At 68.6% G+C, this 56,134-nt stretch carries 51 protein-coding genes; 2 read left to right on the top strand and 49 right to left on the bottom strand.

Going from position 1 to position 56,134, the window contains the following annotated elements; all coding sequences use genetic code 11:
* Window positions 1–55: 55 nt before the first annotated feature.
* Complete coding sequence (locus AAFF32_RS19120) at window positions 56–2,740, bottom strand: methyl-accepting chemotaxis protein (RefSeq protein WP_342316037.1); 2,685 nt, start codon at window positions 2,738–2,740, stop codon at window positions 56–58.
* A gap of 159 nt (window positions 2,741–2,899) precedes the next feature.
* Between AAFF32_RS19120 and AAFF32_RS19115 the strand changes: the two genes are divergently transcribed.
* Both AAFF32_RS19115 and AAFF32_RS19110 read left to right on the top strand, forming a co-directional pair.
* Window positions 2,900–3,211: an energy transducer TonB gene (locus AAFF32_RS19115; RefSeq protein WP_216963986.1), complete on the top strand. Its 312-nt coding sequence runs from the start codon at window positions 2,900–2,902 to the stop codon at window positions 3,209–3,211.
* A gap of 579 nt (window positions 3,212–3,790) precedes the next feature.
* Entirely contained in the window at window positions 3,791–4,903 is a 1,113-nt protein-coding gene (locus AAFF32_RS19110; RefSeq protein WP_216963984.1) for an NAD(P)-dependent alcohol dehydrogenase, read from the top strand.
* Window positions 4,904–4,916: 13 nt separating this feature from the next.
* Here the strand turns inward: AAFF32_RS19110 and AAFF32_RS19105 are convergent, their stop codons facing one another.
* From AAFF32_RS19105 to flgJ, 48 genes are all read right to left on the bottom strand, one after another.
* On the bottom strand, window positions 4,917–5,357 hold the full coding sequence (locus AAFF32_RS19105; protein ID WP_216963981.1) for a hypothetical protein: 441 nt from the start codon (window positions 5,355–5,357) through the stop codon (window positions 4,917–4,919).
* A gap of 142 nt (window positions 5,358–5,499) precedes the next feature.
* Entirely contained in the window at window positions 5,500–7,752 is a 2,253-nt protein-coding gene (locus AAFF32_RS19100) for a methyl-accepting chemotaxis protein (protein ID WP_342316036.1), read from the bottom strand.
* Between the two features lie 253 nt (window positions 7,753–8,005).
* Window positions 8,006–9,901 carry a methyl-accepting chemotaxis protein gene (locus AAFF32_RS19095; RefSeq protein WP_342316035.1) on the bottom strand — a complete coding sequence of 632 codons (1,896 nt, stop codon included), beginning with the start codon at window positions 9,899–9,901 and terminating at the stop codon, window positions 8,006–8,008.
* A gap of 226 nt (window positions 9,902–10,127) precedes the next feature.
* Window positions 10,128–10,613, bottom strand: coding sequence for a chemotaxis protein CheW (locus AAFF32_RS19090; protein WP_216963972.1), 486 nt, complete (start codon window positions 10,611–10,613; stop codon window positions 10,128–10,130).
* Window positions 10,614–10,784: 171 nt separating this feature from the next.
* Window positions 10,785–12,758, bottom strand: a complete 1,974-nt coding sequence (locus AAFF32_RS19085) for a chemotaxis protein CheW (protein WP_342316034.1) — start codon at window positions 12,756–12,758, stop codon at window positions 10,785–10,787.
* A gap of 48 nt (window positions 12,759–12,806) precedes the next feature.
* Complete coding sequence (locus tag AAFF32_RS19080; RefSeq protein WP_137834142.1) at window positions 12,807–13,172, bottom strand: response regulator; 366 nt, start codon at window positions 13,170–13,172, stop codon at window positions 12,807–12,809.
* A gap of 52 nt (window positions 13,173–13,224) precedes the next feature.
* Window positions 13,225–13,509, bottom strand: coding sequence for an STAS domain-containing protein (locus AAFF32_RS19075; protein WP_216963966.1), 285 nt, complete (start codon window positions 13,507–13,509; stop codon window positions 13,225–13,227).
* Window positions 13,510–13,916: 407 nt separating this feature from the next.
* Window positions 13,917–14,924, bottom strand: coding sequence for a chemotaxis protein CheW (locus AAFF32_RS19070; RefSeq protein WP_342316033.1), 1,008 nt, complete (start codon window positions 14,922–14,924; stop codon window positions 13,917–13,919).
* A gap of 132 nt (window positions 14,925–15,056) precedes the next feature.
* The gene (locus tag AAFF32_RS19065; RefSeq protein ID WP_216963960.1) at window positions 15,057–15,836 is read right to left on the bottom strand and encodes a ParA family protein; all 780 of its coding nucleotides are present in this window, start codon (window positions 15,834–15,836) and stop codon (window positions 15,057–15,059) included.
* Window positions 15,836–16,942 (bottom strand): flagellar motor protein MotD, encoded by a 1,107-nt coding sequence (motD, locus tag AAFF32_RS19060; RefSeq protein WP_216963957.1) that lies wholly within the window; start codon window positions 16,940–16,942, stop codon window positions 15,836–15,838. Before motD ends, AAFF32_RS19065 begins: the two co-directional genes overlap by 1 nt.
* 16 nt (window positions 16,943–16,958) lie before the next feature.
* Entirely contained in the window at window positions 16,959–17,699 is a 741-nt protein-coding gene (locus AAFF32_RS19055; protein WP_216963954.1) for a flagellar motor protein, read from the bottom strand.
* Window positions 17,700–17,860: 161 nt separating this feature from the next.
* On the bottom strand, window positions 17,861–19,687 hold the full coding sequence (locus AAFF32_RS19050; RefSeq protein ID WP_342316032.1) for a chemotaxis protein CheA: 1,827 nt from the start codon (window positions 19,685–19,687) through the stop codon (window positions 17,861–17,863).
* Window positions 19,688–19,838: 151 nt separating this feature from the next.
* A complete protein-coding gene (locus AAFF32_RS19045; protein WP_216963948.1) occupies window positions 19,839–20,474 on the bottom strand; it encodes a protein phosphatase CheZ in 636 nt (211 codons plus the stop codon).
* On the bottom strand, window positions 20,471–20,863 hold the full coding sequence (gene cheY / locus AAFF32_RS19040) for a chemotaxis response regulator CheY (protein ID WP_216963945.1): 393 nt from the start codon (window positions 20,861–20,863) through the stop codon (window positions 20,471–20,473). The genes AAFF32_RS19045 and cheY overlap by 4 nt, the downstream gene beginning before the upstream one ends.
* A gap of 225 nt (window positions 20,864–21,088) precedes the next feature.
* Window positions 21,089–21,862, bottom strand: coding sequence for an RNA polymerase sigma factor FliA (locus AAFF32_RS19035; protein ID WP_216963943.1), 774 nt, complete (start codon window positions 21,860–21,862; stop codon window positions 21,089–21,091).
* Window positions 21,859–22,773 carry a MinD/ParA family protein gene (locus tag AAFF32_RS19030; protein WP_342316031.1) on the bottom strand — a complete coding sequence of 305 codons (915 nt, stop codon included), beginning with the start codon at window positions 22,771–22,773 and terminating at the stop codon, window positions 21,859–21,861. Before AAFF32_RS19030 ends, AAFF32_RS19035 begins: the two co-directional genes overlap by 4 nt.
* Window positions 22,757–25,084 carry a flagellar biosynthesis protein FlhF gene (gene flhF, locus AAFF32_RS19025; RefSeq protein ID WP_342316030.1) on the bottom strand — a complete coding sequence of 776 codons (2,328 nt, stop codon included), beginning with the start codon at window positions 25,082–25,084 and terminating at the stop codon, window positions 22,757–22,759. Before flhF ends, AAFF32_RS19030 begins: the two co-directional genes overlap by 17 nt.
* 204 nt (window positions 25,085–25,288) lie before the next feature.
* Window positions 25,289–27,355 (bottom strand): flagellar biosynthesis protein FlhA, encoded by a 2,067-nt coding sequence (gene flhA, locus AAFF32_RS19020; protein ID WP_254200557.1) that lies wholly within the window; start codon window positions 27,353–27,355, stop codon window positions 25,289–25,291.
* Window positions 27,352–28,503 carry a flagellar biosynthesis protein FlhB gene (gene flhB / locus AAFF32_RS19015; protein ID WP_342316029.1) on the bottom strand — a complete coding sequence of 384 codons (1,152 nt, stop codon included), beginning with the start codon at window positions 28,501–28,503 and terminating at the stop codon, window positions 27,352–27,354. Before flhB ends, flhA begins: the two co-directional genes overlap by 4 nt.
* Before the next feature lie 178 nt (window positions 28,504–28,681).
* On the bottom strand, window positions 28,682–29,470 hold the full coding sequence (gene fliR, locus AAFF32_RS19010) for a flagellar biosynthetic protein FliR (protein WP_216963931.1): 789 nt from the start codon (window positions 29,468–29,470) through the stop codon (window positions 28,682–28,684).
* Between the two features lie 323 nt (window positions 29,471–29,793).
* Complete coding sequence (locus tag AAFF32_RS19005; RefSeq protein ID WP_216963928.1) at window positions 29,794–30,063, bottom strand: flagellar biosynthetic protein FliQ; 270 nt, start codon at window positions 30,061–30,063, stop codon at window positions 29,794–29,796.
* A gap of 4 nt (window positions 30,064–30,067) precedes the next feature.
* Complete coding sequence (gene fliP / locus AAFF32_RS19000; RefSeq protein WP_342316028.1) at window positions 30,068–30,913, bottom strand: flagellar type III secretion system pore protein FliP; 846 nt, start codon at window positions 30,911–30,913, stop codon at window positions 30,068–30,070.
* A gap of 191 nt (window positions 30,914–31,104) precedes the next feature.
* Window positions 31,105–31,590, bottom strand: a complete 486-nt coding sequence (gene fliO, locus AAFF32_RS18995; protein WP_216963923.1) for a flagellar biosynthetic protein FliO — start codon at window positions 31,588–31,590, stop codon at window positions 31,105–31,107.
* Window positions 31,591–31,862: 272 nt separating this feature from the next.
* Entirely contained in the window at window positions 31,863–32,192 is a 330-nt protein-coding gene (gene fliN / locus AAFF32_RS18990; RefSeq protein ID WP_216963921.1) for a flagellar motor switch protein FliN, read from the bottom strand.
* Between the two features lie 5 nt (window positions 32,193–32,197).
* A complete protein-coding gene (gene fliM / locus AAFF32_RS18985) occupies window positions 32,198–33,229 on the bottom strand; it encodes a flagellar motor switch protein FliM (protein WP_216963919.1) in 1,032 nt (343 codons plus the stop codon).
* Window positions 33,230–33,256: 27 nt separating this feature from the next.
* Window positions 33,257–33,754 carry a flagellar basal body-associated FliL family protein gene (locus AAFF32_RS18980; protein WP_342316026.1) on the bottom strand — a complete coding sequence of 166 codons (498 nt, stop codon included), beginning with the start codon at window positions 33,752–33,754 and terminating at the stop codon, window positions 33,257–33,259.
* Window positions 33,755–34,172: 418 nt separating this feature from the next.
* Window positions 34,173–35,465 carry a flagellar hook-length control protein FliK gene (locus AAFF32_RS18975; RefSeq protein ID WP_342316024.1) on the bottom strand — a complete coding sequence of 431 codons (1,293 nt, stop codon included), beginning with the start codon at window positions 35,463–35,465 and terminating at the stop codon, window positions 34,173–34,175.
* A complete protein-coding gene (gene fliJ, locus AAFF32_RS18970; protein ID WP_216963913.1) occupies window positions 35,465–35,929 on the bottom strand; it encodes a flagellar export protein FliJ in 465 nt (154 codons plus the stop codon). The genes AAFF32_RS18975 and fliJ overlap by 1 nt, the downstream gene beginning before the upstream one ends.
* Window positions 35,926–37,326, bottom strand: coding sequence for a flagellar protein export ATPase FliI (gene fliI, locus AAFF32_RS18965; protein ID WP_216963911.1), 1,401 nt, complete (start codon window positions 37,324–37,326; stop codon window positions 35,926–35,928). Before fliI ends, fliJ begins: the two co-directional genes overlap by 4 nt.
* A 169-nt stretch (window positions 37,327–37,495) precedes the next feature.
* Entirely contained in the window at window positions 37,496–38,098 is a 603-nt protein-coding gene (locus AAFF32_RS18960; RefSeq protein ID WP_216964324.1) for a FliH/SctL family protein, read from the bottom strand.
* 26 nt (window positions 38,099–38,124) lie between these two features.
* Entirely contained in the window at window positions 38,125–39,111 is a 987-nt protein-coding gene (fliG, locus tag AAFF32_RS18955; protein WP_216964322.1) for a flagellar motor switch protein FliG, read from the bottom strand.
* A gap of 10 nt (window positions 39,112–39,121) precedes the next feature.
* Window positions 39,122–40,810, bottom strand: coding sequence for a flagellar basal-body MS-ring/collar protein FliF (fliF, locus tag AAFF32_RS18950; protein WP_342316021.1), 1,689 nt, complete (start codon window positions 40,808–40,810; stop codon window positions 39,122–39,124).
* Between the two features lie 193 nt (window positions 40,811–41,003).
* Window positions 41,004–41,363 (bottom strand): flagellar hook-basal body complex protein FliE, encoded by a 360-nt coding sequence (gene fliE / locus AAFF32_RS18945; protein WP_216963907.1) that lies wholly within the window; start codon window positions 41,361–41,363, stop codon window positions 41,004–41,006.
* 352 nt (window positions 41,364–41,715) lie between these two features.
* Complete coding sequence (locus AAFF32_RS18940; RefSeq protein ID WP_342316020.1) at window positions 41,716–41,919, bottom strand: hypothetical protein; 204 nt, start codon at window positions 41,917–41,919, stop codon at window positions 41,716–41,718.
* Window positions 41,920–41,969: 50 nt separating this feature from the next.
* Complete coding sequence (locus AAFF32_RS18935; RefSeq protein WP_342316018.1) at window positions 41,970–42,095, bottom strand: hypothetical protein; 126 nt, start codon at window positions 42,093–42,095, stop codon at window positions 41,970–41,972.
* Window positions 42,096–42,475: 380 nt separating this feature from the next.
* Window positions 42,476–43,948, bottom strand: a complete 1,473-nt coding sequence (locus AAFF32_RS18930; protein ID WP_216963903.1) for a sigma-54 dependent transcriptional regulator — start codon at window positions 43,946–43,948, stop codon at window positions 42,476–42,478.
* Window positions 43,945–44,328 (bottom strand): response regulator transcription factor, encoded by a 384-nt coding sequence (locus AAFF32_RS18925; protein ID WP_216963901.1) that lies wholly within the window; start codon window positions 44,326–44,328, stop codon window positions 43,945–43,947. The genes AAFF32_RS18930 and AAFF32_RS18925 overlap by 4 nt, the downstream gene beginning before the upstream one ends.
* A gap of 2 nt (window positions 44,329–44,330) precedes the next feature.
* Window positions 44,331–45,719 (bottom strand): RNA polymerase factor sigma-54, encoded by a 1,389-nt coding sequence (gene rpoN, locus AAFF32_RS18920; protein WP_342316015.1) that lies wholly within the window; start codon window positions 45,717–45,719, stop codon window positions 44,331–44,333.
* A 332-nt stretch (window positions 45,720–46,051) separates the two neighbouring features.
* Window positions 46,052–46,255, bottom strand: coding sequence for a hypothetical protein (locus AAFF32_RS18915; RefSeq protein ID WP_216963895.1), 204 nt, complete (start codon window positions 46,253–46,255; stop codon window positions 46,052–46,054).
* 560 nt (window positions 46,256–46,815) lie between these two features.
* Window positions 46,816–47,445 (bottom strand): response regulator transcription factor, encoded by a 630-nt coding sequence (locus tag AAFF32_RS18910; RefSeq protein ID WP_216964320.1) that lies wholly within the window; start codon window positions 47,443–47,445, stop codon window positions 46,816–46,818.
* Between the two features lie 234 nt (window positions 47,446–47,679).
* On the bottom strand, window positions 47,680–48,240 hold the full coding sequence (locus AAFF32_RS18905) for a PilZ domain-containing protein (protein WP_216963892.1): 561 nt from the start codon (window positions 48,238–48,240) through the stop codon (window positions 47,680–47,682).
* Window positions 48,237–48,527: a hypothetical protein gene (locus AAFF32_RS18900; RefSeq protein ID WP_216963889.1), complete on the bottom strand. Its 291-nt coding sequence runs from the start codon at window positions 48,525–48,527 to the stop codon at window positions 48,237–48,239. The genes AAFF32_RS18905 and AAFF32_RS18900 overlap by 4 nt, the downstream gene beginning before the upstream one ends.
* Entirely contained in the window at window positions 48,524–48,919 is a 396-nt protein-coding gene (gene fliS / locus AAFF32_RS18895; protein WP_216963886.1) for a flagellar export chaperone FliS, read from the bottom strand. Before fliS ends, AAFF32_RS18900 begins: the two co-directional genes overlap by 4 nt.
* Window positions 48,920–48,948: 29 nt before the next feature.
* Window positions 48,949–50,277, bottom strand: coding sequence for a flagellar filament capping protein FliD (gene fliD / locus AAFF32_RS18890; RefSeq protein WP_342316014.1), 1,329 nt, complete (start codon window positions 50,275–50,277; stop codon window positions 48,949–48,951).
* Between the two features lie 169 nt (window positions 50,278–50,446).
* Window positions 50,447–51,637, bottom strand: coding sequence for a flagellin (locus AAFF32_RS18885; protein ID WP_342316013.1), 1,191 nt, complete (start codon window positions 51,635–51,637; stop codon window positions 50,447–50,449).
* A gap of 387 nt (window positions 51,638–52,024) precedes the next feature.
* Window positions 52,025–53,227, bottom strand: coding sequence for a flagellar hook-associated protein FlgL (flgL, locus tag AAFF32_RS18880; protein ID WP_216963878.1), 1,203 nt, complete (start codon window positions 53,225–53,227; stop codon window positions 52,025–52,027).
* On the bottom strand, window positions 53,224–55,104 hold the full coding sequence (gene flgK / locus AAFF32_RS18875; RefSeq protein WP_342316012.1) for a flagellar hook-associated protein FlgK: 1,881 nt from the start codon (window positions 55,102–55,104) through the stop codon (window positions 53,224–53,226). Before flgK ends, flgL begins: the two co-directional genes overlap by 4 nt.
* Before the next feature lie 17 nt (window positions 55,105–55,121).
* On the bottom strand, window positions 55,122–56,084 hold the full coding sequence (gene flgJ / locus AAFF32_RS18870; protein ID WP_342316011.1) for a flagellar assembly peptidoglycan hydrolase FlgJ: 963 nt from the start codon (window positions 56,082–56,084) through the stop codon (window positions 55,122–55,124).
* Window positions 56,085–56,134: the final 50 nt, after the last annotated feature.

The raw sequence follows: 56,134 nt of genomic DNA, 5'->3' as shown, positions 1-56,134 counted from the left end.
TACCCGGGCTACGTCACTGCACGCAGGGGAGGAGCGAGAGCGCTACGGCGCTACGTCAGAACTCCTGCCAATCACCATCCGCGCTGTTCGCCGCCGCGCTCGCGCGCACCTTGCGGGCGGCGGGCTTGGCGGGTGCGACGGCCGGCTTGGCGCGGCTGGACTTGGCGGCCGGCATGTCGACCACGGTCGCCTGCGCGACGCGTGCGGCCTGCGCCGAGTGCGCGACGCGGAACACCGCCACCGTCTGCACCAGCTGCTCGGACTGCTGCTCCAGGCTGCGCGCGGCGGCAGAGGCCTGCTCGACCAGCGCCGCGTTCTGCTGCGTGCCTTCGTCCATCTGCGTGATGGCGTTGTTGACCTGCTCGATGCCCGAGCTCTGCTCCTGCGACGCGGCGGAGATGTCGGCGATGATGTCGGTGACCTTCTTCACGCTGGTCACGATCTCGCCCATCGTGCGGCCGGCCTGGTCGACCAGCTGGCTGCCTTCCTCGACCTTCGTCACCGAGTCGTTGATGAGCTGCTTGATCTCCTTGGCCGCGTTCGCCGAACGCTGCGCGAGCGAGCGCACTTCGCTGGCGACCACCGCGAAACCGCGGCCCTGTTCGCCGGCACGCGCGGCTTCCACCGCAGCGTTGAGCGCCAGGATGTTGGTCTGGAACGCGATGCCGTCGATCACGCCGATGATGTCGGAGATCTTCTTCGACGACTGGTTGATGGCGTTCATCGTGTTGACGACTTCGCCCACCACCGTGCCGCCCTGGCCGGCGACTTCCGCCGCGCTCTGCGCCAGCTGGTTGGCCTGGCGCGCGTTGTCGGCGTTCTGGCGGACCGTGCTGGTCAGCTCTTCCATCGACGATGCGGTTTCTTCCAGCGACGCGGCCTGCTGCTCCGTGCGCTGCGACAGGTCGTTGTTGCCGGCGGCGATTTCCGCCGCGGCGCTGCTGATCGCGTCCGAACCCTGGCGGATCTGGCCGACGATCTGCGCGAGCTGGTCGACGGTGCGGTTGGCGTCGTTGGCCAGGCGGCCGAACTGGCCCGGCAGTTCCACTTCGACGCGGCGGTTGAGGTCGCCATCGGCGACGGCCGACAGCAGCGTGCCCACTTCGTGCAGGCCTTCCTCGGCGGTGCCCATCAGCTCGTTGAGGCTCTGCACCACGTCGTGGTAGACGAACTCGAAGCGCGAGGCGTCGCCACGGCGGCTGAAGTCACCGGCGACGGCGGCGTCGACCAGCGTCTTGATCTCGGCGTTGATCGCGTTCATGCCGCTCTTGACCGAATCCACGGCGTCGGTGATGCGCGCCTTCTGGCCCGGCAGGCGGTCCATGTCGTGCGACAGGTCGCCGCGTGCGTAGGAGGCGACGATCTCGATGGCGCGCGTGTTCACCTGGATGTGCGAGTCCACCAGCGTGTTCACTTCACCGGCCATCTGGCCGTAGGCGCCCGGGAAGTCGTCGCTGCGCAGGCGGCGGTCGATCTCGCCGGCCTGATGCGATTCGAACAGGTCGCGCTGCGCGCCGGCGAAGTTGCGCAGGGTGTTGATCGCGCGGTCCAGGCTGCGCGCGATGTCGCGCACTTCGTCGCGGCTGTCCACGCGCACGGCGTCCGGGAATTCACCGCGGGCGAGCAGCTCGGAGGCGTCCTGCACTTCCTTCAGCGCGTTGCGCGTGCTACGGCTGAAGCCCAGGAACAGGTACGCCGCGATCGCCAGGATCAGGATGCAGCCGCCCAGCGTCAGCGCGGTGCGGCGCTCCAGGCGGGCGATCTCGGACGAGGCGGCGTGGTCGAGCGAGGTGTTCGATGCCGACAGCGCGGCGGCGAGCGCCAGGCGCGTGGCTTCGGTGCGCGCGGCCATGATCTTGACCGCGAGCGACGGCGTTTCCGCGTCGAGGATGTGCTTCTGGATGTCGGCGTTCTGCTTGGCCACCGCGTCCAGCGCCTTGCGGAACGGCGTGCCCATGGAGGCGGCGAGCGAGGGCATTTCCTCTTCGGCGTCCTTCAGTTCGATTTCCGAACGCGTGCGCACGTAGTCCTGCATGTTGCGCGAGACGGCCAGGCCGGTGCGGTCGTCGACCCAGATCGCGCCGTCGCCCAGCACGCGCAGCGCGGTGGCGCTCTGCTGCTGGGTGTATTCGGCGAGCGTGGGCACCCACACGGTGGCGGCGCGGCCCATGTAGAGGACGGCGGCGTTCTGCGCCTGCGCCAGGCCGGTTTCGTCGGCGATCAGGCCGTGCACTTCACCGAGCTTGCGCACGGCGGCGGCGTGTTCGGCGGCGGCGGCGGCGGCATCGGCGTGGGTTTCGGCTTTCGCCTTGTCCCAGGCGGCCTGCGCGTCCTTCAGCGCGGCCGGCACGGCGGACGCGGTCAGGGTGTTGCCCTGCCAGGCGTTGAGCGCGTCGAGTTCGCGGCCGATGTGGGCGGCGGACTCCTGCAGCATCTGGTCGCTGACGGCGTCCTTGGCGAACTTGCGCACGATCAGCTGCTCGTGCTGCTGGATGCCCAGCATCGCGCGGTGCAGGTGGCCCAGGCCGACGACGGCGTCGCGCTGCTGCGTGGCGGCGTGCACTTCGGCGTTGGAACGCACGACGATGATGCCGGCCAGCACGCCGCAGGTGAGCATGAAGGCGGCGCCGATCACCATGGCTTTCTGGTTGAAGCGCAGGCTCGACATCAGGCGGGTGGCCGGAGCCAGGAAGCGGTCCAGCGCGGTGGCGGACGGCCGGTTGGAAGCAAGGGTGGACATGGTGCCTCTCGTGCGGAACGGACCTTCTGGTCGACACCTGTGGCATCGGCCCCGCACGGCGAAACTTTAATGAACGAGCGTTCAGAACCGGGACCTAAAGAAACCGCGCGGGCGGCCGATGTCCGGGGTGTCGCCCGACACATTCCCAAGGAGCCTCCCATGCGCCGTCACCTCATTACTGCCGCCGGTCTTGCCGTGCTGGCCCTGTCCTTCGCTGCCCCGGCCTCGGCCGATCTCAAGCCGATCAAGCGCGTCGAGCCGCAGTACCCGGCCGAAGCCGCGCGCGCCGGCACGCAGGGCTTCGTCGAAGTCGAATTCACCGTGGACGAAGGCGGCAAGGTCGCCAGCGTCTCCGTCGTCAACGCCAAGCCGGCCCGCGTGTTCGAGCAGTCGGCCGTGCGCGCCGTGAAGCAGTGGGAGTTCGCTCCGGGCGGCGGCAAGGGCAAGGTCCGCCTGGACTTCTCGCTGTAAGCCAGTGCGGTAAACGCATCCGACATTGCTGGTTGGAGGGAAGACGCGCCGGAGACGGCGCGTTTTCTTTTTGTGCCGGCAATCAGGTCCGCCCCGCTTCGAGCGGAAGGATTGCCCGTCACCGTCGTCCTGAGCGTAGGCCGAAGGCCGAAGTCGAAGGACGAGCGGGCCGGGGCGCGTGACATCCCGCTCACCCTTCGACTTCGCTTCGCTACGCTCAGGGCGAACGGTGGTGGGTACGTCCGCACGGTGGGTCTCGGATGGGACCTCAGTCAGGTCCGCCCCGCTTCGAGCGGAAGGATTGCCCCTCACCGTTCGTCCTGAGCTTAGGCCGAAGGCCGAAGTCGAAGGACGAGCGGGGCGGGGCGCGTGACATCCCGCTCACCCTTCGACTTCGCTTCGCTACGCTCAGGGCGAACGGTGAGGGGTACGACCGCACGGAGGGGCGGGGCGTAGGGGCAGCTGAAACCACGGTTCCCCGGAAAGCACGCAGGCCGTGCCACAAGGCCGCCGGATCCGCCGCGCGCCGTTATGGACTATGGCCGCTGTCCGCGACCGCAGCTCCGGGGAGGGCACGCCATGAAGCTCAAACGCCTGTTCGCATGGACGCTCGGCGTTCTCGTCGTCGGCGCGGGCGCCGCCTTCGCGGTCGGCTGGTTCACCTCGACCAACAGCTGCTACACCGATCCGCCCGTCTCGCCGCGCGACCCGATGAAGGCCGTCATCCGTTGCGACTACGGCACCGCCGAACGGCTGGAAATCGTCAACATCGAAAAACCCGTGCCCGCCGACGACGAAGTGCTGGTCAAGGTGCGCACGGCTGCGGTGAATCCGCTGGACTGGCACTACCTGCGCGGCACGCCCTACCTGATGCGACTGGGCACCGGCCTGCGCCGGCCGAAGGAGATCCGCATGGGCGTGGATTTCGCCGGCACGGTGATGACGGTCGGGCGCAACGTCACGCGCTTCAAGCCGGGAGACGCTGTCTTCGGCGGGCGCACCGGGGCCTTCGCCGAGTACGTCACGGTGAAGCAGGATCGCGCGATCGCGCTCAAGCCGGCCAATCTCTCCTTCGACCAGGCCGGCGGCGTCGCCATCGCGGCGACCACGGCGCTGCAGGGGCTGCGCGACGGCGGCAGGCTCAAGGCCGGCGATCGCGTGCTGATCAACGGCGCCTCCGGCGGCGTGGGCACCTTCGCCGTGCAGATCGCGCGCACCATGGACGCGCAGGTCACCGGCGTGTGCAGCACGCGCAACGTGGCGATGGTGCGCGGCCTCGGCGCGCAGGAAGTGGTGGACTACAAGCGCGCCGACTACACGCAGGGTCCGGCGCGCTTCGACGTGATCCTCGACAACGTCGGCAACCGCACGCTGGCGGAAAACCGGCGCGTGCTCGTTCCCGACGGGCGCTACGTGCTCATCGGCGGCGGTGGTCCGGACGACGGCCGCTGGATCGGGCCGATGCTCAAGCCGCTGGGCGCGATGGTGACGTCCTGGTTCGTCGATCAGCACCTGGGCATGGTGCTGGCCGAGCTCTCGCAGCAGGACATGAACGTACTGCGCGGGCTGATGGAAAGCGGGGCCGTCACGCCGGTCGTCGACCGGCGTTATCCGTTGCGCGAGATCGCCGACGCGGTCCGCTACGTGGAGAGCGGACGCGCGCGCGGCAAGGTGGTGATCGTGATGGAGTGAGCGCGCGCGCCGCTCAGAAGCGGTGCGCGGCCGCGCATGCGGCGACGTGGTTGTAGTCGCTGGACATGCAGCGGTAGAACGCCTGCTTCTCGCCGCTCGCGCCGGCGCAGTCCTGCGGCGTGACTTCCGCGAGCGCGGCGCGCAGCTTGGTCGACATGGCGTCGAAGTCGGCGCGTTTCATGTAGCCGGCATCGGCGTTCTTCTGCCCGACCTCGAGCATCGTTTCCAGGCCGTAGCGCGCGTTGCCGACGGCCTTGTCGCAGGACAGCTCGACGCCGTCCTCCTGCACCTGCATCAACCCCTTGGCGATGCCTTCGACGGCCTGCTGCGTTTCCGGCGGAAGCGTCTTGACCTCTTCGCCATGCGCGATGCCGGTGAAGGCCAGCGCGATGAGCGAGGTCGCCAACGATGCGCGGACCGCGTTCGCGGTGGTGTGCTTGCGGGTGTTCCCCATTCCTTCGCCCCTGTGGTGTGGCATTGCGCCGAGGGGGGAGCTTAGCGGGGTGGAAGGCCGTTGTGAGCGCTGTTGCTCCCTCCCCTGCTTGCAGGGGAGGGGCCAAGAGCCGCAGGGGAGGAGTGAAGTGGAGCAGGGTTCCTCAGAACTCCTGCCAATCCGTCCCGCCATTAGCCGCCTTCGCACGAGGCGCCCGCGATGCCGCAGCCGAACGCACCGCACGCACCGGCTTGGCTGCACGCACCGGCGCCACATCGATCACCTGCGCCCGCACCGCTGCCGCCGCTTGCGCCAGGCGGAACACCGCCACCGTTTCCACCAACTGCTCGGACTGCTGCTCCAGGCTGCGCGCGGCGGCCGAGGCCTGCTCCACCAGCGCCGCATTCTGTTGCGTGCCTTCGTCCATCTGCGTGATGGCGTGGTTGACCTGCTCGATGCCCGCGCTCTGCTCCTGCGACGCCGCGGAGATGTCGGCGATGATGTCGGTGACCTTCTTCACGCTGGTGACGATGTCCTCCATCGTCCGGCCCGCCTGGTCCACCAGCTGCGTGCCCTGCTGCACTTCCACCACCGAATCGATGATGAGCTGCTTGATCTCCTTGGCCGCGTTGGCCGAGCGCTGCGCAAGCGAGCGCACCTCGCCGGCGACCACGGCGAAGCCGCGGCCCTGCTCACCGGCACGCGCCGCTTCCACCGCGGCGTTGAGCGCGAGGATGTTGGTCTGGAAGGCGATGCCGTCGATCACGCCGATGATGTCGCCGATGCGGCGCGAGGATTCGTTGATGGCGCTCATCGTGAGCACCACCTTCTCGACGATCGCGCCGCCTTCGCCCGCGACGTCGGCTGCGGTGCGCGCCAGCTGGTCCGCCTGGCGTGCGTTGTCGGCGTTCTGGCGCACGGTGGAGGTGAGCTCCTCCATCGACGAAGCGGTTTCCTCCAGCGACGCCGCCTGCTGTTCGGTGCGGTGCGAAAGATCGTTGTTGCCGGCGGCGATTTCGGCCGCGGCGCTGCTGATGGCATCGGAGCCTTCGCGGATCTGGCCGACGATCTCGGCCAGGCGGTCGACCGTTTCGTTGGCATCGTCCGCCATGCGTGCGAACACGCCGCGATATTCGCCGCGCATGTGCTGGTCCAGGTCGCCGCGTGCCATGCCCTGGAGCAGCGTGGACAACGCGGAGAGGTTGCCGTCGGCGGTGGACATCAGGCGATTGAGGGTGTCCACCATCGCGCGGAAATCGTGCTCGAAGCGTTCCGCATCCCCGCGCGCGGCGAAATCGCCGTCGGCGGCGGCCAGGGCCAGGCGCTGGATCTCGCCGTTGATCGCCTGCAGGTTCGCTTTCACCGAGTCCATGGTGCGCGTGAGCACGGCCTTCTCGCCGGGCAGGCGGTCCATGTCCTGCGTCAGGTCGCCCACGGCGTAACGCTCCATGATCCGCAGCGCGCGCTCGATCGCGTCGATGTGCGATGCGACCAGGCCGTTGGTCTCGCGCACCATGCGGCCGTAGGCACCGGGGAAGGCGCTGTCGTCGATGCGGAATCCGATCTGGCCTTCGTCATGGCGACGCGCCATCTCGCCCTGCGCGGCAGAGTAGTCCTCCAGGCGCTGGCGCATGCGCTGCAGTGCGCCAAGGAGCTGGCCGACTTCGTCGCGCTGGTCGGTGCGGATGTCCACGTCGAAGCGGCCTTCGGCCATCGCTTGCGCGGCCTGCGTGGCGCGTCGCACCGAAGCGGCGATGCTGCGCGAGATCAGCAGGCACAACGCGACCGCCGCCGCCAGTGCAAGCAGCGCGGCCAGCAGCAGCGTGCCGGCGAAGCGCCACGCGCGCGCGGCGATGTCGTCGGTGTACTCGCCGCTGCCGATCACCCAGCCCCAGCGCGGCAGCAGTGCGACGTAGGAGATTTTCATCACCGGGCCTTCGACGCCGGGCTTGGGCCACATGTAGTCGACGTAGCCGCCGCCTGCGCGCGCCACCTTCACCATCTCAACGAAGATGCGCTTGTCGTCGGCGCTGATGAAATCGGTGAGGTCCTTGCCGTCGAGCTTGGTCTGGTGGGGATGCATCAGCATGCGCGGATGCTCGTCGTTGACCCACAGGTAATCGGTGCCGTCCTTGCTGCGCAGGCTGGAGACGACCTTCAGCGCTTCACGGCGCGCGACGTCCTCTGGCAGCTTGCCGGCCTGCGCCAGATCGGCGTACCGCTGCACGACGGCGAGTGCGGCACCGACGCGCGTCTGTAGTCGCGCCCGTTCGTCGGCGATCTGGCCGTGGTAGTTGCGTTCAACGGCGATGCCGGTGATCGCGATCAGGCCGAGCACGAGCACGGCGATCATCCACGCGAAACGCGCGCGCAGGGACAGGGAGGAGAAACGGAACAGCGAGGAGTCGTTCGACATGCGGGCACCGCGGCAGGGGAATCGACGCGGGAGCGCGTCTTGCCCGTGTTATCGGCGGCGCGCGGTGTTGGTGCAGGTCGAAAACACCGCTGACGTGAGGTTTTTTGGCTGAACAGGCAAAGTGGGGTGTGTCGGTTAAGAAGCACGCGCTTTGCGCGACCCCTCTTCCGCCCTTCGGGCACCTTCTCAGCTCTGCACTCCCTTCGGTCGCCGCAAGGGGAGAAGGAAACCCACGCAGCGGAAGGCAATGCGATCAATCGTTCGCCGGCACCCGCTCCGACGTGAGTTCCCGCAGCGAACACGCAGCCGAAGCACCCCGCCGCACCATCGCAGCCCCTTCATTGGCCGCCGTCATCCGCCGCGCGTCGCCCGTCGACAACCGGAACGCCGACACCGTTTCCATCAGCTGCCCAACCTGCTCATCCATGCTGCGCGCCGCGGCCGAAGCTTCCTCCACCAGCGCCGCGTTCTGCTGCGTGCTCTCGTCCATCTGCGCGATGGCCTGGTTGATCTGCTCGATCCCCGCGCTCTGCTCCAGCGTGGCCGCGCTGATCTGCGAGAGCATCGCGCCGACGCGCTGCACGCTGCCGACGATTTCATCCATCGTGCGTCCTGCGCCCTGCACCAGCCGCGTGCCGGCGCCGACGCGTTCCACCGAATCGCCGATCAGGTGCTTGATCTCCTTGGCCGCACTGGCCGAGCGCTGCGCGAGCGAGCGCACTTCGCTGGCGACCACGGCGAAGCCGCGGCCCTGTTCGCCCGCACGCGCGGCTTCCACCGCGGCGTTCAGCGCCAGGATGTTGGTCTGGAAGGCGATGCCGTCGATCACGCCGATGATGTCGGCGATCTTCTTCGACGATTCGCTGATGCGCGCCATCGTGTCCACGACTTCGTGCACCGCATCGCCACCGCGCACGGCGATGGCGCTGGCGTCGATCGCCAGCTGGTTCGCCTGGCGCGCGTTCTCGGCGGTGTGGCGCACGGTGCTGGTGAGTTCGTCCATCGACGAGGCGGTTTCCTCCAGCGAGGCCGCCTGCGATTCGGTGCGCTGCGACAGGTCGTTGTTGCCGGCGGCGATCTCGCGCGCACCCACGCCGATGGTGTCGGCGGCGACCTGGATCTGGCCGATGATGCCCGCCATCGCATCCACCAGCGCATTGATGCCGTGGCACAGATCGGCCACCGATCCGGTCTTGCCCGCCGTATCGATGCGCCGGGTCAGATCGCCCGACTGTGCGGCGCCCACCACGTCCCGGGTCTGCGCCACGGCGTGCTGCAAGGCCTGCGTGTCGCGCACCTGCGCGGTGATGTCGGTGGCGTACTTGACCACTTTGAACGGCTTGCCGTTCATGTCGAAGATCGGGTTGTACGAGGCCTGGATCCACACCTCGCGCCCGCCTTTACCCAGGCGACGGTACACGCCCGCGTCGTACTCGCCGCGGCCGAGCTTGGCCCAGAAATCGCGGTACTGCGCGCTGTTGCGGTAGGTGTCCTCGGCGAACATCGAATGGTGCCGGCCGACGACCTCGTCCAGCGTGTAGCCCATGGTCGCCAGGAAGTTGTCGTTCGCCGACAGAATGCGTCCGGTGAGATCGAACTCGATCACCGCCTGCGCCTTGCTGATCGCCGCCAGTTGTCCGGCGAAGTCCGCCGCCTGCATCTTCTGCGCGGTGATGTCGGTGGCGAACTTCACCACTTTGCGCGGTCGGCCGAGGCTGTCGAACACGGGGTTGTAGGACGCCTGGATCCAGACCTCGCGCCCGCCCTTGCCGATGCGGCGGTACTGGCCGGCGTCGAACTCGCCGCGCCCGAGCTTGGCCCAGAACTCCCGGTACTCCGCGCCCTGCGCGTAGTCGGATTCGACGAACATGCGGTGGTGGCGGCCCTGGATCTCGTCGAGGCGATAGCCCAGCGTGTGCAGGAAGTTCTCGTTGGCGTGCACGATGGTGCCGTCGAGGTCGAACTCGATCACCGCCTGCACGCGGTCGATGGCCTTGATGCGGCCTTCCAGTTCGGCGATGCGCGCGCCGTCGGCGGGCGAGGGCGCGTGCGGGGGCGCGAAGAGCGAAACGAGACGGCGCCAGAGCGAAGGCGCGACGGACGTGGAGCGGTCGGCCGTGACAGGCCGGATCCCTGCAACAGTGATCATGTGATCCTCGATGTCCTTGCTAAACAAATCGAACGCGCCATGGATCCCACACGGCGCTGGGTACTGCGTTGATTTGTGGACTCACGAAAGATCGCCCGTGGGAGACGGCGGCCTTGGGTGCGACTACAACGCGGCTGGCTTGGCGGATTCGCTCCGCCTGGCGTGCGTGGGGGCGTTGTTTTTGTTGTATGGAACGAGGTGCAGGGGGAGCGGGTGGAACGGAAACTCAGGCGGCGTCGGCGTGCGCCACCAGGCCCATCTCGGTGCTGGTCATCAGGCGCTCGATCTCCAGCAGGATCAGCATGCGTTCGCCGTGCGTGCCGATGCCGGTGATGAACTGGCGGTCGATGGTGGCGCCGATTTCCGGCACCGGGCGAATCTGCTCGGCTTCCAGGCGCACCACGTCGGAGACGCTGTCCACCACCATGCCCACCACGCGGTCGGCGACGTTGAGCACGATCATCACCGTGAGCGCGTTGTATTCGGCCTTGGCGAGGCGGAATTTGAGGCGCATGTCGATGACCGGCACGATGGTGCCGCGCAGGTTGATCACGCCCTTGATGTAGTCCGGCGCGTCGGGCAGGCGGGTGACGGTGTCGTAGCCGCGGATTTCCTGCACTTTCAGGATCTCCACGCCGTATTCCTCTTCGCCCAGGGCGAAGGTGAGGTATTCGTCGGCGGATTCGGTGGGGGTGTTGCGGTCCTGGCTCATGTCGGTGTCTCTCTGGTTTCGTAGCCCGGGTAAGCGGAGCGCACCGCGCCCCAGGCAACTCGTTCGTGGCTGCGATGAACGCGCCGCAGCGCGTTACACCAGTGAATTGCGTCTTGCCTTTGGATCCGTCACGGTGCCCCGGGTGCGGCCTTCGGCCTTACCCGGGCTACTTCAAGCCGCGTGGGCCAAGCGCTGGGATTGCGACAGCCCGCCCACATCGACGATCAGCGCGACGCGACCGTCGCCCAGGATCGTCGCGCCGGAGATGCCCTGCACGCGGCGGTAGTTGGCTTCGATGTTCTTCACCACCACCTGCTGCTGGCCGAGCAGTTCGTCGACTTCCAGCGCCAGGCGCTTGCCGTCGGCTTCCACCACCACCGCGATCGGCGCGCCCACGCGCGAATCGCCGGACAGGCCGTACTGCGAAGCCAGGTCGAGCAGCGGCAGGTAGTCCTCGCGAACCCGCAGCACGCGGGCTTCGCCGGCGATGGTGCGCACGTCGCCGTCGGCGGGCTGCAGCGATTCGATGACCGCGTTCAGCGGCAGGATGAAGACTTCGCCGCTGACCGCGACGGTCATGCCGTCCAGGATCGCCAGCGTCAGCGGCAGGCGGATCGACACGGTGGTGCCGACGCCCTTCTTCGAACGGATCTCGACCTGGCCGCCGAGTGCGGCGATGTTCTTCTTCACCACGTCCATGCCGACGCCGCGACCGGACAGGTCGGTGAGCTGTTCGGCCGTGGAGAAACCGGGGTGGAACACCAGGTCCCACACCTGCGCGTCGGTCGGGTTGTCGGCGATGGGCAGGTTGCGTTCGGCGGCCTTGCGCAGGATGCGTTCGCGATCCAGACCGCGGCCGTCGTCGCTGATCTCGATGACGATGTGGCCGCCCTGGTGCTGCGCGTTGAGACTGATCGTGCCGGTTTCGTCCTTGCCCGCGGCGCGACGGTCGGCCGGCGATTCCAGGCCGTGGTCGATCGAGTTGCGCACCAGGTGCACGAGCGGATCGACGATCTTCTCGATCACGCCCTTGTCCAGTTCGGTGGCTTCACCGCTGGTGCGCAGGCGCACCTTCTTGTCCAGGCGCGCGGCGAGGTCGCGGACCATGCGCGGGAAGCGGCTGAAGGCGAACTCCACCGGCAGCATGCGCACGCCCATCACCGCTTCCTGCAGGTCGCGGGTGTTGCGGTCGAGTTGTTCCAGGCCGGACAGCAGCAGCTCGTTGGCGACCGGGTCCAGCTGTGCGGAGCGCTGGCGCAGCATCGCCTGGGTGATGACGAGTTCACCGACGAGGTTGATCAGCGCGTCGACCTTGTTCACCGCGACGCGGATCGAGGTGTCGCCTTCGTTCGCGCTGCCCTTGCGCGCATCGCTGCGCGTGTCGATCGCGACGACGTTGTCGGGCGCGTCCGGCAGCGGCGCCGGTGCGGGCGCGACGGCGGACGTCATGGGAATGGCTTCGATCGCCAGCTCGCACTGGTCTTCGACCCAGGCGAAGGCATCGTCGATGGCGCTGCGCGGCACGCTGCCGGGCAGCATCAGGTCCCACGCCAGGTAGGCTTCGAACGGATCGAGATCGGAGAACTTCGGCAGCGCGTTGTCGAGCGCGGTGACGCCCAGCTCGCCGTGGCCGGCCAGCTCGCGCAGGATGCGCAGCGGGTCGTTGCCGCTGAGGAACATCGACGGCGCCGGCTTGAAGCCGATGCGCCATTCGGCGATTTCCGGCTCCTTCGTTTCGGCCTTCGCGTTCGATGCGGCGACTTCGCGGCCCATCATCTTCGCCAGGCCATCGTGCGCGCGCTTGAGGCCCACCGCGTCGATCGGATCGCCGTGTTCGGCCGCACCCAGCAGGCCGCGCAGCGAATCGCCGGCGACCAGCAGCGCGCCGATCGCGCCGGCGTCGAGCTGTCGGCGTCCGCTGCGCGCTTCGTCCAGCAGCGTCTCCAACTGGTGCGTCAGTTCACTGATGGCGGTGAAGCCGAAGGTCGCCGCGCCGCCCTTGATCGAATGCGCGGCGCGGAAGACGACATTGATGGTTTCGCCATCCGCGGATCCGGATTCCATGGCGAGCAGGCCCGCTTCCATGGCATCCAGGTTTTCGCGGCTTTCCTCGAAGAACGCGGCGTGGAAGCGGGTGATGTCCATCGTGGCGGTTCTGCCTTCAGTGCGCTGACTGGAACGTGTGGAAGGCGATTAGCCCAGGACCTTGCGGACGGTGGCGAGCAGCTGTTCGGGGTCGAACGGCTTGACCAGCCAGCCGGTCGCGCCGGCGGCCTTGCCTTCGGCCTTCTTGTCGCCGCCGGATTCGGTGGTGAGCATCAGCAGCGGCGTGAAGCGGTAGTCGGGCAGCTGGCGCAGCTGGCGGATGAGTTCGATGCCGTCCATGCGCGGCATGTTCACGTCGGTCACCACGGCGTCGAAGCGCTGGGTGCGGGCGACGTCGAGCGCGGCCTGGCCGTCTTCGGCCTCGCGCACGTTGAAGCCGCCGCCGGTCAGCGCGAAGGCGACCATCTGCCGCATGGAGGTGGAGTCGTCGACGATCAGCAGGTTCTTGGACATCGTGGCCGGCTTCTGGTTGTTGTTCGGATGGATGGGAAATGCGGGGATGGCGTCAGGCGGCCGACGCGGCGTCGACGCCCAGGCTCTTGGCGAGCGCAAGCTGGCGCGCGGCGTCGGCCAGCACCTGGGAGGCGCCGGTGACGACGGTGGCGTGGCCCAGCGCGGCGCGTTCGCGCACGAAGGCATGCAGCATCTGCAGGCCGGCCGTGTGCACGCGTTCGACGGCGTCGCCGGCGAGCGACAGCGGTTCGGCGTCCTCCAGGTGCGGGCGCAGCGTGGCCTGCAGGTCGGCGACGTGTTCGATACCGAGGTCGGAGGGAAGCGGCAATGCGTTCATGGCGATCGGGTGGCCGTGGTCATTCGAGATGGATAACGGCGCGGGGCGGGAGGACTTGAGGGGCTTTGCCCGTCAGAGCTCCGGGCCCGTCCATCCTTCGACTTCGCTTCGCTACGCTCAGGACGAACGGGGGGAGGAAGCAGGTTGCTTCCGGGGTGGGGCATACCTTTGGCACCGTTCGTCCTGAGCGTAGGGCCGCAGGCCCGAAGTCGAAGGACGCACGGACCGAAAGCATCCGTAGCCCGGGTAAGCGCAGCGCACCCGGGTTGCCGTCTCCGGAACCGTTGCCCCGGGTGCGGCCTTCGGCCTTACCCGGGCTACGGGGACTTCGATTGGATTCACCGCAGCCATCCATGGCGCTACGCTTTCGGCGCCGGGTCGCCCGGCCCAGCCATCCATGGCCTGCCTCACCCGAACAACGCATTCGCATCCAGCAACACCGTAGGCTTCGCCACCACCCGCGCCACGCCCACGATCGCCTTGGACGGCGAAGCCATCAGCGGCGGTTCGATGCGGTCCGGACCCAGCGTCACCACGTCGTCGACGGCCGAGACCAGCGCGCCGATGAGTTCGTTGTCGCGCTCCACCACGACGATGCGTGCGCGCTCGTCGGGGGTCACACGTTCCGTGCCCAGCCACAGCCCCAGGTCGAAGACCGGGACGATGCGGCCGCGCAGGTTCATCGCGCCCAGCACGGACGGCGCCGCGCCGCGCATGGCGACGATGGGCACGGTGCGGCCGACTTCCTGCACGCGCAGCAGTTCGACCGCGTAACTGTCCTCGCCCACGGCCACGCGCAGCCAGCGATGCGTGGTGGTCACCGTCGGCGGCAGGGAGGGCGGCGTGAGCTCGACCGGACGCAGGCCGGTGTGCGCCTGCGCGGCGGCGGGCGCACGCGGGGGCGGTGCCGGTGAGCGGGCCGGCGCGGGCGCCGGTTGCGGGCGCGGTGCCTCGGCGACCACCGGCGGCGGTGCGTCGAAGAGCGGGTCGGCGTCGAGTTCGGCCAGCAGGCCGGGCGGAATCCCGGCCGCTTGCGTTGGCGATGCGTCGGCGAACAGGGGGTCGGAATCGAGTTCGTCCAGCAATCCGGCGGGAATCGCGAACGTCGGTGCGGTTTCCGGCGCAGGCGCCTGGCCGGCGAAGAGCGGATCGGCGTCGAGTTCGTCGAGCAGGCCGGCGGGAATGACAGCCGACGTCGTCGTCGTGTCGTGCGTGCCAGCAGCGAGCGGGCCGGTGAGGAGCGGATCGGCGTCCAGCTCCGCCAGCAGGCCCGCCGGGATCTCCACGTGCGCCATCACCGCTTCCACGGCGTGCGCCATCACCGGCGCATTCGCCGCAGCGGGCACGGGCGCCACCGCGTCGACGGTGAGGTCGAGCAGTTCGTCGAGGTAGGCGTCGATGGCGGGGTGGGTCATGTCGGTCTTCCCGGCCCCGTCATTCCCGCGGAAGCGGGAATCCAGCGCCTTGCTGTTGCGGTACGGATGAAAGTCGCTGCATCCCCGTGTTCGCGGGAATGACGAGCAGTAGTGCAGGTGCCGATGCAAGTCTCACGCCGCTTCCTTGCGCGCATCGCCCGAGGCTTCGGTTTCCAGCAACCACTTCAGCGCACGGCGGTACATGTCGACGCCGCGGCCGTCGGGCGGATCGGCCTTCACCAGCGATGCCGCGTCGCGCAGGCGCGTGTCCATCGGCACGGCGTGCGGCCAGACGCGTTCGCCGTAGCGATCCTGCAATTCGTACAGGCTCTGCACGCCGGTGCGCGTGCGCCGGTCGAACAATGTCGGCAGCACGTGGCGCGGCAGCGGGCGACGGCGCGAGCGTTCGACCATCTCCGCCGTGCGCAGCATGTCGGCCAGGCCGTGCAGGGCGAGCGGGTCGGTCTGCGTCGGCACGATCAGGCGATCGGCCGCCGCCAGCGCATTGACCATCAGCAGGCCGAGCGTGGGCGGGCAGTCCATCAGCACGTAGTCGTAGACATCGCGCACCGTGTGCAACGCACGACCGAGCGCCAGGCCCAGTCCGGGCTGCGTCGCGCCGCGCCGTTCCAGCGTGGCCAGCGCCGGTTGCGCGGCGACCAGCTGCAGGTCGGGGATGTGCGTGTAGCGGGCCAGTTCGAGCAGGCCCGAGGCGCTGCCGTTGAACAGGTCGTGGGTGCCGGACGGCGGCGGGTCGGCGGGGACTTCGAATGCGCGCGTCAGCGACGCGTGCGGATCGAGGTCGAGCAGCAGCACGCGGTTTCCCTGCGTGGCTAACCCGCGTGCGAGGCACAGCGACGTCGTCGTCTTGCCGACGCCACCTTTCTGGTTGGCGATTGCCCAGGCGCGCATCAGCCCGCTCCCGGTGAGGTGGAGGAATGTTTGGCCGCCGCGGCGGCACGTGCGGTGTCGGCGGCGATGCCGTCGTTGCCGGCGGCGTGCGCGCGTGCGGCGGCGGTGGCCGCGCCCGGTGCGCTGGGCGCCGTCGTCGAGCGCGAAGGCGTCGAAGACGCGGCGGGAAACAAATCGGCGTCGACGGCCGGCGCGGTGGTTTCGTCCTGCATCGCGATCGTCGCCGGCGTGCGGTCTTCCAGTGCGTCCGGGCCCTGCGGATTGGCCAGGATCACCAGCAGCACGCGGCGGTTCGCGTTGCGGCCCTGCGGCGTGGCGTTGTCGGCGACCGGCTGGAATTCACCGTAGCCGACCACCGCCAGACGGCTGGGCGAAATGCCGTCCTGCGCCATCACGTGGACGATGCTGGCCGCGCGCGCGGACGACAGTTCCCAGTTGGACGGGAACTGCGACGTCGCGATCGGCACGTTGTCGGTGTAACCCTCCACGCGCATCGCGTTGGGTTCCTCGCGCAGCACGGCGGAAATGCGCCGCACGGTGTCCACGGCCTGCGGATTGGGCACGGCCACGCCGCTGGCGAAGAGGATGTCGCTCTGGATCTCGACTTCCAGGAAGTTGTAGCTGCGCCGCACGGTGACCAGCTTCTGCTTCACCAGTTCCGACAGCGCGTCCTGGATGCGGCGGCCGATCGAATGCAGCTGCTGTTCGCCCTGTTCGCGCGATTCTTCCAGCGCGACCTGCTGCGCCGCGCCGGCCTTGCCGCCGAAGGTCGGCATGTCCAGCACCTGGCGCATGCGCGGCGCGGCGATGGGCGTGGACGAGGACGGGCCGGACTTGGAACCGGGCGTCACCAGCGACGGCCGGTCGAAGGCCGAACCGCGCAGCTGGTGCATGCCCAGCTGGATCGGCGTGACGGTGCGCGGCGGTCCGCCGAACGCGGAGGAGAGCGCATCGGCGAGCACGCGGTACTTGCCCTCGTTGATCGAGGAGATCGCGTACATCACCACGAAGAACGCCAGCAGCAGCGTGATCAGATCGCCGTACGGGATCGCCCACGCTTCGTGGTTCATGTGTTCTTCGTGATGCTGCTTGCGGCGGCCGGCCATGGGTGCGAAGGCTCCGTCAGACCACGAAGCCGTTGAGCCGCGCTTCGATGTTGCGCGGGTTCTCGCCCTGGGCGATGGCGATGAGGCCTTCGATGATCATCTCGCGCTCGTCGGCCTGCTGGTTGATCAGCCCCTTCAGCTTGGCCGCCATCGGCAGCAGCATCAGGTTCGCCAGGCCGATGCCGTAGATCGTCGCGGTGAACGCGGCGGCGATGCCGTGGCCGAGCTTGCTCGGGTCGGCGAGGTTCTTCATCACCGCCATCAGGCCCAGCACCGCGCCGATGATGCCCAGCGTCGGCGAGTAGATGCCGGCGCCCTCGAACACCTTGGCCGCGGCGAGGTCGCGCTGCGACTGGCCGTGCAGTTCGATCTCCAGCATCTGCCGGATCGATTCGGGCTCCACGCCGTCCACCACCATCTGCAGGCCCTTGCGCACGAACGGGTCTTCCTGCGCCTGCACTTCGGCTTCCAGGCCCAACAGGCCCTGGCGGCGCGCGACGGTGCTCCATTCCACGATGCGCGCGATCATCGCCGGCCGATCCTGCGCGGGCGGATTGAACACCCAGCGCACGATCGCCAGTGCACGCTTGAACGTCGCCATCGGCGTCTGCACGAGGATGGCCGCGATGGTGCCCAGGATCACGATGACGAACGCCGCCGGCGACCACAGGCCCGAGAGGCCCGCGCCCTTGAGGATGCTGCCGCCGATGAGGGCGACCAGCGCAAGTACGACACCGATGAGGCTGAGTCTGTCCATCGTGGGGAAACGTCCGTGGAGGTTGAGCTGTCATTCCCGCGAAGGCGGGAATCCATGGTTCCGACGCGGCAACCTCGACGGGAGGCGTGCAACGTTTGCGAGTTGGATCCCCGCCTTCGCGGGGATGACAGCATGGGGTTTTGCTCGGAGCTTCGTTGTTCTTAACGGTCCCTCGCCGCGCTACTTGAGCCGCGCAGCCCGGTTCTGAGCAGTGCGTCCACATCCAGGATCAGCGCCATGCGGCCGTCGCCGACCAGGCTGGCGCCGGCGTAACCGGCCAGGCCGCGCAGCGTGCGGGGCAGGGCCTTGATGACCACTTCCTCGCGGCCGCGCACGCGGTCCACGGTCAGGCAGAAGCGTTGCTCGCCGGACTGCAGCACCACGCAGGTCGTGGCCGCGGCCGGGTCGGGCGCCAGGCCCAGCCAGGCGCGCAGGTCGATCAGCGGCAGCGGCTGGTCGCGCAGGTCGAGCATGCTCTGGCCGTCCACCCAGATCGCCTCCACGCGCTCGTGCGCCAGCACTTCGACCACGCGCACCAGCGGCAGCGCGTAGACGTCGCCTTCCAGTTCCACCAGCAGCGTGGGCAGGATCGCCAGCGTCAGCGGTACGCGGATCACGAAGCGCGTGCCGCGGCCGGCTTCGGAATGGATCTGCACCTGACCGGACAGTTCGCGGATCTTGGACTGCACCACGTCCATGCCGACGCCGCGCCCGGACAGGTCGCTGACTTCGCTGCGCGTGGAGAAGCCGGCCATGAAGATCAGGTTGAGGCATTCGTCCGACGACAGCCGCGCGGCGGCGTCGGGGTCGATCAGGCCTTTCTTGACGGCGCTGCGGCGGATCTTTTCCGGGTCGATGCCGGCGCCGTCGTCGCTGACTTCGATGGAGACGTGGTCGCCTTCCTGCTGCGCGGACAGGCGCACGCGGCCCTGTTCGTTCTTGCCCGATGCGCGGCGCGTGTCCGGCGCTTCGATGCCGTGGTCGATCGCGTTGCGCACCAGGTGCACCAGCGGATCGGCGAGGGCTTCGACGAGGTTGCGGTCCAGTTCGGTCTCGGCGCCGACGATGTCCAGCTCCACCGACTTGGACACCTGCCGCGCGACGTCGCGCGCGAGCTTGGGAAAGCGTGCGAACACGCGGCCCACCGGCTGCATGCGCACCATCATCACCGAGGACTGCAGGCGCGAGGTGGCGACGTCCAGCGCGGTCACGGCGCGATCGAGGTCCTCGTCGCGCAGGCGCGGGCGGATGGTCTTGAGGCGGTTGCGCGCGAGCACGAGTTCGCCGACCAGGTCGACCATCGCGTCGAGGCGACGCACGTCGACGCGGACGGTGGGGTCTTCGGCGGCTTTGGGTTGTGCGTTGGATTTCGCGGCGCCTTTGGCCCCTCCCCCTGCTTGCAGAGGGAGGTTGGGAGGCGGGAGTGAGGGCGCGTCAGCGCCCGAGCTCGCCGCGCTGCGGCTTTGCGACCCCTCCCCAACCCTCCCCTGCGAGCCGGGGAGGGAGTTCGCGCTGGAGCCGTGCAGCGAATCCAGCAGCGCTTCGAACTCGTCCTCGTCGATGTCGCCGTTCGCCGATGCCGGCTTCGCGGTGCTCATGGCGATGCCCTTGGCGCCGTCGCGCAGCGACTTCAGCAGCGCCGGCGGTGCGTGTTCGGGTTCCTCGCCGGCCGACACGGCCGCGAGCATGTCCACCAGCAGGTCCAGCGACTGCTGCGTGTCGTCGAACGCCGCCGCGTCCATCGGCACCGTGCCGTCACGCGCGACGTTGAGGCGATCCTCCACCGCGTGGCAGATGTGCACCATCGGCACGAAGTCGAGGAAGCCCGCGCCGCCCTTGATGGTGTGGAAACCGCGGAAGACGGTGTTGAGGCAGTTGCGGTCGGTCGGCGCGTGTTCCAGCGCGACCATCTGCTCGCCCAGCTGGTCGAGGATCTCGCGCGCTTCGATCAGGAAGTCGGCCGCGATGTCGTCGGCGATGGCGTTCATCGGCGAATCCTCGAAAGCAGTTCGTCATTCCCGCGCAGGCGGGTAGCCCGGGTAAGCGAAGCGCACCCGGGATCGAGCGTGACGGCACCCCGGGTGCGGCCTGCGGCCTTACCCGGGCTACGGCTCGGCATGAACGTCGGGCGAACCATCGTTACAACCCCAGCGAAGACAGCAGTTCGTTCGCGTCGTCCTGCGTCGCCGGCGCGGGATCCACGCCCGCCACCGACGGGCCGAAGCCGCGCGAGTTGTGATTGAGGTGCAACGGCGTGTCGCCGGTGTCGACGACTTCGCCCAGGCCCGCGTGCACCGCGCGCACCAGCACCACGACGCGGCGGATGATCTGCCCCGTAAGGTCCTGGTACCCCTGCGCGGCGGTCATTTCCGACATGCGCGAGCGGATCGCGGCGATGGTCGCGGCCTGTTCCTCGGCGGCGGCATCCGGCAGCGTGCCCAGCAGCACGCCGCATTCCTGGATCAGGTCGAGCGTGCGATGGCTGGCGTCCTCGCTCACGTGCACCACGTGTTCCAGGCGCGCGCAGGCTTCCGGCAGGGAACCGCTCGTCGACGACGCGCCGCTGCTTTCGCCCAGCGCGCTTTCCAGTTCGCGCGCGAGCTTGGCCAGGCCCTGCACCAGCGGCTGGCTGCGCCACTGGATCAGCGCGTCGACATTGCTGCGCCAGCCGGCGAGGTCGTCGTGCTCCAGCGCCCACAGCGCCGCGTGCAGGCGCGCGATGACGGCCTGGCGGTCCTGCGTGATGACCACCTCGGAGCCGGGCGCCTCGATCACGCGGCCGCTCCCAGGCGCTCGAACACCTTGGCGAGCTTGTCTTCCAGCGTCGCGGCGGTGAAGGGCTTGATGACGTAACCGTTCACGCCGGCCTGTGCGGCTTCGATGATCTGCTCGCGCTTGGCTTCGGCGGTGACCATCAGCACCGGGATCTTCGCCAGCGCGGCGTCGGCGCGGATCGCCTTGAGCAGGTCGATGCCCGGCATGCCCGGCATGTTCCAGTCGGTGACGACCAGGTCGTACGACGCTTTCTTCAGTTCGATCAGCGCGGTGCTGCCGTCGTCGGCCTCGGCGGTGTTGTGGAAGCCCAGGTCGTTGAGCAGGTTCTTGACGATGCGGCGCATGGTCGAGAAGTCGTCGACGATGAGGATGCGGATGTTCTTGTCCATGTGGGCTTGGCTCTGGTGCAGAAGGAAAGTCGGGAACAGCGTCAATGCGTGATGGTGATCAGCCCGTTGCTCCTTCGACTTCGGCGCTGCGCGCCTACGCTCAGGACGAACGGTGAAACGATCCCGTTCGTCCTGAGCGTAGGGCCGAAGGCCCGAAGTCGAAGGATGAACGGGCCGGTCGCGCCGGAGTCATTCGGCACAGGTGCGCAACTGTCGAAGGCGAACTCAATACCCATGCTCGTCCTCATCGTCCTCATGCGTGCCGCGCCACTCGCCCAGACGCGCGCGCAGGCGCAACATCGCCTGGCCGTGGATCTGGCAGACGCGCGATTCGCTCACGCTCAGCACCGCGCCGATCTCGCGCAGGTTCAGTTCCTGCTCGTAGTACAGCGACAGCACCAGCTGTTCGCGTTCGGGCAGGTTGGCGATCGCGCCGCCGAGGGCTTCGCGGAACGCGCCGTGTTCGAACTCGCGCGCCGGCGTCGCGCCGCCGTGCGTGGCCAGGTGCGGCTCGCCCTCGTGTTCGTCCAGGTGCGCTTCCAGGCTGATGAGCTGGCCGCGCGCGGCGTCCTCGAGCATGCGGTGGTATTCGTCCAGCGAAACCTCGAGCGCGCTGGCCACTTCCTGCGAGGTCGCGGCGCGGCCGGTGCGCTGTTCGACTTCGCGCGTGGCGGCGACGACATCGCGGTAACGGCGATGCACCGAGCGCGGCACCCAGTCGCCACGGCGGATCTCGTCGATCATCGCGCCGCGGATGCGGATGGAGGCATACGTTTCGAACGCCGCGCCTTGATCCGCCTGGAAATTGCGGGCCGCGTCGATCAGGCCGAGCATGCCGGCCTGGATGAGGTCGTCGATCTCCACGCTCGCCGGCAATCGCGCGGCCAGGTGGTGGGCGATGCGGCGCACGAGTTCGCCGTGCTTCTCGACGACCTCGGTCGCGTTGGCGTTGTCGGTGGCGCGCTGGGTGGCCTTGTACTGTGCGGCGGCGGCGTTCATGCGACGGCGCTCCGTAATGGATCGTTGTGGCTGGCCGCACTGGCGCCCGCGCTGTGCGCGACGAGGCGTTCCATGAAGAATTCGACGCCGCCGCGCGGACCGGCCGGCGACTGCCAGCTGTTCGCGCGCCGTGCGATGTCGCGGAAGGCCAGCGCCGAAGGACAACCCGGGAAGGCTTCCACGACGGCTTCCTGGCGCTGGATCGCGCGGCGCAGCCATTCGTCGCGCGGAATCGCGCCGAGGTAGTGCAGCGTCACGTCGAGGAAGCGCGCGCTGACGCGCTCGAGCTTCTCGAACAGCTGCTTGCCTTCGATGGCGTTGTTGACCTGGTTCGCCAGCACCTGCACGCGGGTCACACCGCGCTCGCGGCTGAGCACCTTGATCAGCGCGTAGGCGTCGGTGACCGAGGCCGGTTCGTCGCAGACCACCACCACCACGTCCTGCGCGGCCTGGCAGAAGGTGAGCACGCTGTCGGAGATGCCGGCGGCGTTGTCCACCACCATCGCGTCCAGCGGCAGGTCGAGCTGGCAGAAGGCGTTCACCAGGCCGATGTGCTGCTGCGGCAGCAGTTCGGTCATGTGGCGCTTGCCCGACGCCGCCGGAACCACCCACAAACCGCGCGGGCCTTCCAGCAGGGTGTCCTGCAATTCGCAGCGACCGGCGAAGACGTCGGCGAGCGTGAACTGCGGCGACAGGCCGAGCATCACGTCGACGTTCGCAAGGCCCAGGTCGGTGTCCAGCAGCAGCGTGCGCTGGCCGGCGTGGACCAGGGCCATGGCGAGGTTCACCGAGACGGAGGTCTTGCCGACGCCGCCCTTGCCGCTGGCCACGGCGATGACGCGCACCGGGGCGCGCGCGCCGGACACGGGCGCACCGGACGCGGGTGCATTGAGATCAGCTGGCGATGGCATGGCGGTCCTCGGTGGGGAGGGTCACAGGACGGGCGTCGAGAGACCCGAGGGGGTTATCGGCAGCACGTCGCACTTTCTCGAGGGTCAAAACGAGACGGCGTGCGTCCGCGGCGGCGATGTCGGTCGGGACCTGCTGGCCGTCGGTGGTGTAGGCCAGGCTCAGGCCGTGCTGGACCAGCACCGACAGGGGCGAACCCAGGCGGCCGGTCTCGTCCAGCTTGGTCAGCACCACGCCTTCCGGTGAGGCCGGGCGGTAGCGGCGCACCACTTCGCCCAGGTCATGGGCATTCGTGTTGGCCGGCAGCACGAGCAGGCTGCGCACGCGCTTGGCCGCGCGCAGCCACAGGATCTGGCCGAGCAGGGCGCGGTCGCGCAGGCCGTGGCCGGCGGTGTCGACCAGCACCAGCGGGTAGTCGGCGAGCTGGTCGAGGGCGTCGTTCAGCGCTTCCGGGCCGTTGGCCTCGCACACCGTCACGCCCAGTCGGCGGCCGAGGATGTGCAGCTGCTCCGTCGCGCCGGGGCGCTCGGTGTCGGTGGTGACCAGGGCGACGTCGCGGGCCCGGTGGCGCTGGGCGAAACGCGCGGCGAGCTTGGCGGCGGTGGTCGTCTTGCCGGCGCCGGTCGGGCCGACCAGGGCGATCACGCCGCCGTCGTCGATGGGTTCGTGGCGGGCGACGGAGATCGCGCGCGCCAGTTCTTCCAGCATCGGCTCGCGCACCTGCGCCGGGTCGAGGCGGGCGTCGATGCGGCCGGCGATCGTCTGCGCCAGATTCTCGTCGCAGCCGTAGCTCATCAGCAGGTCGAACGCCGCCGCGCGCGCCGGCGAACCGCGCAGGCGTTCGACGGTGAGCTGACCGAACTCGCGCTCGATCATCGCGCGCATCGTCGCCAGTTCGTCGCGCATGGCGAGCATGGACGGGTCGCGTGCGTCGGCGACGGCGTGGAGGTGGGGCGCAGCGGCGGGCGTTTGAGGCGCGAGCGCTTGAGCCCCTCTCCTCTCGGAGTGAGAGGGCGCTGCTTGCGAACCACTGGTTCGCGCGCCATCGAACGCCCAAACGCTGTGCGTTTGGGCTTGGGGGTCGGGGTGAGGGGCAACGGAGTGATTCGTCAACAGATCGACGTAGGAGGCAGAACCCTTGAAGGCAGTGCCATCGGCGAGGTGGTCCTGATTGCGCCCCTCACCCTCGATCCCTCTCCCGTCGGGAGAGGGAAGCAAAGCGTCATCGCTCCACAGATCCGCAAGGCTGCGGTATTCGTGCGAGATCGGCTCGCTGGGCTGCGTCGTCCGCGCCCCTTCAAGCGCGGCGACATCGGCCGATAGAGAGGGAGCAGCGTCACCGATTCCGACCGCAGCCGTGGGCGCGACGTGTGTCGGGTCGGTGACGCTGTCCCTTGTTGCTTCCTGCACCGGCGCATCGTGCGATGCGCTGGTGCCGGCGGGTGCGGTCTGCGCGAACGCCGCCGCTGCCGCCTCGAACTTCTCCCCCTGCGGGATCAGCGCGGCCATCATCGCGTCGAAGCGCGAGGTGTCGGGCTTGGGGCGCGCGTCGGCCACCTGCGTCTCGACCTTCGGCGCGCGCGGCGCGGTTTCCACGCGCGTGCCGTCGCCGATGGCGAACACGGCGCGGCCGCGGATCGGGGATTCGGCGATCTTCGCGCGTGCCTTGTCGGAGAGCGCGACGACGGCGGGTTCTTCGTCTTCGATTTCGATGCGCTGCATTTCCACGCGCTCCATTTCGACGGTGGACTCGGCCGACGGCGCGGTCCAGGCGGGCTTGCCCTTCACCGGCTTGGTGAGCAGTGCGGCGAGCGAGGACATGCGCGAGCTTTTTTGCTCCTCCCCCTCCTTGGCGGGGGAGGTTGGGAGGGAGTAGTGAGGCGCGTCAGCGCCGAGCTCGCCGCTGCGCGGCTTCGCGACCCCTCCCCAACTGTCCCGGCCTTCGGGCATAGCCCGAAGGCGTTCGTCGGGACGCGCGCCAGTGGCGCGCAGACGTCCCTCCTCACCCCCTGCACGCAGGGGAGGGGGAGCTTCGTTCGAGGCATTCGACATCGACTTCGTCATCGGCACCACCGCCGCCACCGTCGCCGGCGTGCTCGGCGAGGCCACCGGCGCGGGCGCGGCGGGCAGCGACGGCAACGCGGCGCGCAGGGCCTGCTGCGCCAGGGATTCGTCGTAGTCGGTGGCCGAGACGATCTCGATGCCGTCCTCGACCGGACGGTTCGACAGGATCACCGCATCGGGCCCCTGTTCGTCGCGCACCATGCGCAGCGCGGTGCGCATGTCGGGGGCGATGAAACGTTTGATTCGCATGGTTTAACAGCCGGGATTCGGGATTCGGGATTCGGGATTGGGTGAAGCGGGGATTCGTGATTCGAGATTCGGTAAAGCCGGGATTCGTGATTCGAGATTCGGGATTCGCAAAAGCGGAGGGGCGACCGGCGAATCATTGAAGTGGGCGTGAGTCATGCTTTTGCTCCTACGAATCCCCAATCCCGAACTCCCAATCCCGGCTTTTCACCCCACCGACCCCACCAACCGCAACCGCTTGTCCTCCGGCACTTCGCCGTAGGCCAGCACGGTCAGCGCGGGGACGCTGTGCCGCACGAGCCGGGCGATCGCGGAACGGATCCCACCGGGAACCAGCAGCACCGCGGGTTCGCCGCGGCCTTCCTGGCGGGTGACGCACTCGCTGAGGTTCTGATGCAGACGCTCGGCGAGTCCGGGTTCCAGCGCGGCGCCCTGGCCGCTGACGGAGTCCTGCAATACCCGTTCCAAAGCCGGCGCCAAGGTATAGACGGGCAGTTCGGCGCCCAGTCCGTTGAGTTCCTGGACGATGAATCGGCCCAGCGCGGTGCGCACGGCGGCCGTCAGCAGCGCCGGGTCCTGCGTGTGCGCGCCGTGTTCCAGCAACGCTTCGACGATCTGCCGCAGCTGCCGCACCGGCACGCGTTCGGCCAATAGCGACTGCAGCACGCGCACCACGGTCGACAGCGGCAGCAGCTTCGGCGTCAGGTCTTCGACCAGGCGCGGCGAGGCGCGGCCCAGCGTGGCCAGCAGCTGCTGCACTTCCTCGTGGCCGAGCAGTTCGGCGGCGCGTTCGCGCACCAGATGCGACAGGTGCGTGGCGACCACGGTGGCCGCATCGACCACCGTGTAGCCCAGCGATTCGGCCTGCGCGCGCTGGCCCGGCTGGATCCACACCGCGTCCAGTCCGAACGCCGGGTCCTTGCCGGGAATGCCTTCGAGCTTGCCGAACACGTGGCCCGGGTCGAGCGCGAGGTGGCGGTCGGGGTGGATCTCGCCGCTGGCGATCGGCACGCCGTGCACCAGCACGCGGTACAGGCCCGGCGCCAGTTCGAGGTTGTCGCGCACGTGCACGGCGGGAATCAGGAAACCCAGGTCCTGCGTCAATTTGCGGCGCACGCCCTTCAGGCGCGCCAGCAGTTCGCCGCCCTGGTTCTTGTCGACCAGCGCGATCAGGCGATAACCCACTTCCAGGCCCAGCGGCTCGACCGGACGCAGTTCGTCCCAGCTCAGTTCCGGCTGCGCGGCGGCGGCCGCGGTGGCCAGCTCGCCTTCGATCACGTCCGTCGGCGGCGCCAGCGAGCGCTTGTGCAGCCGCCATGCCGCGTATCCCAGCATCGCCGCCAGGATCAGGAACGGCACGTTCGGCATGCCCGGCACGATGCCGACCAGCGCCATCAGCGCCGCCGCCACGGCCAGCGCACGCGGGTGCAGCACCTGCGTGGTGACCGCCGCGCCCATTTCCTGTTCGCGCGTGGCGCGCGTGACCAGCATGGCGACCGCGGTGGAGATCAGCAGCGCCGGCAGCTGCGCGACCAGGCCGTCGCCGATCGCCAGCAACACGTACGTGGTGCCTGCGTCCTTGAACGTCATCTCGTGCTGGAGCACGCCGATCAGCACGCCGCCGATGATGTTGATCGCCAGGATCAGCAGGCCGGCGATGGCGTCGCCGCGCACGAACTTGCTGGCGCCGTCCATCGAACCGTAGAAGTCGGCTTCCGCGCGCACTTCCTCGCGGCGCATCTTCGCGTCTTCGCGGGTGAGCAGGCCGGCGTTGAGGTCGGCGTCGATCGCCATCTGCTTGCCGGGCAGGGCGTCGAGGATGAAGCGCGCCGACACTTCCGAGATACGCCCGGCGCCCTTGGTGACGACGACGAAGTTGACGATGGTCAGGATCGCGAACACCACGATGCCGACCGCGAAGCTGCCGCCGATGACGAACTGGCCGAAGGATTCGATCACGTGGCCCGCCGCCGCCGGGCCCTGGTGGCCGTGCAGCAGCACCACGCGGGTGGAGGCGACGTTCAGCGCCAGGCGCAGCAGCGTGACCAGCAGCAGCACGCTGGGGAAGATCGAGAACTCCAGCGGCCGCTTGACGTACACCACCGCCAGCAGCACCACCAGCGACATGGCGATGTTGACGGTGAACAGCGCGTCCAGCACCAGCGGCGAGAGCGGCACGATGACCATGGCGAGCATCGCCAGCACGATCACCGGCGTCGCCAGGCCGCTCTTCACGGCGTGGCCCATGTTGGCGACAGAGAACTGACTGCTCATGCCGTCGGCTTTCCGTCATCGGCTGCGCCATCGGCCAGCACGGAGTCCACGGAGACATCGCCCAGGCTCGGCATCGGCCCGTGCGCGGGGTGCCAGCGCTTGAGCTGGTAGACGTAGGACAACACCTGCGCGACGGCCGCGTAGAGCTTCACCGGGATCTCCTGGTCGATCTGCGCATGCCGATACAAGGCGCGTGCCAGAGGCGGTGCCTCGACGATGCTGACCCGGTGCTTGCCGGCCACGTCGCGGATGGCCAGCGCCATCTCGTCCACGCCCTTGGCGACGACCTTGGGCGCGCGCATCTTGCCGGCCTCGTACTTGAGCGCGACGGCGAAGTGGGTCGGGTTGGTGACGATCACGTCGGCGGTCGGTACCGCTTCCATCATCTGGCGGCGCGACAGCTGCGCGGCGATCTGGCGCACACGCGCCTTCACTTCCGGATTGCCTTCGCTTTCCTTGTATTCGTCGCGCAGTTCCTGCTTGCTCATCTTGAGCTTGTTGCGGTACTGGAAGTGCTGCCAGGGCACGTCGATCAGCGCCAGTACGCCGAGTGCGCCGACCATCGCCAGCACCGCCTTGGTGATCAACGACAGGCCCACGCCGACGGCTTCATTCAGCGGCATCTTCGCCATGTCGATCAGGTGGGTGAACGCGCCGTACACCACCATGCCGCCGAGGCCGCCGATGAGCAGCACGCGCAGGACCGAGCGCACCAGCTCGGCGAGACTTTCCTTTCCGTACATGCGCTTGAGGCCTGCCATCGGGCTCATGCGCGCGAAATCCGGGGCGAGCGACTTCGACGCGAAGCGCAATCCGCCCATCACCGCCGGCGCGATGAAGCATGCGGCCAGCGCGGCCAGCAGGATGGGCAGCATCGGCTTGACCAGGCCGAGCAGCAGCAGCGCGGCGTGCGTGAGGAGGCGGTCGTGCTGGCCGAGCATCGCCTGATCGAGGGTGAGCGCTTCGCGCAGCCAGTCCTGCGACGCGGTGCCGATGCTGGAGCCGGTCGCGACCAGCGCCATCGCCGCGCAGCCGAGCACCGCCACGTTGCCCAATTCGCGCGATCGCGGAACGTCGCCGCGTTCGCGCGCTTCGCGCAATCGTTTTTCTGATGGCTGTTCGGTTTTGTCTTCCTGGTCTTCGGACATCGGCGTTCATTCCCTCGGCCAGCCGATCCCTGCAGCGAGCGTGCCAAACGCCTTCTTCGCCTGCGTAGCCCGGGTAAGCGAAGCGCACTCGGGGTGGCGTCCGGCAACTGGCACGCGGCCAGTCCCCGGGTGCGCTGCGCTTACCCGGGCTCCAGGGGCTGCAAGCAGGGGAGGGGGTTCAAGCCGTCAGCGCCCGCGCCGCGTTGAACGCTTCATCGAACAAGCGCTCCACCGGTCCCTGCAGCTCCCGTGCCAGAAGCATCAGCAGCACCAGCCCGACCAGCAGCGCCACCGGCAGGCCCAGCTGCACGGGGTTGAGCTGCGGCGCCGCGCGCGCCAGCACGCCGAAGGCGAGGTTCACCGCCAGCAGCGCGACGATCACCGGCAGCGCCAGCAGCAGCCCGGCCTGCAACGCGGTGGAGAAGAACGTCGGCACCACCGACAGGAACTGCTGCACGTCCACCAGCGGCGTGCCCAGCGGCAGCGCGTGGTAGCTGTCCAGCAGCAGCTTCACCAGCGCCAGGTGGCCGTCGAAGGTGAAGAACAGCAGGCCGAACACGAGGTAGAACCACTGCGCCAGCACCGGCGAGGACGCACCGCTGAGCGGGTCGGCCATCGTCGCGAACGACAGGCCCATGCCCTGCGACACCAGTTCGCCGGCGAACTGCCCGGCCTCGAAGGCCAGGCGCAGGATCGTGCCGATGGCGATGCCGACGGCGAATTCGCGCAGCACGGTGAGGACTGTCATCGCATCCACGCCGGCCGCGGGCGGCGTCGGCAGCAGCGCCGACAACGCGCCGGAAATCGCCAGCGTCACCATGAGTCGCGCGCGCATCGGCATGCTGCGACCGCCCAGCATCGGCATCGCCTGCATCGCCGCACCGATGCGGATGGCATGCCACAGCACGGTGCCGAGCATGCCGAACAGGTTGAGGCCGTCGATGACGGTGGCGGTGGTGGGTTCCATCAGGCCGCCTGCATTCGACGACGGAAGGGCGCCAAGGTATTCCCCGTTCGTCCTGAGCGTAGGGCCGCAGGCCCGAAGTCGAAGGGCGAGCGGGCCTCACGCGCCAATGGAGCCGCCTGCATCCCGTCCATCCTTCGACTTCGGCGCTTCGCGCCTGCGCTCAGGACGAACGGTGAAAGGTGGGCGATGTCTGCTTGCACGATGCTTCCTTCTCTCTCACTGCCATCCATGGCGGGACGCGATTGGCTTCGGATCGCCCGGCCCGGCCATCCATGGCCGGTCGTTCGGCAGGCCACGCGGCAGTGCGGCGTAAACGGCCGGCCTCACCCCACCAAGTGCGGAATCCGATGAAACAGATCCGCCGTGAACGCCACCATCTTCCCGAGCAGGAAGTGCCCGGTGAGCGCCAGCGTCGCCACCAGCGCGATGGCCTTCACGACGAAGCCGATCGTGGGTTCGTTGATCTGCGTGGCGGCCTGCACGATGCCGACGACCACGCCGACGACGAGCACGGCGATGAGCGGCGGCGCGCCCAGCACCAGCGCCATCTGCAGGCCGCGGCCGATTTCGGTGAGGGCGGTTTCCGGCGTCATGACGTCACGCCACGTTGAAGCTGGCGGCGAGCGAACCGACCACCAGCACCCAGCCGTCCACCAGCACGAACAGCAGGATCTTGAACGGCGCCGAGATCAGCATCGGCGAGAGCATCATCATGCCCATCGACATCAGCACGCTCGCCACGACCAGGTCGATGATCACGAACGGGATGTAGATCAGGAACGCGATCTCGAACGCGGTCTTCAACTCGCTGGTGAGGAACGACGCGGCCAGCACGCTGAAGGGCACGTCCTGCGGCGTCGCATACGGGCCGCTGTTGGACAGCCCGGCGAACGTCATCAGGTCGGTCTCGCGGATCTGCGCGAGCATGAAACCGCGGAACGGCTCGGACGCGGCGGTCCATGCGCTGCGGAAATCCATCTGGTCGTTGAGGTAGGGCGCGATGCCGGCGGCCCAGGCCTGGTCGAACACCGGCGTCATCACCATCGCGGTGAGGAACAACGCCAGCGCCATCAGCACCTGGTTGCTCGGCGTCTGCCCGGTGCCCAGTGCCTGTCGAAGCAGGCCCAGCACGATGATGATGCGCGTGAACGCCGTCAGTCCCAGCAACGCCGCCGGCAGCAGCGTGATGCCGGTCATCAGCAGCAGCACCTGCATCGGCATGCTGACCGGTTCGCCACCGATCTTGCCGACCGTGACCGAGGGCAACGGCTTGTTCAACGCGGCCAGCGCGGGCGACGCCGGCGCCGGCGCGGACTGGGCCTGCGTGGAAACCGGCGTGGGCAGCGCCTGTGCGCGGACGGGCAGGAAGGCCGGCGCGATGAAGAGCAGCGCCAGGGCGAGGGACAGGGCGATGGCGATGCGGCGGACGAGTTCCGACGTCATCCCGGTGGAGTGGTGCCTCTCCGTCACCCCAACGCAACGGGCATATCCCGTCATCCCAGCGAAAGCTGGGATCCATTTTGCTTTTGCTCTTGGGTTCGATTTCACGGCAGGAAGATCAACATGGGTTCCAGCTTTCGCTGGAACGACGGTGGAGGGCTGCCGGCTTCCGTGAACGCGTGGCGCCACGGCGCTCACGGCTTCTTCCCGAAATGCTGCGCCAGCAACTGCGCGAACGGACTGACGGCATTCCCCTGCGAAGGCTGTGCCAGAGGCAGCGGTTCGGCCAGCGTGTGCAGCGTCGTCATGCCGTTCTGGCCGACGCCCAGCAGCAGCTGCGTGTTTCCGACTTCCACCACGACCACGCGATCGCGCGGCCCCAGCGCCAGCGAACCGACGACGCGCAGCGCGTTGGTGTTGGATGCACGGCCCACGCCCGGCATGCGACGCGCGAGCCAGCCCAGGCCGAGGATCAGCGACACCACCAGGATCAATGCGAACACCGCGCCGCCGATGCCGGGGCCGTCGGCGGGCTTGGCGAAGGCTTGCGGTTTGGCGGGGTGCGCGACGGTGGCGGTGTGCTGCGCGTTGGCCGCTCCCCCTGCTTTTGCTCCCCCTGCTTGCAGGGGGTGAGGAGGGACGGCTTGCGCGCCATTGGCGCGCGTCCCGACGAACGCCATCGGGCCATCGCCCGATGGCTGCGGGCTGGGAGGGGGTAGCGAGGCGCCTTGCGCCGAGCCTTCCTGTGACACGTTCGCCGCAAGCGGCTCACACCCCTCCCCAACCCTCCCCTGCAAGCAGGGGAGGGAGTTCACGGGCGCACCCGACGAAACGACAGCCGCATCATTTCCGATCGCAACCATCGCGCGGTCGCCGAGCCCCTCTCCCGCTCGCGGGAGAGGGGTTCGGGTGAGGGCAGACGCAGCGGCTGCGTCGACAGTACCCGCAGCGATCATCGCAGCCTCTTGATCCGCTCGGCCGGGCTGACCACGTCGGTCAGACGCACGCCGAAACGATCGTTGACGACGACCACTTCGCCCTGCGCGATCAGCGTGCCGTTGACGTACAGATCCAGCGGTTCGCCGGCGGCGCGCTCCAGTTCGACCACCGAACCCTGGTTGAGCTGCAGCAGGTTGCGGATCGGAATGCGCGCGCGGCCGACCTCGAGCGACAGCGTGACCGGCACGTCGAGGATCACGTCCAGGTTGAGGTCGCTGGCGATGCCGCCATCAGCGGTGAGCGGATCGAAAGCGGCGCGTGCGGCGGAGTCGTTGCTGGTCATCGGCGTCAGGCCTGGGTGAGCGCGGCGTGGACCGCGATGGAGTCGGGATTGGTGGGGTCGAACACCGGCTTCTCGCGTACGGCGTGCACGGTGTTGACCTTGATGGCGTTGCGGCCGTTGTGCGTGCCGAACTCGCCGGAGAACAACGGCATCTGCTCGACCTTCAGCGTCGCCGTGCGCGGGATTTCCAGCGGAATCACGTCGCCCACGCGCAGCCGGCACAGCTCGCGCAGGCTGATCGAGCGCTGCGCCAGCACGCTGGACAGTTCGATCTCGGCGTCGTGCAGCTGCGAGCGCAGCGCGACCGTCCAGCTTTCGTCGCGTTCGATGCGGTCGCTCTGCACGCCGGCGTCCAGCGCCTCTCGGATCGGTTCGAGCATCGCGTACGGCAGCGACACATGGAATTCGCCGCCGCCGCCGTCCAGCTCGACGTGGAAGCGGCACACCACGATGTATTCGCGCGGGCTGATGATGTTGGCGAAGTGCGGATTGACCTCCGAATTGAGGTATTCGAACTCCACCGGCATCACCGGCGCCCACGCGTCCACCAGGTCGGCGAAGGTCTGCTTGAGCAGCAGCTGGATCACGCGCATCTCGGTGGGCGTGAACTCGCGGCCTTCGATGCGCGTGTGGTACTTGCCCGAGCCGCCGAAGAAGTTGTCCACCACGGTGAACACCAGGCGCGGTTCGAACATCACCAGCGCGGTGCCGCGCAGCGGCTTCATCTTCACCAGGTTGAGGTTGGTCGGCACCTGCAGCGAATGCATGTACTCGCCGAAGCGGATCAGGTCGATGCCGCGCACCGACAGGTCGGCCGAGCGGCGCAGCAGGTTGAACAGGCCGATGCGCCACGTGCGCGCGAAGCGCTCGTTGATCATCTCCAGCGTCGGCAGCTTGCCGCGGACGATGCGGTCCTGGCTGGCGAAGTCGTAACTGCGCGCTTCGCCCGGAACCGGCGGCGGCTCGGTCTCGACCGCGCCGGAATCCACGCCGTGCAGGAGGGCGTCGATTTCGTCCTGTGACAGCAGGTCGCTCATCATCGGATCAGGCTCTCGTGAAGGCCGTTACTGCGTGACCAGGCTGGTGAAGAACACCGCCTCGACCTTGTCGGGCGCGCGTTCGGCGCGGAGCACGCCGCGAACTTCGGCCAGGGCCTGTTCCTGCAGGCGCTCCTTGGCCGAGCGCTGCGCGAGCTGCGCGGCGGTGTGCTGGCCGAACAGCAACAGCAGGCGGTTGCGGATGGCGGGGGTGTGCAGTTCCAGCGCGGCGCCGGTGGCTTCATCGCGCGTCATGACCTGGACGTCGGCCTGCAGGTAGCGCACCGCGCCGGTGTCGGCGAGGTTGACCACGAAGGCCGGTTCGAGGGCGTAGTAGCGGGCCGGCGCACGCGTCGCGGCGGCGGCCGGTTCGGCGGCGTGGGCCTGCGCGCCGCGTCCTTGCAGGAACCACCACGCGCCGGCGCCGGCGATGCCGATCACCAGCAGCACGATCAGAATCCACAGCGCGAGGTTGTTGCTGCGCGGCGGGATCGGAGGAGCGGCGTGGGCGGCGGGCTTGGACATGCGCGGAACTCGGCGATGGGGAATGCCGGTGCCGTGCAAGGGGTGTGCCGTGGGTTGGAAGTGGGAGCGGTGGCGGCTGCTCGATTCCTCCCGTCATCCCGGCGAAGGCCGGGACCCAGGCCCGGAGCGTTCAGGGCCCTCTCATTGCCGACGCCCCGCCTCACCGTCATTCCAGCGAAAGCTGGAATCCATTTGCGCTGTTCCAGGCCTCGCCGGCAAAGCTGAAGATCAAGACGGATTCCAGCTTCCGCTGGAATGACGAGACGGAGCGGACGACGTGACAGCCTGGGTCCCGGCCTTCGCCGGGATGACGGTGGAGGTGGGACGGTAGCGATGAAATCCGCCCGCCCCGGCGCGTCGGTCTTTTGACGGACGTCCCGCGCCAGACTCCCGTCAGTGCCCGAGGGCGCTCAATCGGTCACGCGTACTCATCCAGCAACCCGCGCGAGGCGCGCACCGCCGGGCCGGGCGTCCAGCCGGCATGGGCCGCGCTGTCGGCACCGTCGCCGCCGAGGGGGCCGGGTTGGCCGTTCGCGGGCGCCTGCTGCTGCCCCGGCTGCCGCTGGCCGACATCCGCATGCCCCAGCTGCAAGCCCTGCTGCCCGAGCATGTCGCGCAGGCGCGGCAGGCTCGACTCCAGCGCGTGCCGGACCTCGGCCTGGGCGCTGTTGAATTCCGCGTTGACGCGATTGCCGTCCAGCTGCAGGCGCACGTCGATCGTGCCCAGATGATCCGGCGTGACGCGGATTTCCGCGTGGCCGATCTTCTGGTCGGCCAGCCACGCGATGCGCGAACCGAAGCCGTCCTCGAAGCCCTTGTCGACGCCCAGCGGCTGGTTCGCCATGACCGCGGCGACCGTGGCGCGCGACAGCGAATGCGTCGTGGCGTTCGAAACCGACAGCGGCGGCGTCGCGGCCGTGTCGCCGACCTCGCCGATCGCGCCCGTGTCGAAGGTCGCGTCGGGCGCGTTCGCATCGCCGTCGGCGGAGACCGCGGCGCCCATCGCCACGGCGAAGGCGGCCGTGGCGTCGCCTTCGGCCGGCGTCGCGGGCGTCGTCGCCGGCAATGCGGTGGGAAGCGCCGGCAGCGTCGGCTTCGCGGTGGTCGCGCCCTGCGCGCCGGTGGCGGCGTTATCCGGGGCGGTCGGCGCCAGCGCGGCCGGCAATGCATCCGTCGTCGCCGTGGGCGCGGCGGCGGTCGCGCCGGCGAGGCCGTTCAGCAGCGCCAGCAGTTGCTCGGGCAGCGCGGGTGCGGCGGCATCGTTCGCCGCAGGCGTCGGCGACGCTTCGGCCGTTGCGATGGCAGTGGCGTCGTCGTGGGCGGGCGCGCTCGCTTCGCCGCCCTGCGTGTCGGACGTTTCGGCGCTGCGTGGTTCGCGCGGCGCGTCGTCCCTCGCTTCAGCGCGCACGTTGTCGCGCGGCTTGGCTTCGGTTGCTTTCGAATCGTTCTGCGACGCGTCCTGCGACGGACGCGAAGGGCCGGAGTCGCGCGGCCGTTGGGCGCCGTCCGCGCGACTGGACTCCGGCGTTCGGGACGCAGGCGAAGGCGACGACGATCGGGAATCCGATCGCGCGCCCTGCGCCTGCAACATCTGGTCGAACCCGCTGGACGCACCGGCGTCGTCCTGCGTCGTGGACGAAGCGCCGCCATTGCGCGTGCCGTTGGCGCCGGCCGCGCGCTGGCCGGCGAGCAGGGCGGAGAACGTCTGCATCACTCGGTCGCTCCGTCGCTGGCGTTGCCACTTGCGTTGGCATGCACGCTGCGGCGCGCGCCGAGATCGTCCAGCTCGCGCTGCACGCGCTGCTCGGCCACGCGCGATTCCTGCGCGCGGTAGCTTCCCGCCAACTGCTCCATCACCTTGGCGTCGCGGCTGGCGAGCATCAAGCGCGCGCGTTCGACGTCGCGGTTCTGGCGGCTGCTGTCGACGATGCGGCTTTGCTGATCCACCGCCGTTTCGAGCTTGGCGCGGAAGGCGATGCGGTTGGCCAGCAACGCCGGTGCGATGGTCGCGTCGTTCGGCGTGACGGCGTATTCCTCGGCGTAGCGGCGCAGCGCGTCCAGGCGCTGTTCCTGCTCGGCCAACTGGCGGTCGCGGTCGGCGACTTCGCGGGCGGCGGCGTCCTGGCGCTGCTGCATCAGGTTCAGCAGGGGATCGAGGCGTTGCGAACGGGTCATGCGGTCTCCGTCGTCGCGGTGGCGACTGTGGGTTCACGAACATCGTCAAGAAGGCGGGCGAGGGCATCGCGGCTGGCCTGCACGTCGGCGGCCTCGCTCACGTCCTGTCCCAGGAAATTCAGGATCGCCGGCCAGCGCGCCAGCGCTTCGTCGACGACCGGATCGTTGCCGCGCTGGTAGGCGCCGATGGCGATCAGGTCGCGCTGTGCGTTGTAGGCGGCCATCAGCCGCTTGAGCTTGCGGATGCGCTCGCGCCACGGGGCGTCGGTGATGTCCTGCATCACGCGGCTCACCGAGACTTCCACGTCGATGGCCGGGTATTGGCCCGCGTCGGCGATGCGGCGCGTGAGCACGATGTGGCCGTCGAGGATTGCGCGCGCGGCATCGGCGATCGGTTCCTGCTGATCGTCGCCTTCGGTGAGCACGGTGTAGAACGCGGTGATCGAGCCGCGCCCGTCGGCGCCGTTGCCCGCGCGTTCCACCAGCGCCGGAAGTTTCGCGAACACGCTGGGCGGGTAGCCGCGCGTGGTCGGCGGTTCGCCCACCGACAAGCCGATCTCGCGCTGCGCGTGCGCGTAGCGGGTGAGCGAGTCCATCAGCAGCAAGACGTGCAGGCCCTGATCGCGGTACCACTCGGCGATGGCCGTCGCGCGCAACGCGCCGTGCAGACGCGCCAGCGGCGGGCGGTCGGCGGGTGCGGCAACGACGACGGCGCGACGCAGGCCTTCCTCGCCCAGCGTGGCTTCGACGAAATCGCGCACTTCGCGGCCGCGTTCGCCGATCAGGCCCACGACGATGACGTCGGCGGCGGTGAAGCGGGTCATCATGCCCAGCAGCGTGGACTTGCCGACGCCGGAACCGGCGAACAGGCCCACGCGCTGGCCGCGGCCGATGGGCAGCAATGAATTGATGGCGCGCACGCCGACGTCGAGCGAACGCGTGATTGGTTCGCGCATCAGCGGATTGACGGATTTGCCGGCCAGGCCGACCCAGTGTTCGGCGCGTATCGGGCCGCGGCCGTCGAGCGGCACGCCGTCGCTGTCGATCACGCGGCCGAGCAGGCCTTCGCCGACGGCGACTTCGCCGCGCTGACGACTGGGCACCACGCGTGCGTTCGGCAGCAGGCCTTCCAGGTGCGCGCTGGGCATGAGGAAGGTGCGGTCGCCGGAGAAGCCGACGACTTCCGCATCGACCCACACGCCGCCGTGCGTTTCCACGCGGCAGCGCGAGCCGAGCGGTGCGCTGCAGCCCGACGCTTCGAGCGTGAGGCCGACGGCGCGGCGCAGCACGCCTTCGCGCGCCAGGCCCATCGATTGCGGTTTGGGCGCGGCGGCGTCCAGGCGCGAGGCCAGGCGCAGGTTGCGGGCGTCGAGCCAGTGGGAGGCGGGGGTGGTCATGCGGAAGCTCCCTGCGCTGTGTCTCCCTCCCCTGCGTGCAGGGGAGGGTGGGGGAGGGGTTGCGAAGCCGCAACGCGGCGAGCTCGGCGCTGGCGCGCCTCGAACCCCCTCCCAACCTCCCCCTGCAAGCAGGGGGAGGGGCAGAAGCTTGATGGGAGGGACGTTGCCATCATCGCGCCACCCCATGCACCGCAATCGTGCTCTCCAGCACCGCCTGCAAGCGCGCCGCCATCGTGCCGTCGATGCGCACGCCGTCGCTGTGCACGCGCAGTTCGCCGCGCGCCAGCGTGCTGTCGTTGGTCAGGCGCACGCCGTCCAGGCCGGCCAGGTGCGGATACAGCACGCCCATGTCGTCCGGGTGCAGGCGCAGTTCGACTTCGCGCTGGCTGCTGCCGACGGCGTCGAGCGCTTCGCGCACCAGGTCGGCCAGCAGCGAAGGATCGGCGGTGTACGCCGGGCCCAGCAGCGAACCGGCGACGCGCACGGCCAGTTCGGCCAGCGCTTCGGAAACTTCATCGTCCAGTCGCGAGAGCGGGCGCGTGAAGCCGTCGAGGATGCCTTCGATCTGCGCGACGAGCCGGCGCACTTCGGCCTGCCCCGTCGCGAAGCCTTCCGCGTGTCCGCGCGCCAGGCCGTCGGCGTAGCCCTGGTCGTGCGCGGCCTGCTCGATGGCCTGCAACTGCTCCACGCTGGGAGGTGGCGGCAGTTCGACCACCGGCTCGACGGGTGGCGCGTCCAGGCCGGGCGCGGTCCAGCGCACGGCGCCGGCCATTTCGGTGTTCCAGGCCGCCGTCAGGCTCATACGAACGCCTCGGCCTTGGCCGCCAGCTGGATCGTGCCGGCGTCGGCCATCTTGCGGACCATCGCGAGGATTTCCTTCTGCGCCGCTTCGACTTCCGCCAGCCGCACCGGGCCGCGCGCTTCCATGTCTTCCACGAGGATTTCCGCCGCGCGCTGCGACATGTTGGAGGTGATCTTCTCGCGCACCTTTGCTTCGGCGCCGCGAAGGGCGACGGCGAGCTTGTCGTTGGGCACTTCGCGCAACAGCGCCTGCATGGCGCGGTCGTCGATCTCGGCCAGGTTGTCGAACACGAACATCAGGTCGCGGATGCGCACGCCCAGTTCGTTGTCGATCTCGCCGATGGTGCCCAGGATCATCTCGTCCTGGCCGGAGTCCATGAAGTTGAGGATGTTGGCCGCCACCTTCACGCCGCCGACGGACGAGGACTTCAGGTTCTGCGCGCCGGCGAACTGGCGGGCCATCACGTCGTTGAGTTCATTGAGTGCGTTGGGCGGAATGCCGTCGAGCGTGGCGATGCGCAGCAGCACGTCGGCGCGCACGCGGTCGGGCAGGCACTTGAGTGCGTCGGCGGCCTGGTCGCTTTCCAGGTGCGCCATCACGATCGCGATGATCTGCGGGTGTTCGTTGCGCACCAGGTCGGCGATCGCGCGCGGCTCCATCCACTTGAGCGTGTCCAGGCCGGAGGTGTTGCGGCCCAGCAGGATGCGGTCGATCAGGCTGCTCGCGCGTTCCTCGCCCAGCGCCTGCACCAGCACGGCGCGCACGTATTCGTCGGCGCCCGAACCCAGACCGCTGGGCTGGGCGAGGGTCTCGACGAACTGGTCGATCACCTTGCCCACGGATTCGCGCGAGACGCCGCTGACCGAAGTCATGGCGACGCCGAGCTTCTGCACTTCCTTGGCGCTCATGTGCTTGAGCACTTCGGCGGCCTGCTGCTCGCCGAGCGAGAGCAGGACGACGGCGGCGCGCTGTACGCCTGTCAGACCGGTCGTGTCAGGCATCGGATTCCACCCAGTCGCGTACCACTTGTGCCACGCGCTTGGAGTCGGTGCTGACCGCCGTGCGTGCCACTTCCAGTTTGTCGTCGAAGGTCATCGCGCCCGGCGGCAGCGCGGCCGGTGCGGCGTCGGTCGGCGCCGACAGCGAAACGGCCACGTCCTCGTCGTCCGGCAGGACGGTGGCGGTGGTGATCTGCTGCGGCTTGGCCATCGCCTTGCCGCCCATCAACTGGCGGAACAGCGGGCGCAGGACGGTGACGATCAACACCAGCACCACCAGGCCGCCGACGGCGATGCGCAGGAATTCCATCGCACGCGGATGTTCCCACAGCGGCGGCTGGTCGGATTCGCCGGTGTCGGTGATGTCGCGCGCGAACGGCGCGTTGACCACCGACACCGCGTCGCCGCGCTGGGAATCGAAACCCACCGCCTGCTGCACCAGCGACTCGATGCGCTTGAGTTCGGGATCGGTGAGCGCGCGCAGCGCCGGCTTTCCGTCCTTGCCCGCGGCGGCGGGGACGTTGTCCACCAGCACTGCGGCGGTGACGCGGCGCACACGGCCCGGGCCCTGGCGGGTGTGGGTTAGCGTGCGATCGATTTCGTAATTGCGAACTGAGCTGCGCGAGGACGGCCCGTTCGATGCGGCCTGCTGCTGTTGCTGGGCGACGGCGGCGGCATTGGGTTGCGCGGCGTTGTTGGCGGCGTTGGCCTGCGCCGGCGCGGCGGGCGTGTTGCTCACGCTGCCGGGAATGCCCTGCGGTGCCGTGTTGCCGCCACCGGCCGAGGATTCCGACAGCTGCTCGCTGCGCACCATCGGCTGCTGCGGGCCGTAGATCTCGCGCGCTTCCTCGGTCTGGGCGAAGTCCATGTCGACGCTAACCTGCGCGCTGACGCGGCCGCTGCCGGTCATCGGTTCCAGCAGTTCGTGGATGCGCTGGACGTAGGTGGCTTCCAGGCGATGCTGCTGGTCGAACTGCTTGGCGCTGATGGCCGCGTCCGAATCCGGATCGACGTTGGACAGCATGCGGCCGTACTGGTCGACCACCGTGACGCGGTCCGGCGGAAGCCCGGGAATGCTGGACGCGACCAGGTGCACGATCGCATCGACCTGGCCCTGCTCGAGCGCGGATCCGTTGTGCAGTTGCAGGACCACCGAGGCGCTCGCCGGTTCCTTCTGCCGCGTGAACGCGCTCGGCTTGGGCATCGCCAGGTGCACGCGCGCTTCGCGCACGGGGCGCAGGTTGGCGATGGTGCGTGCCAGTTCGGATTCCAGCGCGTGCTGGTAGCGCGCGTTCTCGATGAACTGGCTGGTGCCGAACCCCTGGTCGCCCTTGATGGCGTCGAAGCCCGAATCGGTCTTGGCCGGCAACCCGGCCGCGGCGAGCGCGAGCTTGGCCTGGCCGAGCTGTTCCTGCGGGACGGACAGCGCGCCGGAACCGGGATCGATGCGGAACGGAATCTGCGAAGTGGCGAGCAGCTCGGAGGCCTCGCTGGTCGACTTCGCATCCAGGCCCGCGTACACCGGCACGTAGTCCGGCTTCTGCGACCAGAAGAAGAGCCAAAGGCCCAGCGCGATGACCGACGCCACCAGCGCGAACAGACCCAGCTGCCGCACCACCGGGATGTCCTGCAGCCCGCGCAGTTCGCGCAGCTTGTTCTGGTTGGGGAGGGTGATGACGGCCATGTTGCTTGTCCGGGATTCGTGATTCGGGATTAGGGATTCGTAAAAGCGGAGGTGTCAGTTCTGGAAGTCTTCTGGCTCATGTGCATTGCTCTTGCGAATCCCGAATCCCGAATCCCGAATCCCGAATCCCGAATCCCGAATCCCGAATCCCGAATCCCGAATCCCGAATCCCGAATCCCGAATCCCGGTTTCATCACACCGGCATGTTCATCACGTCCTGATACGCCTGCACCAGCCGGTTGCGCACTTCCACCGTGGCGCGGAAGGCGACCTGCGACTGCTGCATGGCGACCATCACGCGCGCCAGGTCGGCGCGCGGATCGCCCAGTTCGAACGCTTGCTGCAATGCGCCGCTGGTGTTCTGCGCGCGGCTGACGCTGTCGATGGCATGGCTGAGCGTCTGCTGGAATCCCGGCGCGCCCTGCGCCGCCCCGGCCGCCCCCGGTGCCAGCGCCGACGGGGCGATGGCATTGCCCGGCGCGGCGTCCGGCCCGCGCATGCGCATTTCGTGCGCGCGGATCTGGGACATGATTGAGGAGATCGCATCGGTCATGGTTCGTGCCGTGCCGCGTGGGGTTCTGCCAGGTACAGGCAAGCGGCGTGCCACGGATTCATGAACGGGTTTCTGGCGCGGGGTGCGGGGTGGGTGTCGGGTCGCTGGCGCGACGGAACCAGTCGCCGTCTCGATGACGAAGGCCGCGATCCGTTCGGCCGTCGCGGTTGCCGCCGTTCTTGATCGTCATCCCGGCGAAGGCCGGGACCCAGGCCCGTAACGCGCGGGCACTCCTTCTTTGGGCAATCCACCTCATCGTCATCCCGGCGAAGGCCTGTCCTGAGCTGGTCGAAGGGCCGGGATCCAGGCCGGCAGCACATGGGCACTCCGATAACGGCGAACCCGGTCACCGTCATTCCAGCGAAAGCTGGAATCCATTTTGATTTGGCTTTCTTAGGCTTCTCAATGAAGGAGCAATAGCAAGGCTTCCGATCGGCTGCGCCGCTCGGGTCACTTTTCTTTGCTTGCCCAAAGAAAAGTAACCAAAAGAAAGGGCCTTCCTTGACACCCCAATCCCACGCCCGGAAGGAGCAAGGGCGCGTTCGCGATTCGCCATCCATGGCTCAGCGCTCACCGCCGCACATCCATGTGCGGCGCCCTTCGGGGCTAGGGACCTGAAAGGCTGTTCGACAGCAACAGCAACAGCAACAGCAACAGAAGTATCAGCAGCAACAGCAACAGCAACAACAGCAACAACAGCAACAACAGCAACAACAGCAACAGCAAATCCACCGTAGCCACAGCAAATCCACCGTCATCCCGGCGAAGGCCGGGATCCAGGCCCGCAGCATCCGGGCACTCCCTCTGCGGTAAACCACTTCACCGTCATTCCCGCGAAGGCGGGAATCCAGGGACTTTTCACGCTTGCCCGCTGCCTATGAACAGCAACAGCAACATGGATTCCAGCTTTCGCTGGAATGACGTGATACGTCGGACAACGTGACAGCCTGGATCCCGGCCTTCGCCGGGATGACGGCTTCGGAGACGCTTTCCCGAATCCCGAATCCCGAATCCCGAATCCCGAATCCCGAATCCCGAATCCCGAATCCCGAATCCCGAATCCCGACCCCAACAACGCGAGCGCTAACATCCCCCGCCCGCAAAAGGCCCGCTCAGAACCCCGATACCAGCTCCATCGTGTCGCGCTCGATCCCGTACTTGCGCAGCTTCTCCACCAGCGTCGTGCGGCGCAGGCCGAGCAGCGGGGCGGCGTGGGCGACGACGCCGCCGGTCTGGGCCAGGGCGGCGCGGATCAGGTCGAGTTCGATGTTGGCGATGTGGCCGCGCAGGTCGATGCCCTGCGGCGGCAGCGTCGTGGTCGGGGACAGCGTGGACGGGTCCGGCGTCGCGTCGGCTTCGCGCAGCAGGGCCATCACCGGCGCGGGCTCCTCGGCGGGAATGCTGTCGATCGCCGCCAGTGTTTCGGCCGGCAGCTGGCAGCGGTAACGCGCCGGAAGATCGTCGGCGCGCACCAGGCCGCCCGGATGCAGCACCGACAGACGTTCCAGCAGGTTGCTCAGCTCGCGCACATTGCCCGGCCATGCGTACTGCTGGAGCATCGCGATCGCGTCACCCGCCAGGCTGACGCGGCCGCGGCCGCCGTCGGAGAGCTGGCGCGTGATCGCGCCGATCAGATCCGGCAGGTCGGCGGCGCGTTCGCGCAGCGACGGCATTTCGATGGGGAACACGTTGAGGCGGTAGAACAGGTCCTCGCGGAACTTGCCCTGCGCGATGTGCGCTTCCAGGTTGCGGTGCGTGGCGGCGATGACGCGCACGTTGCACTTCATCGTGCTGGTGCCGCCGACGCGCTCGAAGCAGCGTTCCTGCAGCACGCGCAGCAGCTTCACCTGCATCGCCATCGGCATGTCGCCGATTTCGTCCAGCAGCAGCGTGCCGCCTTCGGCCATCTCGAAGCGGCCCTTGCGCTGCGTCAGCGCGCCGGTGAAGGCGCCTTTCTCGTGTCCGAACAGTTCGCTTTCCAGCAGGTCCGGCGGGATCGCGCCGCAGTTGATCGCGACGAACGGCTTGTCGCGACGCGGCGAGCGCGCGTGGATGGCGCGCGCGGCGACCTCCTTGCCGGTGCCGGATTCGCCGAGGATCAACACGGTGGTGTCGAAGGCGGCGACCTGGTCGATCATGCGGTTCAGACGCAGCACGGCGGCGCTGCGACCGGTCGGGCCGACCTGCGGGATCTCGCGGCGCGCGTCGTCGTCCAGACGCTTGAGGCTGGCGCGGCGCAGCACGTCCTGCAATTGGGTGCGTCGGATCGGATAGTCCAGCGCCCACACCTGATCCGGATGCACCTGCGCACGCCACGCGGCGTTGTCGTCGTGGCAGGGCAGTTCCAGCACCGGCGGGTGCATCGGCTGCGCGCCGATCCATGCGGCGAAACGCTCCCAGGCTTCGCCGTCGCCGATGTCGCCGGCGATGACCGCGACCCAGTCGGTGGCGCGCGCGCGCTCGAGGTTGATCTCGCTCGCATCGGCCGCGATGCGGGGAGTGAAGTCCATGAACTCCAGCAGCGTGGCGACGCGTTCGGCGCGCACCATGTCGTTGTCGATCAGGAGGATTCGCGATTCGCTCATGGCGTGTCTTCCGTGGCAAGGCGCTCCAGCAGCGGGAGCACGTCCTGTATGTAGGCCAGCTTGCTGACGAAGGCATCGGCGCCGGCGCGCAGGGCGTGCTCGCGGTGCTCGGTGTCGTCGAAATGGCTGGCGATGACGATGTAGGGCAGCGGCTCGTCTTGCGCCTTGATCAGGCGCGCGGCCTGCAGGCCGCCCATCTCCGGCATCGCCATGTCCATCAGCACCACGTCGGGACGCAGCGTCTCGCACTGGGTGATGGCTTCGATGCCGTTGCCGGCGGTGCCGATGACGTTCGCCCACGGTTGGCGGCGCAGGTGGCGGATCGCCGCGCTGATGAAGCCGGGGTGGTCGTCGACGATGAGGATTCGAAGTTCACGCATGATCAGCCTGCCTTTGCCATTGCGACGGCCGGGCGGCGGCGCTGGCGCGCCGGCGCGATGGCCAGCTGGTCACGGTACTTGGCAACGGTGCGTCGCGCCACGCGCACGCCCTGGCGGGCGAGCAGGCCGGCGATGGTGTCGTCGGCCAGCGGGGCGTGCACGGGCTCGTCGTCGATCAGGCGCTTGACCATCGCCTTGACCGCGCTGCCGGACACGTCCGCGCCGTCCAGGCGCACCGCGAACAGGCGCTTGAGTTCCAGCGTGCCGCGCGGCATCTGCAGGTACTTGCCGGTGGTGATGCGCGAGACGGTGGATTCGTGCATGCCGATGGCGTCGGCGACCTCGCGCAGCGTCAGCGGCGCGATGGCCTCGTCGCCGCGTTCCAGATACGCGCGCTGGCGTTCGACCAGCACCTGCGTGGTGCGCAGCAGGGTGTCGTTGCGCATCGCCACGCCGCGCACCAGCCAGCGGGCTTCGTCGAGCAGGCCGCGCAGCGCGGACACGTCGCCGGGCGCATCGGCCAGGGCGCGTTCGCAATGCGAGGCGATGCGCACGCGCGGCGTGGAACGCTGGTTGAGCGCGACATGCCAGCGGCCGTCGGCGCGCCAGGCGACGACGTCGGGAATGACGACGTCGCGATCGCTAGCCGGCGCGTCCTCGATGGGATGCGCGCGCAGCGTGAGGATCAGCGTGATGGCGTCGCGCACGGCGTTGGTGTCGGCCTGCAGCGCCTTGGCGAGTGCGGCTTCGTCGTGCATCGCCAGCAGGTCGACGTGGTCGCGCAGAATGCGCGACGCCAGCGTGCGTCCGGCCGATTCGGGCAGCATCGACAGCTGCGCGCGCAGGCACTCACCGGCATCGCACGACGCCACGCCGGGCCATTCGCCGTGCAGCAGGCGCTGGCGGACGATTTCCAGTTCGCTGGCATCGACATTGCAGGTGCTGGCACCGAGCAGGTGCAGTTCGTCGAGCGGGGCTTCCAGGTAGCCGCGGTCGTCGCACTGGTCCAGCCACCAGGCGGCCAGTTCGAGATCGCGCGCGTTCCACTGCAGGGACAGCGACTTCAGCAGGCGCAGGCGCGGATCGCTCGACTCCCCGTCGGCGATGCGCGCGGCCGAGTCGTCGTCGAAATCGCCGCCGGCGCTGCCGCCGGAGACGAACGAGGGTTCGGGCAGTTCGTCCCATGCCGCGGTTTCCAGCTGCGCATCGACGGTGGCGTCGACGCCACCGTCCTCGGCCTCGTCCTGTTCCAGCAGCGGATTGCGCTCCAGCGCCTGGCGAAGCTCGAGTTCGAGCTGCGGCGCGGTGAGCTGCAGGAGGCGGATCGATTGCAGAAGTTGCGGCGTCAGGTTGACGCCCAGCCCGAGCTTCGGGCTCATCACAGCTTTCACGGTTGTGTCCCCATCCGCCGGAGCCGGCGGCCACGGAAGTCATCGTGATGTGAAGGTGACGGGAAACTAATCGGGGCGAGCCCGGACATACGCCGGGGAATACCTGTAGGCGTGTCGGGGTAACCCTGACATTGCGACGTGTTTCCGGCTGGCCGTGTGCGGATGCGTCATGCAGTGACGCGATGGGGCACGCGTGCATCCGTCACTGTTGGGGTTTGTGACGATCCGTTGGCGCGGGGAGGCGGGGGCGGGTGGAGGGTTGCAAGGGGCGGGCCAGAATGGGGGTTGGCGCGATACGAGGGGCGCTTCGATGACGGCGGGCCCTGTCCCCGTCATTCCAGCGAAAGCTGGAATCCATTTTGATTTGGCTTTCTCAGGCTTCTCAAAGAAGGAGCAACAACAAAGCTTCCGATCGGCTGCGCCGCTCGGGTCACTTTTCTTTGCTTGCCCAAAGAAAAGTAACCAAAAGAAAGGGCCTTCCTTGACACCCCAATCCCACGACCGGAAGGAGCAAGGGCGCGTTCGCGATTCGCCATCCATGGCTCAGCGCTCACCGCCGCACATCCATGTGCGGCGCCCTTCGGGGCTAGGGACCTGAAAGGCTGTTCGACAGCAACAGCAACAGCAACAGCAACAGCAACAGCAACAGCGACAGCAAATCCACCGTAGCCACAGCAAATCCACCGTCATCCCGGCGAAGGCCGGGATCCAGGCCCGCAGCATCCGGGCACTCCCTCTGCGGTAAACCACTTCACCGTCATTCCCGCGAAGGCGGGGTCTTTCGGGCCGCCGAATGGCGGCACCCTCCATGTATCCGATCCACTCCGGCCTTCGAAAGGCTTGATGCGTGCGAGCCTGGATCCCCGCCTTCGCGGGGATGACGACTTGTGGGTGGGGAGGCTCCGGGCCTGGGATTCTCGCCTTCGCGGGGATGACGGTTTCGGTTAGGTCTTGGTCGAGACGGGTAACCGCAGTCCGTCGCCCGGATGACGACATGCCTAGCCCCTCTCCCGCTTGCGGGAGAGGGGTTGGGGTGAGGGCAGGCGAAGCGGGAACGCGCGCGGACGCAACGCGATCAGGCGTGAGGAGTCAGACGTCAGGCACTCGGCCGATCATGCAACCGCATCGCCATGCGCAGCAGTTCGATCGCGTTGCGGCAGCCGAGGGTGGCCATGATGCGGGCGCGGTGGGTCTCCACCGTCTTGACGCTGATGCCCAGGTCGGCGGCGATCTGCTTGCTGGTGCGGCCTGCGCCGAGGGCAGCCAGGATCTCGCGCTGGCGCGGCGGCAGGGAGTCGATGCCTTCCTCGCTGCGGGGACGCGCGAACAACTGCGGCGCGGAGACCTGCGGGCTCAGATAGGTGCGGCCGGCCGCGGCGGCGCGGATGGCGATTTCCAGCTCGGCCGGCGCGGCTTCCTTGACGACGAATCCGCTGGCGCCACGCGACAGGGCCTCGCGCACGTGGGTGGGGTCGTCGTGCATCGACATCACCACCACCCGGCAGGTGGGGTGGTCGCGGCGCAGTTCGACCAGGGCCTCGAAACCGCTGCGGCCCGGCATGGACAGGTCGAGCAGGACGATGTCGGGCTGGTGCTGGCGTGAGCCGACGACGGCCTGGTCCGCGTTGGCGGCCTCCGCTACGACTTCGATATCCGCGAACGATTCCAGCAGGCGACGAAGGCCCGCACGGACCAGCGTGTGGTCATCGCAGATCAGTACACGCAACAGCCCCGAGCCCAACTTCCGTTCCCCAAAGCATCCAGCTTCCGTTCGGGGCACCTTAGCGGAGGTGACGCGGAGGGACCATTCGTTCACGCAAGGAATGTGACGGGCCCGACAAATGTTCCACCGTGCGCCGGGGTACCGGACGGGGTGGTATGGGGTGGTCCGCGGTTTGCCCTCACCCCAAACCCTCTCCCGTGAACGGGAGAGGGGCTCGAGTCTGCGGGCTCTGTGGCCTCAGCGCTGGCGGCGGGTTTCCGCCACCTGGCGGCGGTGGAGCAGGAACAGGTGCCGCTCCAGCGCCTCGGCCAGTGAGGCCGGCAATGCGTCGAAGGCGACCCAGGCGTGGCGGCCGTCGCTGGCCAGCACACGGGCGGGCAGCTCGATGCAGTCCGGCAGCCAGTCGGCCGGTTGCACGCGCAGCACGCCGCGGGCGCCGGGCTGGATGGCGATGGCATCGCCGTGCACGTCGATGCGCGCGCCGCGCGTGGACCAGCGCAGCAGCGCGGTCGGCGGAACGTCGCCGCGATCGCGCAGCATCGCGCCGACCAGGCCCAGCAGCAGGTCCACCTTCGCTTCCACGCGTTGCAGGGCGGCGGAGGGTTCGGCGTCGGCATCGGCGTCGTCGCCGCGCACCCGTTCGCTCAGGGCGAGCGAAGCCAGCAGCATTTCCGCGCGCGCGGCGCTGCCGTGCGCGGAGGCCGGGTCCAGGCCTCCGGGCAGGAACGCCGCCGGGCGGCGGTCTTCGTGCGCGAGCACGCCGTCGAAGAGTGCGACGTCGGCGTCCTGCGGCGTCATCCGGCCAGGGTCCGGTAGGCGAGGGCGCCGCGACGCTCGCGGCCCATGCGGGCAAGGATCGCGGCGGTTTCGTCGCGCACCACGCTCAGGTCGTGCAGCAGCGCGGTCTGGCGCTCCAGCAGTTCGCGCCACGGCGCGGCGGAGGTTTTCGTCAGGTCCACCGATTCCAGCGCCTGGCGCAGTTCGCGGTCGTGTTCGGCCAGCAGCTCGAACGCGCGCTCCCAGTGCTCGGCATGCATCGCCGCGCGCACTTCGGATTCGGGCAGGACGGGAACGGCGACGCTCACGGCGTCTTCGGCGCGATGGCGAGCCAGGCCGACTCGATGTCGCCCAGCAGCGCGTCCACTTCGCCCAGCGCGCCGGCGTCGTTGTCGGCGTTGGCCGACAGCAGGCGCTGCTGCGCGTAGTCGTACAGCGACTGCAGACCCGCGGCGATCTCACCGCCGGCTTCCAGGTTGAGCGCGCCGTTGAGGCCGGTGATCAGGCCGCTGGCATCGCTGATGGCCTTGGCCTTGCGCGGGATGTCGCCGCGTTCCAGGCAGGCGCCGGCCAGGCGGATGCGATCGCGCGCGCCGGAGAGCATCAGCGCGACGAGGCGGTGCGGGTCGGCTTCGAGCACGGCGGCGCTGACGCCGGTGCTGCGGTACTGGTTGGCGTAGTTGCGGTGGCTGCCGAGCATGGTGGATCTCCGGGGTGACGTCGGCTGGATTACAGCGAACCGAGTTGCTGGGCCAGGAAGCCGCTGCTGCCCTGCAACTGCGTGACCATCTGCTCCATCGCGGTGAACTGCGCGGTGTAGCGGGTCTTCAGCGATTCCATGCGGCGGTCCAGGTCTTCGTATTGCGTGTTGTAGGTCTTCAGGCGCGCGTTGAGGCTGTCGCTGCGCGAATCGAACAGGCCGTTGTCTTCCAGCACCGAGCCGAGCATGTCTTCGAGCTTGGCGCCGTAGCCCTCCTCGCCGCCGAACAGGCGCGACAGCGCGCCCGGATCCTCGGCCAGCGCCTTGGTCATGTCGGCGGTGTTGAGCGTCAGCGTGCCGTCGGTGTTGATCTTCACGCCCAGGTCCTTGAGCGCAACCACATTTTCGCTGGCCATCGTGCGCAGCTGCGCCTGCAGGCCGCGCACCATGCTGTCGCCGGTGAGCGCCGAACTGGTCTTGGTCTCGGCGTTGTACGCGGTGACGGACTTGGTCAGCCCGATCGCCGTGTTGTAGGCGCTGATGAAGGACTGGAGCGTCGTCTTGAGCGCGGCGTCGTCGGTGGAGACCTTGAGCGTGAACGTCTCGTCCGGCTTGGCTTCCTTCAGCGTCAGCGTGACGCCGGGCAGCAGGTCGGTGATGTTGTTGCTGCTGGAGGTGCGCTCCATGCCGTCGACGACCACCTTGGCGTCGGCGGCCTTGACGGTCTCGGTCATCGAGGTCTGCACGCCGGGGTCGTAGACCAGCGCGGAAAGCCCGCCGTCGCCACCGGTGGTGGTGATGCGCAGCTTGCCTTCGGTGCCCGTGTCGTTGGCCGTCAGCACCAGGTGCTGGCCATCGTCGGCGTTGACCAGGCTGGCGCTCACGCCCTTGCCCGCAGCGGCGGCGTTGATCGCGCTGCGGATGTCGGCCATCGTGTTGCGGCCTTCCTTGATCTCGACTTCGATCTTCTCGTCGCCGGCCTCGATGATGAGCTTGCCGGTGCCGATCTTCGTCTCGGCCGGTTTGCCGGCCGAGGTCAGCTTGTGCGCCGTGGCCAGGCTGACCACTTCGATGTCGTACTCGCCCACCGCCGCCGACGTCGCGGCGGTGGCGGTGAAGCCGGCCTTCTCGGGCACGTTGGTGATGCGCGCGTTGGTGCCGTCTTCCTTGCGCAACTTGTCCAGCGCGGTCTTCAGGCCGGAGAAGGCGCCCTTGAGCGCACCGATGGCCGAAAGCTGGGTCTTGGCGGCGGTTTCACCGCGGGCGATGCGGTTCTCGACAGGCGCGCGTTCGGCCGCGACCAGTTGCGAGACCAGCGAAGGAATATCGATGCCCGAGCCGAGCGTGGAAATGGCCATGACCGCTTACCTTCCGCGTGAACCGTGGGCCGCGATGCGCGGCGTGGAACGGGGCGAACGATGAGCGGTCATGGCAACTCCTTGCGGAAAAGAACCGGCGGGATGCGTTCGCGCGCATCCCGCCAGGGTGCCATCGGGACGCGGATCTCGCGCCCCGTCTGGCGGTGGATCAGCCCAGCAGGCTGAGGACGTTCTGCGGTACGGCGTTGGCCTGCGCGAGCATCGCGGTGCCGGCCTGCTGCAGGATCTGCGTGCGGGTCAGCTCGGCGGTTTCTTTCGCGTAGTCGGCGTCGCGGATGCGGCTGCGCGAAGCGGTCAGGTTCTCGCTCGTCGCCTGCAGGTTGGCGATGGTCGAGGTGAAGCGGTTCTGGATCGCACCCATGTCGGCGCGGGCCGAGTTCACGCCGGTCAGCGACTTGTCGACGATCTCCAGCGCACGCTGGGCGCCGTCGAAGCTGGTGATGTCCAGGTCCGAGGCGTGGACGCGAGAGAAGGTGGTGTTGTCGGTCAGGTCGATGACGACGTCATCGGCGGCGACCACGCCCACATCGTCCAGACCCGTGGTCTCGATGTTGGTGTCGGCCTTGATGGCCGTCAGCACCACGCCGTCGCCGGTGTCGTTGAGCTTGGCGTACACGCCGGTCTGGTCCATCTTCGAGTTGATGGCCGAAGCGGTGGCCTTGGCGATGTCGCCGGCCGTGGCATCGGCGGCCACGCTGATGTCGCCGACGTCGACGCCGTTGACGGTGGCGCCGGTGACGAGCAGCTTGCTGGCGTCGTTCGGGTCGGCCGTCAGGTCGCCCGGGACGATCGCGGCGCCGGCGATGTCGGCGGCGAACACCGTGCTGCCCAGTTCCTTCGACTGCGCATTGACGATGCTGTTGATGCCGATCGTCTGGCCGGAGTTGGCGCCGACCTGGAACAGCGCGCCGGCGAAGGAGCCGTCGAGCAGCTTGGTGCCGTTGAAGTTGGTCTGGTTGGCGACGCGGTCGATTTCGGCGACCAGCTGCGTGACTTCGGCGTTCAGCGCGTCACGGTCGGACTGCGAGTTGGTGGCGTTGGCCGACTGCACGGCCAGTTCGCGAACGCGCTGCAGGTTGTTGCCGATCTCGACCATCGCGCCTTCGGCCGACTGGGCCAGCGAGATGCCGTCGTTGGCGTTGCGCACGGCGACGTCGAGACCGCGGATCTGGGTGCTGAAGCGCTCGGAGATTGCGAGACCGGCGGCGTCGTCCTTCGCGCTGTTGATGCGCAGGCCCGACGACAGACGCTGGATGGTGGTGCCGAGGCTGGCGCTGTTGGTGCCCAGGTTGCGCTGGGCATTGAGCGACATCACGTTGCTGTTGATGACTTGTGCCATGGTGATTCTCCGTAGGTTTCGGTTAGGGCACCGGCGAAGCACTTCGCCGGCCGGCAAGACCGCAGTGGTTGGTCGGTGTTGCCGGCCCTTGCCGCTGCTGACCTAGATATCGGTGCCCTTGGGGAAACCTTTAGCTCCTGGTTGACACAAGCGGGGATTCGGGAGTCGAGATTCGGGATTCGTGGGGGGGAATCACGGTTTGACCCTTGACGACCCCGGCGCTGGGCGGCGGGAACCGCTTCGAGCCGCTGCCTCCTCACCGTCATTCCCGCGAAAGCGGGAATCCAGCGACTTGAGGCGTCATGAAGGCACTGGATTCCCGCTTTGGCGGGAATGACGAACAAGGCCGACACGCTCTCTTGCGAATCACGAATCACGAATCACGAACTACCGCATCAAATCGAACAACGAACTCGACTGCAGCCGCATGAAGGCCTGCTGCGCCGCCTGCAACGCGGTGCTTTCCAGCTGGAAGCGGCTGATCGCTTCGGCGTAGTCCAGGTCGCGGATGCCCGACAGCGTGGTTTCCAGCGTCACCGATTGCGCTTCGCGCAGTTCGGCGGCGCTGTCCATCGCGGCCAGCTGCGCACCGCCGGTGGCGCGGCCGTCGATGAAATGGTCCTGCGCCGTCGCCGCGTCGCGCAGCGAGGCCTGCAACGCGTTCTGCTGCGCGGCGCGCTGCACGGGCGTGTCGTCGGGAAGTTCGAGCGCGCCGACGAGGTCGTCGATCATGCCGAACACATCCTGGTTTCCGGCCGGGCCGATGCTGAAGCTGTCGCCCGCCGCCGGCGCGCCGTCGATGCGCAGGTTGAGGCCGCCGACGCTGATGCCTTCGCCGCTTTCATACGTGCCGGTGCCGACGACGGCGCCGCCTGCATCGCGCAATTCGTATGCGTCCGGCGCGGTGAACACCACGCTGTAACGGCCGCCGTTCCAGCCAGCGGTGGCGTCCAGGCCGAATTCCATCAGCACGCCGCTGCCGGTGTTGGTCGTGGCGGCCGCGCCGTCGATGCGGCCGTCGCCGGTCTTGATGCGCATGAACAACTCGCTGCCCGGAAGCGTGTCGGACACGAACTGGTCCGGCGCGATCTCGACCTGGCGCTGGCGCTGGTCGCCGGTGTAGCCGACATTGCCGCCGTTGACCACGAACGGCGCGTGGTCGTCGGCGGTGCCGCCGAACAGATAGCGGCCGCTGCCGTCCTGGCTGTTGGCCAGGCCGATCATTTCCTGGCGGATCACCTTCAGCTCGGCGGTGATCGCCTTCTTGTCGTCGCTCGACAGGCTGGCGTTGTTGGCCTGGATGGTGAGCTCGCGCACGCGCGCCAGGCGTTCGCCCGCCTGCGCGAGCACGCTTTCCTGAAGATTGAGTCGATTGCCGAGCAGGTTGGCGTTCTGGCCGAAACGTTCCAGTTCGGCGTTGGCGCGGTCCAGCGACACGGCCGTGCCGGCCGCGACCGGATCGTCCTTCGCGGTCACCAGGCGCTCGCCCTTGGCGAGCTGCTGCTGCGTGTGCGCCAGGCTGGCCTGCTTGGACAGCATCGTGCTCAGTTGCAGCGAGTACGCGCCGGCGGTGGAGATACGCGTGTTCATCGGCTCACCGCGCTGATCAGGGACTGGAACATGCTGTCGGCGGTGGAGATGACCTGCGCCGCCGCCTGGTAGGCCTGCTGGAACCGCATCATGTTGGCCGCCTCTTCGTCGATGTTGACGCCGGAGATGGAATCGCGCGCCGCCTGCGCCTGGTCGTGCAGCACCTGCTGCGCCTCGGCGGCGTAATCGGCCTGGCGCGCGGCCGAACCGATCTGCGTGGTCAGCCCGCCGATGGCGTTGTTGAGCGAGACGGTGCCGTTGCCCAGCGCCTTCGCATCGTCCAGGTTGCCCAGCAGGATCGCGTTGCCGTTGTCGCTGGAACCGGCGCCCGTGCTGCCCACGCTGAAGCGGTCGCCCGCGACGGGCACGCCGTCGAGCGTGAGGCTCCAGCCGTTGGCGTTGATCGGCTGGCCCGGCGTGTAGGTGAAGGGACCGGCGCCGTTGACTGTGTACTGCGTGCCGTCGATGAATTCGATGTCCGCCGGCGTGAGCAGGTTGGCGTTGGTCGAATCGGTGACCTTCACGCCGCTGATCTTGCCGGTGCCGACGTTGTCCAGTTCCGCCTTCGCCTTCACCGGCGTGGCCGCGGCGATGCGATTGGGATCGTCGATCGCGACGCCGATGCCGCCCGCCGCGCCCGCCGTGGGTTGCAGCAGGAAACGGTCGCCCGTGCCCGGCGTGCCGCCGAGGACCAGTTCCACGCCGCCGACGACGAGCGGATCGGCGGCGGTGCCCGTGCCGGTGAGCGGCACGTTGGCGCCCGTGTCGGCGCGCGTGGCGCTCCATGCGGTGCCGTCGAATTTCAGCACGACGTTCTGCGCGTCGAGCTTGGACAGATCGCCCACGCTGGCGGTGAGCGAGGCGTTGCCGGTGTTGCCGGCATGGCCACTCGTGCGCGGCGCGGGAATGTTGAAGAAGTCCGTGCCCATCTGGCCGTTGAGGTCCATGCCGGCGCGGTGCTGCTTGTTGAACGTTTCGGCCAGGCCGACCGCGATCTTGCCCAGCTCGGCCTGCGCCGGATCGAGCACGTCGCTGCGGAAATCCATCAAACCGCCGATCTTGCCGCCCAGCGCGGTGTCGTTGAGGCGGATCTGCTGGCCGTTGCTTTCCAGCGCGAGTTGCAGGCGCTCGGGCTGGTAAGGGTCGGTGATGGTGGTCAGCTTCGCCGACGTGTTGCCCACGACCAGCGCCTGGCCGCCCGCGGTGAACACGTTGAGCGAGCCGTCGCCCTGCGCGACCGCGGTGCCGCCGGTGAATCCGACCATCTGCGAGACGAGGCGGTCGCGCTGGTCGAGCAGGTCGTTGGAGACGTGGTTCGGGTTGGAGGAAATCTCGCCGTTGAGGCGCGCGATTTCCGCGCCGATGCGGTTCACTTCCTCGGCGCTGCTGCGCAGGCCGCTGTTGACTTCGTTGCCCATCGAATCGAGCTGCGAATTGAGCTGCTTGAAGCGCGAGGCCAGCGCGTTCGCATCCGACAGCACTTCCTGGCGCGCGGCCGAGGACGAGGCGTTGCTGCTCAGGCCGGTGGTGGCGTCGAAGAAGTTCGACCACACGCCGGAAAGGCCGGTCGCCTTGTCGGAAATCAGGCTGTCCACGCGCGATGCCATCGCCGACAGTTGCTGCAGGCGCGACAGTTCGCCGCCGCTGTCGAGCAGTCGCGTGGTCGCCAGCTGGTCGGCGATGCGGCGCACATCGGCCACCTTCACGCCGTTGCCGACGTAGCCGTAGCCCATGTCGGTGGGCGAGCGCGTGGCCAGGTCGACGCGCTGGCGCGAATAGCCTTCTGTCGCGACGTTGGCGACGTTGTGGCTCACGGTCGCGAGCGCGCGCTGGAACGCGATCAGCGCGCCGGAACCGGTGGAGAGGATATTGGCCATGGGTCAGCGTCCTGGGGTCATCCGCGCGTCGAACCGGCGTCGAGCGAGGCGAGCGCGCGGTTGAGCGTGGCGCCTTCCGCGATCGCGTTGATCTTCGCGGCGTAGGCGGGGTCGGTGGCGTAGCCGGCGCTTTGCAGCGCCTGCGCGAACTGCCGCGTATCGGTGCCGGCTGCGCGCGCCTGCGCATAGCGCGGGTTGTTGAGCAGGCGTGCGTAGTCGCTGAAGCTGTCGCCGACCGAGCCGTAGGCGCGGAAGTCCGCCCGCTCGCTCGTGCGCACGCCGTCGACGTATTCGTGCGTGTTCGCGCTGGCGCGTTCGCCGCCCCAGCGCGAGCCGGCCTTGATGCCGAACAGGTTGTGCGAGGTGGCGCCGCCTTCGCGGTTCGCCAGGCGCCGGCCCCAACCGGTTTCCAGCGCGGCCTGCGCGACCAGCGCCTTGGGCGAGACGCCCAGTTCCTGCGCGGTGCGCTGCGCATGCGGCCACACCGAACGCACGAAGGCTTCCGGGCTGGAGCAGTCGAGCTTGGCGTTGGGGTCGCATTCGACCGGCGGTTTTTCCACGCGCGGCAAGGCGGGTGCGGCCACGCCCTGCAGCGACACGCCACCGCTGCTGGGCGTGAGCGAAAGCGACAGGCCCGTCGCCGTCGCCGTCGGATCGATCGGAAAACCGCCTTCGGGCGTGACGACGCCGGGGTTCTGCGCGGCGCCCGTGCTGCGCTGGAGCTGCTGCACGATCATCGGCGCCAGGCCCAGTCCGCGGCCTTTGGCCAGCTCGCGCGAAAGCTGCTGGTCGTACATGTCGCGGTAGGTGGAGTTGTCGCCCATCAGCGGGTCGCCGAAGCTGGCGCTGCGCATCGACTTGACCAGCATCTGCGCGAACTGGGCTTCCAGCTGCTGCGCCGCGTGTTCCAGGCGCGAGCGGTCGACGCGCGGGGTTTCCGTGCTCGACAGCGGCTGGGCGGTGGCGGGGCGCAGGTGCATGGTGGGGTCAAGGCAAGAGCTGTGCCTGCGCGCGATGCTGTAGCCCGGGT

This window comes from Lysobacter sp. FW306-1B-D06B (assembly GCF_038446665.1).
GTDB lineage: Bacteria > Pseudomonadota > Gammaproteobacteria > Xanthomonadales > Xanthomonadaceae > Lysobacter_J.
Note: the sequence above shows the minus strand (reverse complement) of the source record. Positions and strands in the feature narration are given on the sequence as shown.

What these genes read in the sequence shown, in the direction of transcription:
- fliN (WP_216963921.1), bottom strand. Translation starts at nt 32,192, where the DNA reads ATGACCAGCAACGACTCCGCCGCACGCGCCGCTTTCGATCCGCTCACC.
- AAFF32_RS18975 (WP_342316024.1), bottom strand. Translation starts at nt 35,465, where the DNA reads ATGCAGACGTTCTCCGCCCTGCTCGCCGGCCAGCGCGCGGCCGGCGCC.
- AAFF32_RS19090 (WP_216963972.1), bottom strand. Translation starts at nt 10,613, where the DNA reads ATGAGCCAGGACCGCAACACCCCCACCGAATCCGCCGACGAATACCTC.
- AAFF32_RS18940 (WP_342316020.1), bottom strand. Translation starts at nt 41,919, where the DNA reads ATGGCGAATCGCGAACGCGCCCTTGCTCCTTCCGGGCGTGGGATTGGG.
- motD (WP_216963957.1), bottom strand. Translation starts at nt 16,942, where the DNA reads ATGGCCGGCCGCCGCAAGCAGCATCACGAAGAACACATGAACCACGAA.
- AAFF32_RS19105 (WP_216963981.1), bottom strand. Translation starts at nt 5,357, where the DNA reads ATGGGGAACACCCGCAAGCACACCACCGCGAACGCGGTCCGCGCATCG.
- flgK (WP_342316012.1), bottom strand. Translation starts at nt 55,104, where the DNA reads ATGGCCAATATCCTCTCCACCGGTTCCGGCGCGCTGATCGCGTTCCAG.
- flgJ (WP_342316011.1), bottom strand. Translation starts at nt 56,084, where the DNA reads ATGCACCTGCGCCCCGCCACCGCCCAGCCGCTGTCGAGCACGGAAACC.
- AAFF32_RS19065 (WP_216963960.1), bottom strand. Translation starts at nt 15,836, where the DNA reads ATGCGCGCCTGGGCAATCGCCAACCAGAAAGGTGGCGTCGGCAAGACG.
- fliR (WP_216963931.1), bottom strand. Translation starts at nt 29,470, where the DNA reads ATGGAACCCACCACCGCCACCGTCATCGACGGCCTCAACCTGTTCGGC.
- fliI (WP_216963911.1), bottom strand. Translation starts at nt 37,326, where the DNA reads ATGACCACCCCCGCCTCCCACTGGCTCGACGCCCGCAACCTGCGCCTG.
- fliF (WP_342316021.1), bottom strand. Translation starts at nt 40,810, where the DNA reads ATGGCCGTCATCACCCTCCCCAACCAGAACAAGCTGCGCGAACTGCGC.
- AAFF32_RS19080 (WP_137834142.1), bottom strand. Translation starts at nt 13,172, where the DNA reads ATGTCCAAGAACCTGCTGATCGTCGACGACTCCACCTCCATGCGGCAG.
- AAFF32_RS18960 (WP_216964324.1), bottom strand. Translation starts at nt 38,098, where the DNA reads ATGGCCGGCGCCGTGCGCTGGACCGCGCCCGGCCTGGACGCGCCACCC.
- AAFF32_RS19100 (WP_342316036.1), bottom strand. Translation starts at nt 7,752, where the DNA reads ATGTCGAACGACTCCTCGCTGTTCCGTTTCTCCTCCCTGTCCCTGCGC.
- fliM (WP_216963919.1), bottom strand. Translation starts at nt 33,229, where the DNA reads ATGAGCGACCTGCTGTCACAGGACGAAATCGACGCCCTCCTGCACGGC.
- AAFF32_RS18885 (WP_342316013.1), bottom strand. Translation starts at nt 51,637, where the DNA reads ATGGCACAAGTCATCAACAGCAACGTGATGTCGCTCAATGCCCAGCGC.
- AAFF32_RS19035 (WP_216963943.1), bottom strand. Translation starts at nt 21,862, where the DNA reads ATGAACGCCGCCGCCGCACAGTACAAGGCCACCCAGCGCGCCACCGAC.
- flhA (WP_254200557.1), bottom strand. Translation starts at nt 27,355, where the DNA reads ATGAGCAGTCAGTTCTCTGTCGCCAACATGGGCCACGCCGTGAAGAGC.
- AAFF32_RS19110 (WP_216963984.1), top strand. Translation starts at nt 3,791, where the DNA reads ATGAAGCTCAAACGCCTGTTCGCATGGACGCTCGGCGTTCTCGTCGTC.
- flhB (WP_342316029.1), bottom strand. Translation starts at nt 28,503, where the DNA reads ATGTCCGAAGACCAGGAAGACAAAACCGAACAGCCATCAGAAAAACGA.
- fliO (WP_216963923.1), bottom strand. Translation starts at nt 31,590, where the DNA reads ATGGCGTTCGTCGGGACGCGCGCCAATGGCGCGCAAGCCGTCCCTCCT.
- AAFF32_RS19030 (WP_342316031.1), bottom strand. Translation starts at nt 22,773, where the DNA reads ATGCCATCGCCAGCTGATCTCAATGCACCCGCGTCCGGTGCGCCCGTG.
- flgL (WP_216963878.1), bottom strand. Translation starts at nt 53,227, where the DNA reads ATGAACACGCGTATCTCCACCGCCGGCGCGTACTCGCTGCAACTGAGC.
- fliS (WP_216963886.1), bottom strand. Translation starts at nt 48,919, where the DNA reads ATGCTCGGCAGCCACCGCAACTACGCCAACCAGTACCGCAGCACCGGC.
- AAFF32_RS18930 (WP_216963903.1), bottom strand. Translation starts at nt 43,948, where the DNA reads ATGAGCGAATCGCGAATCCTCCTGATCGACAACGACATGGTGCGCGCC.
- AAFF32_RS19115 (WP_216963986.1), top strand. Translation starts at nt 2,900, where the DNA reads ATGCGCCGTCACCTCATTACTGCCGCCGGTCTTGCCGTGCTGGCCCTG.
- AAFF32_RS18980 (WP_342316026.1), bottom strand. Translation starts at nt 33,754, where the DNA reads ATGTCCAAGCCCGCCGCCCACGCCGCTCCTCCGATCCCGCCGCGCAGC.
- AAFF32_RS19050 (WP_342316032.1), bottom strand. Translation starts at nt 19,687, where the DNA reads ATGAACGCCATCGCCGACGACATCGCGGCCGACTTCCTGATCGAAGCG.
- fliJ (WP_216963913.1), bottom strand. Translation starts at nt 35,929, where the DNA reads ATGACCCGTTCGCAACGCCTCGATCCCCTGCTGAACCTGATGCAGCAG.
- AAFF32_RS19055 (WP_216963954.1), bottom strand. Translation starts at nt 17,699, where the DNA reads ATGGACAGACTCAGCCTCATCGGTGTCGTACTTGCGCTGGTCGCCCTC.
- fliE (WP_216963907.1), bottom strand. Translation starts at nt 41,363, where the DNA reads ATGACCGATGCGATCTCCTCAATCATGTCCCAGATCCGCGCGCACGAA.
- AAFF32_RS18905 (WP_216963892.1), bottom strand. Translation starts at nt 48,240, where the DNA reads ATGACGCCGCAGGACGCCGACGTCGCACTCTTCGACGGCGTGCTCGCG.
- fliP (WP_342316028.1), bottom strand. Translation starts at nt 30,913, where the DNA reads ATGACGTCGGAACTCGTCCGCCGCATCGCCATCGCCCTGTCCCTCGCC.
- AAFF32_RS18915 (WP_216963895.1), bottom strand. Translation starts at nt 46,255, where the DNA reads ATGGCGAATCGCGAACGCGCCCTTGCTCCTTCCGGTCGTGGGATTGGG.
- AAFF32_RS19120 (WP_342316037.1), bottom strand. Translation starts at nt 2,740, where the DNA reads ATGTCCACCCTTGCTTCCAACCGGCCGTCCGCCACCGCGCTGGACCGC.
- flhF (WP_342316030.1), bottom strand. Translation starts at nt 25,084, where the DNA reads ATGCGAATCAAACGTTTCATCGCCCCCGACATGCGCACCGCGCTGCGC.
- fliD (WP_342316014.1), bottom strand. Translation starts at nt 50,277, where the DNA reads ATGGCCATTTCCACGCTCGGCTCGGGCATCGATATTCCTTCGCTGGTC.
- cheY (WP_216963945.1), bottom strand. Translation starts at nt 20,863, where the DNA reads ATGGACAAGAACATCCGCATCCTCATCGTCGACGACTTCTCGACCATG.
- AAFF32_RS19070 (WP_342316033.1), bottom strand. Translation starts at nt 14,924, where the DNA reads ATGACCCACCCCGCCATCGACGCCTACCTCGACGAACTGCTCGACCTC.
- AAFF32_RS18925 (WP_216963901.1), bottom strand. Translation starts at nt 44,328, where the DNA reads ATGCGTGAACTTCGAATCCTCATCGTCGACGACCACCCCGGCTTCATC.
- AAFF32_RS19005 (WP_216963928.1), bottom strand. Translation starts at nt 30,063, where the DNA reads ATGACGCCGGAAACCGCCCTCACCGAAATCGGCCGCGGCCTGCAGATG.
- AAFF32_RS19095 (WP_342316035.1), bottom strand. Translation starts at nt 9,901, where the DNA reads ATGATCACTGTTGCAGGGATCCGGCCTGTCACGGCCGACCGCTCCACG.
- AAFF32_RS19075 (WP_216963966.1), bottom strand. Translation starts at nt 13,509, where the DNA reads ATGAACGCATTGCCGCTTCCCTCCGACCTCGGTATCGAACACGTCGCC.
- AAFF32_RS19085 (WP_342316034.1), bottom strand. Translation starts at nt 12,758, where the DNA reads ATGGACATCACCCGCTTCCACGCCGCGTTCTTCGAGGAAAGCCGCGAA.